The sequence below is a fragment of the Deinococcus aquatilis DSM 23025 genome (genome assembly GCF_000378445.1).
Classification (GTDB): Bacteria; Deinococcota; Deinococci; order Deinococcales; family Deinococcaceae; genus Deinococcus; species Deinococcus aquatilis.
Window position 1 is genome coordinate 1 of the sequence record NZ_KB899725.1, and the last position, 55,157, is coordinate 55,157.

The following is a 55,157-nucleotide window of genomic DNA, read 5'->3' on the forward strand; positions in this document are numbered from 1 at the left end:
GCCAGGACAACGAGAGAAAGCAGTTCCACTTGGTTTTTGCGGTACTCCGGGAAATGAGCACAAAAGCAGCGCGTCAGATGGGTCAGCGTGGCAGGGGACGCGTTCTGTTTTGACGGATCAGACGGGAGATTTCAACCCCTCAACAAAGTGTCGGGTACTGAGCTCTAATGCAGCGTTCTGAAAATTGCCCGACTTGAATCACTTTCCATTTACATAATATTGGAAGAAGACAGGCTGGAAAAAAGGCTCTCTTTCGTCCAAGCAAGTCAGAGACCATTTTTTATTGTAGGGTAAGGGAGTGTTTACTGAACGAGTGGTCAATCAGCATTGAAGCAAAGAGCGTCAGTGCTGTGAATCTGAGTGCTTGGCATCTGAGCATTCAGAATCTGGGGAGAAAAGTATGTCAAAAACTATTATTTTTATTCATGGAGCGTGGGTCACTCCTGAATGTTGGGAATCTTTTCGGTCTTTTTATGAGGCGAAGGGCTATCAGTGTTTGGCCCCTGCTTGGCCTTATCTGGATCGGCCCATCTCAGAACTGCGTCGGCAGCCAGCAAACGAGTTGGCACAGCAATCTATCGGCCTCCTTGTAGACCACTTTGAACGGGAGATCAAAAAATTGCCGGAACCCCCGATTCTGATCGGGCATTCTTTTGGGGGCCTCATTGTTCAGTTGTTGCTGGACCGCGGCCTTGGTCGTGCGGGGGTGGCTATCGACGCTGCTCCACCCAGAGGCGTGCTTCCCAGCCTGACGGCCCTGCGTTCTGCGCTGCCGGTGTTGTTGGCTTGGCAAAGCTGGAAGCGGGTGCTCACGATGTCGTTTGCGTCGTTCTCTTCTACGTTTGCCAATACCCTATCGCCCGCAGAACAACGCCTTGCCTATGACCGGTACATCGTGCCCGCTCCGGGGCGAATTTATCTGCAAGCCGCGTTGGGCCTGGGCAACAGCGTACATTTTGCCAATCCCAACCGAGCACCATTGCTCCTGATCGCGGGCGAAGAAGACAAAACCTCCACGGCTTCGATGGTTGAATCTATGTACCGGAAACATCGACGTTCACCGGTTTCGGTGGATATTCGCCGTTTTCCACACCGCAGCCATTGGCTTATCGCGGAGTCTGGGTGGGAAGAAGTGGCCCAAGAAATTCAGGTCTGGATCGAGAACAAGCTCAGCGTTCGGTAATACGGATTCCGATTGAAAACCCCATAGATGTGCTTTCAATCTGGGCGAACTTGGCAAACTTGCAAAGCTGCGAAGCAGAGCGAGTAGGAAAAAATACGGGCCAGGCGATATGGAGGAGTGGCGTCCTTCTGGGCGTCCGTTCACGACGATGGAAGCCGCAAGCGGTGGGATCAAGGTTGTGGCGGAATGAAGCGGGGTCCGTGTAGGTGGTGGGTGGGAAAAGTGGGGGGCCGAGAAATCTTGGTGGTGGATAGGTTCGTAAACGTTTACAACGCTGTACCAGGGTTTCTGCACAGCCCAGACCCAACAACCTACAACCCCCTCCCCACCTGCGCCTTTCCCACGTTCCACTCTCTACCCTCGCCTCACAGCCTCTCCGGGTCTACCAGCAGCGGTTCCTCCGTCTCGAAGGCCTCGGCGTAGCGCACCCGCAGCAGGGTTCCCCAGTAGGTCAGGCGTCCCTTGCGGCGCTCAATGATTTCGGGCGTCACCGTTTCGGAGATATACGCGCCGCTGAACTGGCTGGTATGGGCGCGGATGGCGGCTTCCCAGTCGGCCATGACGCTGCCCACATCGACCAGCAGATTGGCCCGAATATCGGCGTTGCCCTGATACAGCAGCACGCGGGAGACGCGGTGAGGTTCGCCCTCCAAATCGGCCTTTTTCAGCGCGGCCAGATGCACGGCGCGTTTGGCCACCGAATAGGTTCCGAAGTGGTCGGGGTGGCGGTCTGCGTGGTGCGGCACGACCAGCACGCGGGGACGCACGGCCCGCAGGGTGGCGGCCAGAGCCTGTGCTCCCGCCGGGGTATCGGCCAGACCGCCATCGGGCAGGCCCAGTTGCCCGCGCCAGCTCAGGCCCATGATGGCTGCCGCCGCCACACATTCCGCCGCCCGCTCCTGCGGTGTGCCCTGTGTTCCGCTCTCGCCCCGCGACAGTTCCAGCACGCCCACCGCCCGTCCTGCGCGTGCCAGCCGAATCAGCGTGCCGCCCGCGCCTATCTCGGCGTCGTCGGGGTGGGGGGCAAGGCACAGCCAATCGAGGGGCTGGACTGCGCCGTACACGGTTTCAAAAGGAGGCGTGGCAGGGGTCATGGAAGCAGGCTAGCAGGCGGGGTGGGGCCAAACTCGGCAAGGATGCGCTCCACGAAGCTTCCCTTTTGGGCCGTGTATTCGGCGCGGCGGCCTGCGTGGGTTGCCGCCAACGCTGCCTTGATTTTCCCGTATTCATCGCGCAGGTCGGGCCGCTGCCGCAACACTTCCCGGAACAGCAGGTATTCCGCCCATTTCGGATGCTGGATGGGCAACAGGTGGAGGTAATGCGTGCGGGCGTCGTCGTTCCCGTGGGCAAAAAAGTATTCTCCCCAGCCCTCGCGGTCTCCGAAAGACGTGTAGCCGATAGCCTGGAGCGGAGAAATGCACGCGTCCATCTGCGCTGTATTTTCTACGGCCACCGCGAGATCGAGAATGGGTTTGCCCGCCAGACCGGGAATACTGGTGCTGCCCACATGCTCCACCCAGAGGGCCAGAGCGCCCAGCGCCTGCTGCACTCGGGCGCGTTCCTGCTGGAACAGGGCCGGATATTCGCTGGATGAGGGCCGAAGGGCGACGGTTTCCCGCCTGAGTCCGAGGGTCATGGGGTGAGTGTAGGGCAATAAAAAGAGCGCCCCGAAGGACGCTGATTAGAAAAATATAGCGCGGTATGCAGGCCCCGTCAAGCTATGCAGGCGGATGCCCCAGCCGCTCGCGCACCAGCAGCGGGCCAGCAGGTCCCAACGTCACGCCGGGGCGGGGGGTGGCATTCCCGCGCACACGCTCCAGCGGCGGCAGGGTTGCCAACGCTTCCAGAATCATCAGGTGGGCCAGATGCATACCGAGGCAGATGCGCTCGCCGCCGCCAAAAGGCAGATAGGCCCAGGCAGGCGGCGCGGCCTGCCACCGCTGGGGCTGAAATTCGGTGGCATTCGGCCACAGCGCCGCGTCCCGGCCACTGAGGTAGGGGCTGTACAGCGCCAGTGTGCCGCGGGGCAACAGCACGCTCTGGCCGCCATCGGCTGTCCAGCGCAGGTCACGGGAGAGGCGGCGGCTGCCCATCCAGCCGGGGGGATACAGGCGCAGCACTTCTTTCAGGACGGCTCCGTGATGTGCAGGCGCGTGCCACTCGGGGCTGTGGGCGAGGTGCCAGATGGCCCAGGCCAGCGCGTGCGTGGTGGTGTCGTGCCCCGCCGCGAGGCTGATCCGCGTTTCCTCCAGTCCGCCGGGAAGGGGGGCCAGCAACGCCAGCAGATCGTCCCCTCTTCCAGTGGTCAGACGCTTGTGGGCCAGCCGCCGCAACTCCGCGTCCACACGGGCAAACAGCAGCGGGCGCGGCAGGGCCGGAACCGGAAAAGGATGGCGCAGCGGAGCCAGAAACGCGTGCAGCAGGCCCGGATCGAACTCGCCGCTGAAGTAGGCCGCGTTCAGCATGTGCAGGGCGGCGGCATCGGCCCAGGCCAGCGCGTCCCATTCTCCCGCGGTTCCCAAGCCTGTGGGAACGCTGGGCAGGGCGGCCCGCACCCGCTCGCGCAGGGTGTCTATGTGGCGTTTGCCAAAGCCCGGATTCACCATCTTGCGCCGGGGCGCGTGGGCGGGCGCGTCGGTCAGGATCACGCCGCCCGACAGGTACGGCACGACTCTGGAAAAGCTTCCGGCGCTGCGAAAAGTATGCAGGTCGGTGAGCAGCGCCCGGTTCCAGGCTGGACTGAAGCCCACCACCGCGGGCAGCCCCAGCCGCAGCCGAAACAGGCCGCCCGCCGCGCTCCGGTGTGCGCCCTCCTCGATCAGGGCCAGCGGACGCAACGCCCAGTCTTGCAGGTGGCCGTTGCCGGGGCGGGTTGGGGGTTCAGGCAGGGCCGAGAGGTCAGATCGAGGTTTCATCCAGCGCCGCCTTTCCGCCCAGATCGTCGTAGGGCAGGCCCAGCAGGTCGCCCGCGCCGTTCCAGCCGCTGAGCATGGAGAGGGGCACGCCGCCGCCGGGATGCACCGTGCCGCCCACCTGCCGCAGATTGCGGATCTGGGGCAAAGTCCAGCCGGGACGCAGGCTGCCCGTCAGTCCGTGTGGGGCGCGGCCATACAGTGCGCCGCCCACAGCGGTTCGGGCGTAGTCGGCGGGGGAGAGGGGCAACCACTCGGCCACCTCCAGCGGGGGCAGATGCCCAGGAAACTGGCGCTGAAGCTGGCCCAGCAAAAATTCACCGTAGGCGTGTGGGTCGCCTGCCACATCGGGGCGGGGCGGCGCGTTGACCAGCAAGAAAGCCTGCTGATGATCGGTGTGCAGGTACAGCGTGGGGTCGGTGGGCAGGCGGCCTGCACGGATGTCGGCCCATTCGCGGGCGTAGCGCTCGGGGAAAAAGACGTGGTGAGACTGGCCCGCATCTGCCTTCAGGCGCAGTTGCAGGGCAAATCCGCTGACGCCGCGCCCGGTGGCGTCGGCCCCCAGCCCCAGCCATTGCCGCGTGAGGGCGCGGTCTGCGGCGCTGATCCAGCCGTCGGCGGCCAATGCGCCCCGGTTGGTGTGTGCGCCCAGCACCCGCCCGCCGTGCTTGATCAGGTGCGTGACCGTGGTGCCGTACTCAAACTGCACGCCCAGTGCCTCTGCCCGCGCCCGCAGCGTTTCGGCCAACCGGCCCAGCCCGCCTTCCAGATGCCACACGCCGTAGCCCAATTCTACCCAGGCGATGTTGTGCAGCACGGCAGGAGCGCGGTACGGGTCAGCCCCCAGATAGGTGGCGAAGCGCAACCAGAAGGGCGTCAGCAGCGGCCCACTCTGCACGTAGCGGGCCAGCTTTGCCCACGGTGCGGCCCGCGCTCCACGGGTCAGGGCGTAGCGGCCCAGCGCCAGTTTGTTCGGTGGCGGCCCAAACAGGAAGGTCGGTGCGGCGTCGCGGTACATCTGCCGGGAAGCCTTCAGCAGCCGCTGATAACTGTGGGCCTCACGGCGGCTCAGTTGCTCCAGCGTGGAGTCCAGCCCCGCCACCAGAACGGCCTCGGGCGCAAAGGTTCGGCCCTTCACGGCCCCGCCCGCGTAGTGATAGGTCGTGGTGGGCCGCGCCGGATTCAGCCCCGGCTGCGGCAACCCCACCCGCTCATGCAGCGCCCGGAACAGGTGCGGCATGGTCACGACTGTCGGCCCGCTGGAAAATTCGGGATACCCCAGCGCCGCCTTGCCACCGGGCCGTTCCAGACTGTCCAGCACCGTGACGCGCACGCCCGCCCCCGCCAGGCGCAGGGCAGCAGCGAGGCCCGCGAAACCGGAACCGATGACGATGACGTGTCTGGGTGTCATGGCCGCCCGGAACATGGATCGTGGATCGTAGAACGTGGTGTCGCGCCCTTCCCACGATCCACGTTCCACCCTTCAAACCCGTCCCACACCCTACCTCCCACCTCCCACCGCCCTTTCATTGCTTGTACGCCCGCCCCTTCCAAGTTACCTGCCGCCGCATAGCGCGAAGATACACGGGCAGGGCCAGCAGCGGCGTCAGCGGTCCCAGCAGCCCTTCGGCCAGATCAGCAGGTGTGCGGCGGCCTGTGATCAGGTTGGTCAGCGGACGTTCCAGCAGGGTTGCCAGCCGGAGCAGACGCAGGGCCGGAGCAGGCAGCAGCCAGGGCAGCGTATACACCACGAAATGTCCGGCAAAGGCCAGCGTCATGAGGGGGCGGGAATTGAGGTGTAGCGGCAGCGAATTTTTGCCGAATCCACGCACCGATTCTCCGTAAGACGAATACATCCGCACGCCGATGCAGTCGCCGCCCATCGCCATCGTCAGCCGCCCGCCCTGCCCCTTCAAGCGCCGCGCGAACATGGTGTCTTCCAGCACCTCTTTTCTGACCAGTTCGTAGCCGCCCGCCCGTTCGAACGCGGCACGGCGAAAGCCCATCAGTTGCCCGTTGGCCGCGCTGGCCGCCGGAAAAGGCAGTTTCAGGACCGGAAAAGGCAGATAGGACAGCACCACCAGATCGACCAGCGGCGTCAGCAGGCGCTCGCCGGGGGTGCGGTTGTCCTGCTTGGGCAGGGCGCTGAGCAGGTCGGCCCCTGTGGATTCCAGTTCGTGGATGACTGCGCCTAACGCCCCCGGCCCCCACGTCACGTCGGCATCGGTAAAAATCAGGATGTCGCCTGTGGCGGCGCGGGCCAGTTGGTGGCAGGCCCACGGCTTGCCGAACCAGCCTTCCGGCAGGGGTGCGCCCGGAATGACCCTTGCTCCCAGTTGGCAGGCCAGTTTGCCCGTGCCGTCGGTGCTGTGGTCGTCCAGAATCAGGACTTCGTGTGCGCCCTGTGCCACCACCCCCGGCAGGGTGCGCGGCAGGTTGTGGGCCTCGTTGCGGGCCGGAATCAGGATGGACACGCGGGGGCTGCCCGCAGGCACGGGCCGGGGGCGCAGGCGCGGAAAGGTCACGGCGTTGACCGCCATCACCGCCAGTTTGCTGAAGATGAATCCCAGAGCCACCCAGCGGTAGGCCCGCGCCCAGTCTGCTTTTCTCCCTTTTCTCCCAGCGCCTTTCACCTGTCCCCCGTGATCAGGGTCAGCATCCGCGCGGGCAGGCTCACCGGATCGTCGGGGGTCACGCGCTGGCCGCACACGCGCAGGTATCCGGCCAGAGGCTGTTCGGGGTCGGAGTCGGAGAGTTCGGCGTCCAGCAGAGCCAGTTCCCGCGCCAAGGCCTGGGGCAACAACGCTTCCGAGATGGGGGGGCCAAAGCGCACATAGGCTTCAGGCTGTTGGCTGCCGCGCAGAACCACGCGCAGGGCCAGCGGAATCAGGGGCACGCCAGCGGTGCGGGCCACCCACGCCGCGCCCGCCCGGACTTCTTGCACGGGGCCAGCGGGCCGAATCGCGCCCTCGGGAAAGACCACCAGCCAGCTTCCGGCGCGGGCATAACGGGCGGCCTCGCGCACCTGCCCAGCGGCCAACGCTCCGGCCCGCCGCAGAAAGGGAAAGCGGCCCAACTGATGCGGCGTCATGAGTACCCGGAAGTCGGCCCCAGCCCACGCCGCCACTTCCAGCAGGGTGTAACCGTCCCACCAGGAATGGTGGTTGGGAGCTAGCACCGCGCCCTCTGTGGGCAGGTGGCCGCGCACCCACACGCCCGCCAGCTCTGTCTGCACGCTGCGGCGAATGCTGCGCCTGACCATCCATGTGGCCCACGGGTGGGCTTCCTTCTGGGGAAGGCTGTCAGGCACGTTGCCCGCCCGCCGCCTGCCCGCTGCGCTCTGCCCCAAAGAGCCGCGCCAGCCCCAGCCCTGCCAGCATCGCAAGCAAGGTCACGCCTGCTTCCACGTAGCGCCCCACCAGCACCAGCCCCCCCGGCAAAAAGAAGGTTTCGATGGCGTAGGCAAGGGCGAAGGAAGGACGCGCTTTCTTTGGTCCGAACAATCCCGGCGCAATGCGCGTAAAGGCCCAGGCAATCCCGCTACCCACGGCCCACCAGCCGATAAAATTCTGAATCGGTGCTCCGGCCCACACGGGCGCGGGATCGTTCCAGACCCAGTAACGTTGTGCAGTCATCAGCGGTTCCAATCCTACGTCCCAGAGGGCCAGCAGCACGCCCGCCAGCCACGCCCGCCCCCCGGCCAGCAGCAGGCCCGCCAGCGTGAAGGCGAACCAGCCCAGCGGCACGATCAGCGGCACGGTCAGCAGTGTGGGCGCGGGCGCACCGGCATAGGAATACACCCCGAACGGAATTCCGGTGCGGCTGCCCAGTACCTCTACACCGAGGCCCACGGCGAAGGCCAGCGCCGCCATCGCCGCAGCTTTGGCCGTGTTTTCCTTCTCCTGCACATACAGGAACGCCGACACGAACAGCGCCCCGGTACTCAGCAGGCCCAGCAAAGAAAAACCTTCCGGCCACAGCGGAACAGGCACTTTCAGCAGCACGTAGAGGGCGAGGAAGGCCATCCACGGGCGGGTGTGGGCGGCCAGTTCAGCGGCGCGGCTTCTGAGGGTGGGCACAAATGCTGGCCCCAACTGGTCGCCCGCCAGCGCCAGCACGCCTGCCAGCGGCACTCCCAGCGCTATGCCCGACCAGCCGCCCGCGTAGCCCGCCAGCACGGCCAGCGCCCCGGCAAAAGCCACGCCCAGCGCAGCAAAAGCCAACAGCGAGCGCCGGACGAGCGGGGTCATTTCAGGCCCAACCGCTGCCGACCCAGACTCTGCCATTTGCGCTGCGTCAGATCCTTGACCAATACGCGGGCGGCATTGCGCCCCGACGCGCCCATGATTCCGCCGCCCGGATGGGTGCTGGCCCCGGTCAGGTACAGGCCCTTCACACCCGGCCAGCGGTACTGGCTGGCCTGCATCCACGGCCTGAACGAAAACATCTGATCGAAGCTCATCTCCAAGTGCATCACGTTGCCCCGGTGAAGGCCCAGATTGGTTTCCAGCCACTGCGGGGTCTGCACCAGCTCTCCGACGATGGTGTCGCGGGTGCCGGGGGCGTAATGCTCGAAGGCGTTCAGGATGTTCTCGCGGGCCTCGGCGGTGCGCGTTGCCCATGATCCGCTGGACAGTTCGTAGGGGTAATACTGCGCCCACAGCCACAGCGCCTCGCCGCCGGGGGGGGCAAGGCTGTCGTCTACAGCGCTGAAACTCATGGCGATCAGCGGCGGGTCGGTGGTGGGTTCTCCGGCCAGATACTGCCCGTAGCCCTTCATGAGTTGCTGCTGGTTCTTGATCAGCAGGCCCAGCCCCACGCGGCTATCGGGTTCGGTGTGGTTGCGGTACTTGACCTTCTCGCTGAGGGCGAGGCGCAGCACCATGCCGAAGCCGTTGCCGACGCGCACCTGCCGCGCCGCTGCGGGCACATGCTCGTCGGGCAGGGCGGCGGCGGTGGTCAGAACGTGCGTGCCCGACACCACTGCGCTGGCCGTGTACACCTCGCCGCTCTCCAGCTCGATGCCCTGCGCCTTGCCGCCCTTCACCAGAATTCGCTTGACGGGCGCATTAACAAAAACCTGTCCCCCATCGGCTTCGATGGCCCGCCGCAGGGCTTTGGTCAGGCCGCCGCTGCCGCCTTTGGGCCGCGCCACGCCGCCCTCGTGGTACAGCGGATGCCATAGCAAAAACGGCGCACTGAGGGGGTCGGTGGGCGGCGGGCCACTCTGGGCGGCCATCCACACCAGCGGGGCACGTACCCGCTCCTCGGTAAAATATTCGGCGGCCACATCGCCGTAAGGCCGCAGAATGCGCGAGAGCTGCGCCTGCCAATCTCTGCCCTTGCCGCTGCTGACCATCATCTTGCCCATGTCCAGCGGCCCCGGCGCAGAATTGAACAGGTCGGCCACCGAGCGGGCAAACGGCGTCCATTCGTCCAGAAAGTGGCTGTACGCCTCGCCCTGCCCCGGAAACAGGTTTTCCAGTTCTCGCGCCGTGCGTCCGGGGTCGCGGTGAATAAACCACGGCGTTTCTCCGTCCGAGGCGTGAAACATCGGGTCTACTTCAAGGTAGTGCAGACCGTGCCGGGTCAGTTCCAGTTCGCGCACCACGGGCGTCATGCGAATCAGGATGTGGGCGCTGCCGCCGTAGTCAAACTGATAACCGGGCACGATTTCTTCGGTGCTTACGGCCCCGCCCACGATGTGCCGCCGCTCGAAGACACCCACGCGCAGGCCCGCCTTGGCCGCATACGCCGCCGTCACCAGCGCGTTGTGTCCGGCTCCCATTACGATCACGTCAAAGTCAGGCATCTGTTGGGCGTCAGTCTGGCACGGCGGGCCGGGGCAAACGGTCAGGAATCCCTCACCCTCACCCCCATTTACCCGCCCCATTGCCCCTCTCAATAGATAGAACCCCGTGACACTCTGTGCGGTACGCTGGACCTATGTTCGGACGCCGCGTGCCGCCCCATCTCGTGTTCCTGTTGAGCCTGTTGCTGGCGCTGGCCTGCGCGGTGGCCGCCTTTTTTGCCCTGCGTGCCGAAAGCTGGGTCACGGGCGCGATCGGCCTGATTCTGGGCGTCTGGTTCGCGGTAGACGCGGTGCGGGCGTATGGCTGGCAGAAGGCCAAGCAGGCGCAGAAAAAGTAAAAACAGAAGTCTAAATTGGATCATGGCAGACTCGGGGTGTGACCTTCTCTCCTCCCAGTCCTCAAGATGACTTTGACCGTACTCTGCTGCATCACGTTCAAAATCACGGCTGGTTCGTGGTCAAGGTGCCCGACGATGAAGCGGGGCCGGGATTCGCTTTCACTGTCGGCCTATCTCTGAACTATCAGCACCCGGAAGTCATTCTGATCGGACTTGATCTAGAGTTGATGCACCGCGTCCTCAACGCCATTGGCGAGGATGTCAAGGCAGGCCAGCAACACTATGAAAGTGGCCTGCGGTTCTCCAATCTACTGGAGGGCTATGACTGCGCGTTTGTGAGCGTGGCAACCGCGCAGCACCGGGAATATCTCGGCACATTGGTCTGGTTTTATAGCAATCAGCCTTTCTCGGCTGTTCAATGTGTTTGGCCCGACAAGCTGGGGCAGTATCCGTGGGACAGTGCGGCTCATCCCCAGTTTCGTTCTCGCCAACCAATTTTGGATGGGCGATGAGGTTCAAGGAATCTCTGAATTCCACTAAATCCTGAGCAGCCCCGCCCTCACCCCGCATTTGTCCCGCCCCTGCTCCTTTAGCCTGTAAGGATATGACTGCTCCTGCTTCCGCTTCCTCTGCCCGCGCCTTTGTTTCCCTGATCGGGGCCGGGCCGGGCGATCCGGGGTTGCTGACCATTCGGGGCATGCAGGCGCTTCAGGAAGCCGACGTGGTGCTGTTCGATTACCTCGCCAACCCGGATCTACTGAACTACGCGCCGCACGCGCACACCATCTACGTGGGCAAAAAGGGCTTTTCGGAGTACATCAGTCAGGAGCAGATCAATGCGCTAATCGTGGAGCAGGCGCTCGCGGGCGGCGGGCAGCGGGTGGCGCGGCTCAAGGGCGGTGACGTGTTCGTGTTCGGGCGCGGCGGCGAGGAAGCCGAAGCCTGTGCGCGGGCGGGCGTGCCCTTCGAGATCGTGCCGGGAATCAGCAGCTCTATCGCGGCCCCGGCCTATGCGGGCATTCCGGTCACCCACCGGGAAGTGGCCCGCAGTTTTGCCGTACTGACCGGCAATACGCAGGAGGGCGGGGCGCACTACGCCACGCTGTCTGGGGCCGATACGCTGGTGCTGTTGATGGGCGTGCGGAATCTGGATCAGATTGCTGCCGACCTGATCGCGGCGGGCCGCCCCCCGGAAACCCCCGCCGCCACCGTGCAGTGGGGCACCACGTCGCGGCAACGGGTGGCGGTGGGCACGCTGGCAACCATTGCTGCCGAGGTGAAAGCCGCCGGACTGGAAGCCCCCGCCGTGACCGTGGTGGGCGAGGTGGTGCGCCTGCGCCAGAGCCTGAACTGGTTCACGCCGCCCGCCGAAACCGAGCAGCCAGAGCGCCCGCTGGCCGGTCATCAGGTCGTGGTCACGCGCACGCGGGAGGGGGCCAGTGCCCTCGGCGGGGTGTTGCGGGCACGCGGGGCCAGCGTGCTGGAAGTGCCGCTAATCCGCTTTGCCGACAGCGCCGACGAGGCGAATTTGCAGGCCCGCCTGCGTGATCTGTCGGGTGTGGATTGGCTGCTGCTGACCAGCAATCAGGCGGTAACGGCCCTGTTTGACCAACTGGAACGGCTGGCGCTGGACGGGCGGCATCTGTCGGGCGTGCGTGTGGCGGCGGTTGGCCCTAGCACGGCGCGGGCACTGGCGGCACGGGGCATTCGGGCCGATTTCGTGCCGTCCACGCCGGGGGCGCGGCATCTGGGCACAGAGCTTCCCACGCAGGCCGGAGAGGTCGCCCTGCACCTGACCTCGCAACTGGCCGAAGCCGAGCTGCAATCCGCACTGGAGGCACGCGGCCTGAGCTACACGCGGGCCGAGCTGTACCGCACCGAACCCGCCCCGCTGACGTCCAGGGCGCAGCAAGCCCTCCTGCGGGCCGATGTGGTCACGCTGGCGTCGGGCAGTGCAGCGCGGTTTCTGGCTGAGGTGGCAGGCACGGGCTTCAGGGTCGCCGTGATGGGGCCGCAGACCGCCGAGGCCGCCCGCGCCGCCGGATTCGAGCAGGTCACGGTGGCGCGGGAAGCCACCCTGGAAGCCCTGGCCGATGCAGCGGCCCAGGCCGTTCAGACTGGAGGCTGATCGCTGCCCCTTTCCGGTCGGCCACCATGCCCGGACAATTCCTCATCAATTGGGGGGTAATGCAGTCGGTGCAGCGAATTTCTTGCAGCCGCTCTGACCCATTTCTGCCAAGCTCCTGATTATGCAGAGGCTCGTTTTGCCTGACTTCGTCAGTGGGCAACTGGGGCTAACAGCGTTCTGCCAGACGCATCAGGGCAGGGGCGGCTCCCGGTGACATCCCACTTCTCCTCAAAGCTGTCTGGGTCTTCAGACGAGTCCTATGAGCTACCGCCCTCTGCCGCCGCCGAGCACGCTGCCCTGGCTGCGCTGCTGGAGCTGAATGCCGCTTTGCTGGTGGCCCGCACGCCGCCGCAGGTCGAGGAAGCGCTGACGCTGGGTGTGGTCGAATTGATGGCGGCCCGGTACGCCTATTTTCTGCGTTTCGATCCTCAGGCCGACACGCTGACCATTACCACTGTGTCCAGAGAGCAGTCCACCGATCCGGGCGCGACGGCGCTGGGCTGGGTGCTGAAGCGCGGCGAGGGGGTGTCCTGGCAGGCCATAGAACAGGCCGAATGTCTGGCGGCACAGGCTTCACCCGGCGGCACCACCGAGTGTCTGGGCCGGGCCGTCCTGCATATTCCCGCGCGGGACCTGCCCAATCACGCTGTCCGGGTGGGCAACGCCCCTGATCAGGACGTGATGTTCGCGCCGCTGCTGACCCAAGACCGTCAGGTGCTGGGCGTGCTGACCCTGGGCCGAATCTCGCCGGGGTTTACGGCCCAGGACCGCGCACTCCTGGCCGCTTTCGCCAACGCCGGAACGCTGGCGCTGGAGCGTGCCCACGAGGAACGCCGCGCCGCCGAATCCCGCGAGGGCGCGATGATGGCGCTGGGCATGGCGCTGGAAGCCCGCGACTTCGAGACGCAGGGCCACACCGAGCGCACGGTGGCCCTGGCCGAACGCCTCGGCACCGCCCTGGGCCTCAGCGCCGCCGATCAGGACGCTCTGCGCCAGGGCGCGTATCTGCACGATCTGGGCAAACTGAGCGTGCCCGACGGCGTCCTCCTGAAACCCGGCCCCCTGACCCCCCAGGAACGCGCCCTGATCTGCACACACACCGTCATGGGTGAGGCATTGGCCCGGCGCTTGCCCAGCCTGCCTGCCGGGGCGCTGGCTATTGTCCGGTCTCACCACGAACGCTGGGATGGCGGCGGCTATCCAGACGAGCTGTGCGGCACGCAGATTCCGCTCCTGGCCCGCATTTTTGCCGTAGTGGACGTTTACGACGCCCTCACCCACGATCGCCCGTACCGCCCGGCCTTTCCGCTGGCACAGGCGCGGGCCATGCTGGAAGATGGAGACGGCACGCATTTTGACCCGGAAGTGTTGAGGGCGTTTTTAGGCTTGCTGGACGGCGTTTAAGGGCGGGAAGAGGAGTGGTGTCAGCGGGGGATTTTTAGGTCTTGTCCTACGGTTTTCCCCCACCCCCCAGCCCCCGCCCCCAAAGGGGTCAGGGGAGTTAGCGCTCCGCTGAGGAGGAGTGATCTTGTCGTATTTTGGTTCGGCTAGATTGTTCTTTTGAAGCTGAATCGCCAGTTCATTCTGGGCTGGAATTGGCCCGCCCACTGCGTGGACGACGGCCTCACACGGATTCGGGCGGGGACGATCTGGGGTGGCGGTATCGGGGTCTTTGCTTCTCACCTCTGAGGGGGGGCATTGCAGAGCAATGGGGGGTTGCCCTTGTCGCCCGTTCACGGTGTGGACGACGGCCTCACGCAGACTTTCCCCAGTCTGACCACAACTTCACCGGAACCCCAAGGCCACCTGAAGCTGATGCTTGGGCGGCCTCATCTGCGCTGCCTATGCTGACCCACACAGTGTTGGCCCGAATGATTCCCCGTCTTCTTTATCTCAGCGAATCCGTGTAGGAGAACCCATGACCTCTATCCGACTGACCCCACTCCGATTGGCCCTGATCCTGACTGCCCTGCTGGGCGGTGCACAGGCCCAGACCGCTGCTCCCGCCGCAGCGCCGAGTAACGCGCCCGCGCCTCAACAGCAGCAAACGGCGGCCCAGGCTGCTGCCGAGGCCAGCGATCTGGCGGCCAAGGCACGCGCCACCTACCCCCAGGGCAGCGCCAGCATCGACCAGGATCTCTGGAAAAGGGCCGCCGCTGCCGCCGAACGCGCCGTGGCTGCCGCGCCGAGCAACCCAGAATATTTGCGTCTGCGTGCCCAGATCTACACCGAAGTGGGCTTCTGGCGTCAGGCCGAACTGGGTTGGGAAGCCTACTTCCGGGCCGTACCCAGCGGAGCGTCGGCGGCAGAGACGGCCAGTGCGGCCAACGTGCAGTACAACCTCGGGTACTCGGCCTACACGCGCAATCAGCCCAGTCAGGCGGCGGCCTTTTTTGCAGCCTGCCTCAAGTTCGATCCGGCCAGCGTGCCCTGCACCAGTTGGGCCGCCCGCACTGCACTGGAGGCAGGAAATTATGCACAGGCACAGACCCTCTACGATCAGGCTTTGGTGCTGCAACCCACCGACAAAACCCTGAGCTATTTCCGCTCGCTGGCGCAGAGTGCTGGGCGCTATGGCCCCGCCGCCACCCGCGCTTTTAGCCGTGCCTACGGTGATTTGGACGCAGGCCGCAAAGCGCAGGCATTGGCCGGATTTCAGCAGGCTGCCACCGCCGCCCCCAACTTTGCCGAAGCGTGGCGCGAAGCAGGCAAACTGGCCCTCGAACTCGGCGACGCACCAGCGGCAGTAGCGGCCTACACGGGCGCGGTGGCCCTCCCCAGTGCCTCCGCCGCAGACCGATACAACCTCTCGGTGGCGCAGGAAGGCCAGAGTGTGGGCCTCAAAGCCGTTCAGACCTTCCGCACGGCCTATACACGTTTTACGGCAGGCGACAAATCAGGAGCCGAGGCCGGATTTCTGGAGGCCACCACCCTCAGCCCCAGATACGCCAAAGCTTGGGCCTGGTTGGGCCGCACCCGGTACGAGGCCCGCAACTTTGAAGGCGCGGCGCAGGCCTATGCACAGGCCGTACAGCTTGATCCGAACGATAAGAGCAGCGCGTACTTTTTGCGGCTGGCACAGCAGGGGAAGTAGGGAGTGGGTTGTGGAGGTAGGCAGAGTGAGCTAGCTTTTCCCATTTCCCATTTCCCACTGACCACTTCCTGCTTTTAAATCCCACACCGCCGCCACCGCTTCCGCCAATGCCAGATCCCCCGGCGTGGTCACTTTAAACAGTCGGGCGTCACCGGGAATCAGGGCCACCCGTTGCCCCAGACGGGCAATCAGTCCGGCGTCGTCGGTGGCGGCGTGGCCCTCACCGTAGGCAGTTTCATGGGCGGCCAGCAGCGCGGCGCGGCGGAAGCCCTGCGGTGTCTGCACGGCCCAGAGGCCCTCGCGGGGGGTCAGGGTTCCCCACTCTGCTTCCTCTTGCGCTTTGGCCTGTACCAGCGTATCGGCCACGGGCAGGGCGGCAGTAGCGGCCCCCACTTCCCACGCGGCGGCGGTCACATCGTGGATCACACGGGCGGGCAGAAAGGGGCGGGCGGCGTCGTGAATCAGCACGATGTCGGCGTCGGTGGCCCGCAGGAGCGCTGACACGCTGGCCTGCCGGGTATCTCCGCCTGTGATGGCCCGCGCCTGCACCCCATCTGGAAGCTGCATTTCAGCGGGCAGGGCCACTAGCACCTCATCCACATACGGCCACAGGCAAGCCACGCTGCGGGCCAGCAGACTCAGGCCGCCGACCTCCACAAAAGCTTTTGGCCCCCGCCCCAGCCGCGTGCCCGACCCCGCCGCCGGAATCAGGGCGGCTGTTCTGGGCCTGTTCTGCCCCTGCTGGCTCGGCCCTGTCCCGGTCACTCCTTCCACCGCTTGAACCCCAGCACATCCAGCCGGAACTGATCCAGCACGCGGGCGGTCACAAAATGCAGCAACTCTTCAACACTGCCCGGAGCGTGATAAAAGCCGGGGCTGGCGGTCATCACGGTGGCTCCGGCATCGTGAACGGCCAGCAGATTTTGCAGCATGGGGCGCGGCAGGGGGTCTTCCCGCACCACCAGCACCAGCGGGCGGCGCTCCTTGAGGGTCACGTGGGCCGCCCGCGACACCAGATTGTCGGCGAATCCGTGGGCAACTTTGGCGAGGGTGCCCGCGCTGCACGGCACGATCAGCATGCCGTCGGTGCGGTAACTGCCGCTGGCAACGCTGGCCGCAAGGTCGCGGTCTTCGTGAACATGGGTTGCCAGCGCGGTCAGGTCGGGCAACTGCGGGCCGCCCTCGGCACTCATGACCCGTTTTGCGCCGCTGGACACGACCAGATGCGTTTCGACATTCAATTCATTCAGGGCACGCAACACGCCCACCGCATACGGAATACCGCTGCCACCACTGACTCCTACCACCAAGCGCATTCGGTCAGGCTAGCAGGCGCGTGTGGGGGTAGCCTGTAGCCATGAATGCAAGCCCCACGGCGGCAAGCCAAAAAGCAGACGACCTGATCGGCGCTTACTGGCAGGGCGCACACCTGCAAAACCCCGCGTTTCTGGAAGAACTGCGGGCCGCCAACCCGGTGCTGATGTCGGGCACGCACGGGCTGACCGTCCTGACCGGACATCCCGAAATCACGGCGGCCCTGCGCCATCCCGACATCCGCACCATCAAATTTGAAGGCGGCGAAGGCTTCAACCAGACTGCCAGTTACGCGGTCATGAATCCCATGATGCTGTTTCATGACGGCGGCAGCCATACGCGCCTGCGTTCGCTGGCCCAGCGGGCCTTCACGCCGCGTGTGCTGGAAGAAAGCCGGGACTTTATCGCCGCACTGACCGACGATCTGTTGACCGAAGCGGCGGCGGCCAGCCGGAAGTCAGGTGGGGGAGAGAATGGGGTGGACATCGTGCAGGCCGTGGCCTATCCGCTGCCCGTAACCGTGATCGTGCGGATGCTGGGCCTGCACGGAACCGACGCTGAACGCTTCCGGGCCTGGTCGGAAAGTGTGGCCGACTTGCTGGGCGGCATAAATTTGCCCCCCGAACGCTGGGCGCAGATCGAAGCCGATGCCCAGCAGATGCGCGAGTATTTTCGGACGCTGGCTGACGATCTGCGGGCCGAGCCACAACCGGGCCTGCTGAGTGCCCTGGCCGCCGCCGAAGCCGAGGGAGGCGGGGGCCGCCTGAGCAGCGCCGAACTGCTTGCCAATGCCGTGCTGCTGCTGGTGGCGGGTCACGAAACCACCAGCAACCTGATCGCGGGCAGCTTTCATGCGCTGGCAGCCCACCCCGAGCAGCGGGCGTGGTTGGCCGCCGATCCAGCGGGCCGCGCTGCCAACGCCACCGAAGAACTGTTGCGCTTTCTGTCGCCCGTGCGGGGCAGTGGCCGCTTTACCACTGCCCCACTGACACTGGGCGAGGTGGCCCTGCCCGCTGGAATGCACCTGAGTCTCAGCTATGCCAGCGCCAACCGCGATCCCCGGCTGTACGCCGATCCGCACACGCTGAACCTGAGCCGTGCCAATGCACGCACGCATCTGGCGTTTGCGGGTGGCCCGCATTACTGCCTCGGCGCAACGCTGGCGCGGCTGGAATCCACCACCTTCCTCACCCGCCTGATGACCCGCTTTCCCGACTTCGTGGTGCCCGAGCAGCCTATTTCTCACCGCCCCAATTTTGCGTTGCAGGGGCTGGAGCGGTTGCGGGTGGTGTTTTAGGACTTCGGCCCGTGTGGTTTGATTGAGGTGGGGTTCTAGGGCTTGTCCCACGGTGGATTCCCCCACCCCCCAGCCCCCGCCCCCAAAGGGTCAGGGGAGTTTCCGTTGCACTCGGCAGGAGTGATCTTGTCGTGTTTTGATTCGGCAGGGTCGTTCATCTGAAGCGGAATCGCCAGTCGTCTTGACGTTGGAAGTGGCCCGCCCACTTCGTGGACGACGGCCTCACACGGATGGGGCGGGGACGGTGTGGGGTGGGGATGAAGGAGCGCAGCGGTTGCCTTTTCGCCCTTACAGCCAGCCTTTTTCCCGCGCCCGCCTCGCTGCCTCGGCGCGGTTGGCGGCTCCCAGTTTGCTGATGGCTTCCGACAGATAGTTTCTGACTGTGCCTTCCGACAGGCCGAGGCGGGCAGCGATGGCGGTGGTAGAGGTGCCACTCTCGGCCTCACGCAGGACCTGCCGTTCTCGCTCGGTGAGGGGGTCGGGGTCGTCCCACGCGCTTTCTGCCAGGGCAGGGGCAATAGCGCGGCCCCCAGCCTGTACCCGGCGGATGGCCTCTGCGAGTTGGGTGGCGGGCGCGTCCTTGAGGAGGTAGCCGCGTGCTCCGGCGTCCATTGCTCGGCGCAGGTAGCCGCTGCGGGCAAAGGTCGTCACGATGATCACGCGCACGGTGGGGCACTCTTCGCGCACACGGGCGGCCAAGTCCAGCCCGCTCAGGCGCGGCATTTCTATATCGGTCACAAGGACATCGGGCAACAGGGTGCGCACCAGTTCCAGCGCCGCCTCACCGTCGGTGGCCGTGCCCACCACGCTCAGATCGTCTTCCAGAGACAGCAGGGCCGACAGCGCCCCCAGCACCATCGACTGATCTTCGGCCAGCAGCACGCGGATCACAGGCGCAGCCCACCGGGCAGGGTGTTGTGGGCGGCAGATTCGCCGGGTTCGGCCCCCGGCAGGTCGGCGGTGAGGGTGGTGCCCGCCGTGCCGTCGCGGGTCAGGCTGCCGCCCAGTGCCCGGAGCCGCTCGCGCATTCCGGTCAGACCGCTGCCTTCGGGCGTCTGGCCGCCAATGCCGTCATCTTTGATCACCAGTCGGTGGCCGCGTGGCGTGGGCGTCAGGGTAATCCTGACCTCATGGGCGCGGGCGTGGCGCACCACATTCGTCACCGCCTCGCGCAGCAGCATGGCCGCGCTGGCCTCGGTGCGGGCGGGCAGTTCCGGCAGAGCCTCGGTCATGATCAGGCGCACGCCCGCCGCGTCCAGCGCCACCTTTGCGCGGGCCAGTTCGGCATTCAGGCCGCTGCCCCGGTAGCCCTGCACGGCGGCCCTCACCTCGGTCAACGCTTCTCTGCCGATGCGCTCCACTTCGCGGATTTCCTGTGCAGCGCGGGCCGGATCGCGCTCGGTCAGGCGGGCGGCCAGCTCGCTTTTCAGCACGATCACGCTGAGGGTGTGGCCCAGCAGGTCATGCAGATCACGGGCAATGCGTTCGCGTTCGGCGTCGGCGGCCAGTCGTTCGTTTTCGCGCTGAGCCTGTGCCAGCCGTGCGCCCGCAATGCGCTGGGCATAGCTGGCGTGGTTGGCATAGGCCGCCACCAACGTAAACAGCAGGTTGGGGGCCAGCCACCACAGGTCGTCGGGGCGGTAGGTGCCTGTCCAGAACGGCCACACCATCACGGCCATATTCAGGAAGGCCAGCCACAGCGCCAGCCCGGTGCGCCCCTGAAAGCCGATCATGCTGGCCCCGTAGATCAGGAACGTGGTAGCCGTGCCCCCGATGACTGGCAGCAGCACGAAATAACTGGCAAGCGACAAGACCCAGCCCCCCAGCGCCCAGGATTGCTGCGTCTGTGCGCTGCGAATTCCGGGCCAGAAAACCCGCAGATACAGCGCCACGAACCCGCCGATCAGGGCCAGAAACAGGGCCACCTGTACCGGGCTGCGCGGCACTTCCCAGAAGCTGCCCAGCGGAAAGACCAGAAATCCCAGCCAGATCAGTGGAAAAAAATCCCAGACGTTGAGGCGGCGAGAGCGGGCAGCCATCGTCAGGGTTGGGTGAGTTCGTGGAGAGAACGGGCGTCGGGAGGGGTGAGGGTGAACTGATCGAAGGTCGCCTGAAATCCGGCCCGCTGCGGGCTACAGGCCATCACGCCCACCCGCACAGGCAGAGTCGGCGGAAAATAGGCCAGTCTGAGCAAGGTCCAGGCGGTGGGGACAGGCGCAGCTTCCGTGGGGTCTGGACGGCCATGGACGATCAAAGCGTCGGCCCGCCGGATCACCCGGAACCAAACGGCGGCGTGGGCCTCGGCAGGCATCACACTCCAGTCTGAAAAATCGCGGGTCAGGACGGCGCTCCATTGCTGCCGCTGCTGCCCATTCTGCCCCACGTATTCCACGCCTGCCTTGAGCCAGTGGGTCTCGTCGGCCCACACCATCAGGCCCGCCTGATCGTACAGATGCAGGTACTCGCCGCGCACGCGCACACAAACCGTAAATTCTGAGGGTGCCCCTTGCAGCAGGACATGACCGTTGCTGTGTGTAAACCCGTAATGGGTGGCCTGCCAGAAATCCGTCTGGTCGCCCGTGTGTACCTCGAGTGTGCCATCTGCCGTCACTTGGGCCTGCGGCGGCGCGTGCTGCCAGCTCATGCCTGACCAGGGCGTCTGGAGCACGTCGGTGGCTGGAAGTCCATCTAACATAGGCAGAGTATCCTCCTTTCCTCAAAGCGTTTTTGCTTTTTCAGAGCGTTTATTGATTCCTGCCGAGGTGGGCAACCTCTTGAAAGCTGGTTGGCTGAACCCCCCCGTTGCTGACGCAACGCCCCCCCTTGAGGGGAGGACAAGGGCTGGGTGCTCCCCTCAAGGGGGGCTGGCGGCGCAGCCGACTGGGGGTTAGCCCGGAACATTGCTCAGTCCACTTCCCTCTTTCTACTTCTACAGCCCTCATTCCCAATTTCCGGGAACTGCTCTGCATGCCTGCCAGATCGCCCAAATCACCGCCCCCGCTCAACTGTTCCTGCTCACTGCCCGCGCGCTTCATCCCGCTTCATGGCCCACACTGCCACGCTGCCGAAGACCAGCGTAAAGCCCGCCAGCCACAGCCAATGCGTCAGGTCATGTGTCGTGTCGTGGGCCACGGCGCTCCAGCCCAACTGCGCGAGGTGGTAGCCGGGTAAATAGGGCGCGGCCCGCTGCACCACGTCCGGCAACTGGTTCAGCGGCACGAACAGGCCCGATGCGAACGACACCAGCACGCTCAGCACGTTTGCCATCACGCTGGCCGCCGCCGGATTGACCAGAAAGCCGATGCACAGGCCCAGCGCGATCAGCGGAACCATGCCCAGCAGCAACTTGGCAAGGATCGTGAGGGCCAAGCCCAGCGGCAGGGTCACGCCGCCTGCAAAGTGCGCGAAGGAGTACAGCAGGGTCAGGCTGAGGGCACTGAACAGTAGCGCGGCCAGAATCTTGGCGGCAAAATACAGCGGCGCAGGCAGTGGCGAGGCCCGCAGCAGCCTCAGCCAGCCGCCCGTGCGCTCTATTGCCACCGCTGCCCCGAACGAGAACATGGCGAGGCTCAGCAGTGCGTAGGTGCCGAAGCTGACGATCAGGTACTGGCCCACGTTCACGCCGCTGTCGGTGGTTTCGCGCACGTTGGGCAGGCCGAACAGGGCAAACCACAGGATCGGAAAGCCCAGCGTGCCCACGGCAAACATGGGATTGCGGGCCATGCGCCGCAGTTCGGCCAGGATCAGTTGTGCCAGCGCGGGCAGCAGCGGCGCACGGCGGCCAGAAGGAGCGGCGAGGCGGGGCAGGGTGGGGGCGGGCGTGCTGGGCGTCGTCATGGGTCAAACCTCCGGTGCAGGTGGGGAAATCAGGCTTTCAGGGCGTCGGGTGCGGTCAGGCTCAGGAAGGCGTCTTCGAGGCTGGCGCGGCTGACTTCCAGTTCCCTGAAACTCACTCCCGCCTGCACGAGGGCCACCAACAGGGCTTCGGGTTCGCGGGTCCGCAGGGTGGCGCGGCCCGCCCCATCTACCTCGGCGCTGTCTACTCCCGGTAGCGCCTGCAACTCGGCCAGCACGAGGTCGGAAGAAAAGCGCACCCGCCCCGCCGCCACCCCGGAGCGCAGACTTGCGGGGGTGCCGTCGGCCAGCAGGGTTCCGGCGTTCATGACCACCACGCGGTCGGCGGTGCGCTCGGCTTCTTCCAGATAGTGGGTGGTCAGCAAGATGGTACGGCCCTCGCGCTTCAGGCCGTCTACCGCGTGCCAGAAGGCGAGGCGGCTTCCGGCGTCCATGCCAGTGGTCGGTTCATCCAGAAACAGCACTTGCGGGTTGCCCACCACCGCCAGCGCGAAGGCCAGCCGCCGTGCCTGCCCGCCGCTCAGCGCCCCGGCCCGCCGCCTGGCGACGCTGTGCAGGTCGGCCAATTCCAGCGCCGTGTCCACGCTGAGGGGTGCGGGATACAGGCGGGCGAACAGCGTGACTGCCTCGCGCACCGTGAGGGCCTGCGGAATGGCGCTTTCCTGCGGCATGGAACCGATGACGGTGCGCCCGCCCCCCGCCGCCGGGTCGCCGCCCAGCACGCGCACCACGCCCGCCGTGGGCCGCGCCAGCCCCAGCATCAGGCTGATGGCCGTGGTTTTGCCTGCACCGTTGGGGCCAAGCAGCGCGGTCAGTTCTCCGGCCCGGATGCCCAAGGTCAGGCCGCGCAACGCCTCTACGGGGCCAAAGCGTTTGCTCACGCCCACCAGTTCGACGGCGGGCGGGGTGGCAGAGGATGAGTGGGTCATGCCCCCAGAGTGCGCTGTGCGGCGGTCTGTTCCCAGTGCCTTGCGTCAGGGCGTCGGCATGACAGATGTCATGTGCTGTTGCCTTACCGGTCTGTCGTCACCGTATACGTTCCGTCGTTGTTGCCAGCGAAGGTCACGGTGCCGTTCTGGTCGGTGCGGTAGATGCGGATGCCGTTTTGCTTGTACAGATCCAGCGCGGTTTTGGTGGGGTGGCCGTAATTGTTCGGCCCCACGCCGATCACCACGTTTTCGGGCCGCACCGACGCCAGCCACGCGGCATGGTCGCCGTTGGCTGCGCCGTGGTGAATGCTCTTGTAGAGCTGAAACGGCCCCTTGACCTCTGGGCGGTCTTCGGCCAGCCAGCCCTGCGTTTCCGGCTTCTCGCTGTCGCCAGTCATCAGGGCGTGAAAGTTGCCAAAATCGATGCGAATGCCGATGCTGTTGTCGTTCTGATCCTGTCCCATGCCGGAAGGTGGGTCGATCACGCGCACCTTCACGCTGCCCAGATTGATGACCTGATTGTTGGCCTTCTGAAACTTGGTTCCGGCGGCTTCGAGGCCGTCTACCAGCCGTTTCCACGTCTGGGTGGTCGGGGCGATGCCGTTGTTGATAAACAGGGTGGGCTTGGCCTCGGCGGCGGGCACCAGCCCCGCGATATGGTCGGCGTCGCCGTGGCTGGCAATCATCAGGTCAATCTTGGTGATGCCGTAGGTCTCCATATGCTCGCGCATCCGCTCGCTGCTGCGGCCCCCGTCGTACAGCAGGGTTTTGCCCTCGGGGCTGCGGATCAATATGGCGTCGCCCTGACCCACATCCAGAAACCGGATCGTGACCTGTCCGGTGGGCGTGGTGGTGGTGTCGGTTTTGCCCGTATCGGTCTTGCCGCCCCCAAACAGGCCGCCGCCCGCACACGCCGCCAAACTCGCGGTCAGGCCCAGCACCAGCAGCCCCAACAGGTCCGAAGAAGTCGGACGGCCCCGGCCCTTGCCCGGTTTTTTGGCCGTGCTGCGCGTTCTTTTGCCTGCTGTTGCCGCTTTAGAAGCAGAAGCTGCTTTCGCTGCCGCTTTGGGGGGGGCCTTGCCGCCGGTCGCCTTTTTGCTGGCAGGCTTTTTGCCGGACTCTTTCCCGGATTCCTTGGGCGTGCTCATAGCGTGATTTCTCCCTCTGCATCGGCTTTCTCTGCGCCGCGTGCGTTCAGGGCCTCCAGCTCAGCCCCCGCCTCTCGCCGCCGCGCCTGCGTTTCTTTCCTCAAGATGTGCGCCACCGCGCCGTCCGGGCCGTCCTGAATCCCCAGAATATCGCCCTCCTGCACGCCTTCCGGCAGTGAAGACAGCAGGATGTCCACCGTGTTGCCCGAGGGCAGTTCTATGCGGGCCATGCGGCCAGTGGGGGTGTCCTCGATGCCGTCTACGGTCCAGCGTTCGCCTGCCCAGACCTGTTCACTTGCCCAGACGCTCTCGCCTGCGGCGGGGGCCGGGTTCTGTTCCTGCGCGGCTTGCGGCTCATCTTTCACGTTCACAGCGTACCGCGTGGAGCAACGATTAAGGCCGTTTTGCCCTCTGGTGCCCCCCTCTGGCCCCCAACTGCGCCACTCGGCGTATGCGCCTGCCCCCGCCCGCGCCCTACCCTGACCCTATGACCGCCGCCGTGCCCCCCTCTGGCCCCAAATCTGTTTCGCCACCCGAACAGAGGCCGCCCGGATCGGGAGCGCTGGCCGTCCTGCGAATCTATCTGGGACCGCTGTGGTGGCGCGTGCTGCTGCTGGCCGTGCTGCTGTTCACGGCCACGGGCCTGAACCTGATCTTGCCCCAGCTTCTGCGGCAATTCGTGGACGGCGCGAAGCTGGGCGCGGCGGCTCCGGTGGCGCAGTTGGCGTGGCTGGCAGGCGTCTATATCGGCGTGGCGGTGGGCGTGCAACTGCTGACCGCCAGCGCCACCTATGTGGGCGCACGGGTAGGCTGGCGGGCCACCAACCGCCTGCGGGCCGACCTGATGGCGCATCTGCTGTCGCTGGATATGCACGAGCACAAGGAACGCACCCCCGGCGAGATGATCGAGCGCATCGACGGCGACGTGACGGCGCTCAGCAATTTTTTCTCTCAGTTCGCGGTGCGGGTGTTCGGGGCCGCCCTGCTCCTGATCGGCGCAATTGTGATGTTCTACCGCGAGAACGTCTGGATCGGGCTGGGCATCACCGCCTTCGTGGTCGTGACCCTGATCGCCATGAACCGGGTTCGCAAGGCGGGCGTGGAACCCACCCGGCTGGAGCGCGAAAGCAGCGCCAAACTATTCGGCTTTATCGAGGAACGGCTGGCAGGGCTGGACGATGTGCGCTCTCTGGGCGCGGGGCCGCACCACCTGAACCGCTTTCTGAAGGTGCAGCGCGAGTATTTTGGCCGCAGCACGCTGTCCTGGCGGCGGCGCAGCGTGGTCTGGCAGCTCAGCATGGCGCTGTTTGCCGCCGGATACGTGGCAATTCTGGTGTCGGCAGTGGGGCTGTATTCTGCGGGCGCGATCTCGCTGGGTACGGCCTTTTTGCTGTACCAGTACATGAACATGATCGAGGAACCCATCGATCAGCTCACGCAGCAGCTTCAGGATCTGCAGAAAGCCGGGGCCAGCCTGTTCCGGGTGGGCGAACTCTTGGCCCTGCGCTCCGGTCTGCCGGAAGGCACGCGGGAACTTCCAGCGGGGGCCTTGCCGCTGGCCTTCCAGAATGTGGATTTCAGCTATGACCCCTCTGATCCCACAGTGCGCGGCGTGTTGCACGGCGTCTCCTTCACCCTGCCCGCCGGACAGACTCTGGGCCTGCTGGGGCGCACGGGCAGCGGCAAAACCACCCTCACGCGCCTCGTATCGCGCCTGTACGATCCCACCGGGGGCAGCGTGCAACTCGCGGGCCTCAATACCCGCGATCTCAAGCTGAGCAGCCTGCGTTCCCGCGTGGCGGTGGTCACTCAGGACGTGCAGTTGTTTCAGGCCAGCGTGCGCGACAACCTCACCTTTTTTGACGATACGCTGCCCGACGAGCGCGTGGAAGCCGCCCTGCACGAGGTGGGCCTGAGCGTGTGGCTGGCGCGGCTGGAACAGGGCATTCATACGCCGCTGCCCGCCGGAAGCCTCTCGGCAGGAGAAGCGCAACTGCTGGCCTTTGCCCGCGTGATGCTGCAAGACCCTGCCCTGATCATTCTGGATGAACCCAGCAGCCGCCTCGACCCCGCCACCGAGGGCCTGCTGACCGCCGCCATGACCCGCCTGCTGAGTGGCCGCACCGCCATCGTGATCGCCCACCGCCTCGACACCGTGGCCCGCGCAGACCGGATTCTGGTGCTGGGAGACGGACAGGTGCTGGAAGACGGCCCCCGCGAGGTGCTGGCCCACAATCCGCGCAGCCACTACGCCGGGTTGCTGCGGGCCGGGGTGGGGGCGGAAGGGGAAGGGGTGCTGGCGTGAGAGGCGCGGAGCGTGGTGGGTGGATCGTAGATCGTGGGTTGCCCGCCCGAGCTTTCCCAGTGCCTTATTTTGTCTTTTCCACGTTCCACGTTCCACAATCCACACTCTCCCGGAGTTGCCACCCATGACCACCGCCCCCACCCAACCTACCCTCCCCACTTCCGACAAAACGTTTGCCCTCTCCAAGCGCCTGTTCGTGTACCGTCCGGCCCTGTTCGCCTTCAATCTGCTGATGTGGGGCATGGTTCACGCCTCGCCCGCGCTGCTCACGTTGGCGGTCAGCGGGGTCTTCCGGCAACTGGAGGCCGCCGACAAACTGCGGCTGGCAGGCACGTCTAGCGCCGGAAATCTGGAACCGCTGATTGCTGCCGCGTGGGTGGCGGTGGGTTGGTTCGCCTTCGTGCGGGTCAGCCGATTCGGGATTTTTTATGGGGCGTTCCGGGCGTGGATAGAGCTGTGGTACACCCTTGACGCGTTGGTGCGCCGCAACATGCTGGGCTACCTGCTGACCGCCCGCCGCGCCCGCCGCCTGCCCGATACGCCCGCCGAGGCCGTGACCCGCTTCCGCGACGATGTGGACGATGTGGCCGGATACACCGAAGTCTGGGTGGACGGCTGGGGCTTCGTGGCGTATTCGGTGATCGCCATTACCCTGATGGCCCGCATAGACCCCCTGATCACGCTGCTGGTGTGTGCGCCGCTGCTGCTGATGGTGGTGTTCGTGCAGCGCCTCTCGCCCATCATTCGCACCTACCGCCGCCGGATGCGCGAGGCCACGGGCCGCGTGACCGACTTTATCGGGGAAACCTTCGGGGCCGTGAGCGCTGTGAAACTGGCCGCCCGTGAGGGGCAGATGGTGTCTCACCTGATCAAACTGGGCGAGGTGCGCCGCTCTGCCGCCCTGCGCGACGTGCTGCTGACCGAGCTGATCCGGGGCGTGAACACCAACATGGTGAATATCGCTGTGGGGCTGGTGCTGCTGCTGGGGGCCAACAAGATTCGCGGCGGGGCGCTGGATGTGGCCGACTTCGTGTTGTTTATCGGCCTGCTGCCGCGCCTGACCGGAAGCATGGGCTTTTTTGGCGACGCGATTGCCCGCCACCGCCGCACCGGGGTCAGCTATGACCGCATGAACCGCCTGCTGCAAGACGCCCCGCGTGACCAGACCGTGCAGCATCATCCCGTGTACCTGCACGCCGACCCGCCCGCGCCCGCCGTGTCTGCCGAACCTGCCCAGCCCCTAGAGGAACTGCGCGTGGACGGCCTGACTGCCCTGCATCCCAGCGGCATGGGCCTGCGCGACGCCAGCTTCCGCGTGCGCCGGGGAGAATTCGTGGTGGTCACGGGGCGCATCGGCAGCGGCAAAACCACCCTGCTTCGGGCGCTGCTGGGCCTGATTCCCAGCGAGTCGGGCACGGTGTCCTGGAACGGGCAAGCGGTAGAAGACCCGGCCTCGTTCCTCGTGCCGCCCCACAGCGCCTATACCGCCCAGATTCCCAACCTGTTCAGCGATAGCCTGCGCGAAAATGTCCTGAGTGGCAGCGCCCCGGATCGCCTGAGCCGTGCCGTGCGTCTGGCGGTGCTGGAACCCGATGTAGAGCAGTTGGGCAACGGGCTGGATACTCCGGTGGGCGCACGCGGCGTCAAACTCAGCGGCGGGCAGGTGCAGCGGGCGGCGGTGGCCCGGATGCTGGCCCGCGACGCCGATCTGCTGGTCTTCGACGACGTGAGCAGCGCTCTGGACGCCCGCACCGAAGCTGTGCTGTGGGACGGCCTGTTTGCCGAAACCGACGCCACCTGCCTCGTGGTGTCTCACCGCCGCGCCGCCCTGACCCGCGCAGACCGAATCCTGCTGATGGAGGGCGGGCGCATCACCGACGAAGGCACGCTGGCCGAGTTGCTGGAACGCAGTGAAGAAATGCGGGCGCTGTGGGCGGAGGATGGGGGAGAGGGGTAGCTGATCGATAAATGACTACCGGACAGCTATTGACACTTTTGGTGAGAAAATCTACATTCTCCGCACACTGCTGACTGTCAGTACATATCAGTGGTGACAGGTGGAAACTTAAGTGGGCATCTGAACACTTTAGGTTTTGTCGTCTGAGGAGACAAATGAAAAAAATTTCCGTTGTTGGAATCCTTATGCTTGGCCTACTCTCAGGATGTCAGCGTATACCTAATGAAATTGTTAACTCACAGAACATAGAAGCTTTAGATAGAAACGAACTAGGTTCTATTGTGGAAAACTGGTTCTTAGCTCGTGACGCTATGTATCTAGAGTACAATAGTCATATATCGAGCCAAAGTCTATCGGCTCTTGCGATAGGGGGCGCCACTCTGAAAGAATTAAAGATAGAACTAGACTCATCTCGTCAAGTTGGAATGACATTTACGAAAGCTGATACAGATTTTGTTATTGAAGATAATCCCAGTGAAGATAAAGTTTTTGTCTCGGCTAGTACTTAATTGATATACAAAAAGGATGGTTTCCAAGATGAGATGGGTGAAGGTGGAGTCTATGTTTTTTCCCTTATTCGATTGCCTAATGGAAAACCTGAAATTTCGAATGTCGAGAAGCTAGACTACAGCAATCATCTGATTTCTAAATTCAAATCTCTTGTGAAAACCAGACAGTCATTTATAGATGAAAATACACCAAAACAAATTCAATAAATCCTCAGAGTATAACTTATAGTAGAACGGCTGCTGCTGCTTATGCGCTCACATGGGGAGGGGTGCCAATCCAGCGTACAATAACTATACTTCAAGTGGTGGAGATTGTACAAATTTCGTCTCTCAAATGCTAAAAGCTGGCGGTTGGAATGAAATAGGGATAGACCCGAATAGCCCCTCCAGCTGGTTTTATAAACAAGACACGCGAACTTGGATAGGAACAACAAATGAAAATTCCGCTAAGGCTTGGCGTCTAGTTGTTGATTGGGCGAATTTCGCCAATTCGAGTTTTTCCAGAGTCAGTAGAGTAGCAACAAGCAGTCAAGTTAGTGTAGGGGATGTCATACAAGCAGATTGGACTAACGATGGTAGGCTTGACCATACCATCGTTGTTAGCAAAATTTTATCGAGCGGCGAACCAGCCGTTGCAGGACATAACAATCCGCATGTTTCTACTCCATTTAGTGAGTTTAAGCAAACTGCCCAAAATGCCAATCCGGGTTATACTCAAAGATACGTCTTTTATCATATTATCGGAACCTGAGTCCAACTTATAGAGCGTTAGACTTGCTTTCAGTGCAAGCTACAAATAGTTCCAGCAATCTCCATCACCAGCCTTGACTCAGAACATGCCCTGAGTCAAGGGTTGCCGATTGCGATTCTTCATGAGCGCTCTCCCATTCCCCTAAGCGCCCACCGCAGCCCCGCCGCCGTAACCAGACCCACCGCCATCAGCGTGAGCCAGGGCAGCGTGGGCAGGTTCAGACTTGCGCCCGCATCGACCAGTAGCCCGCCCAAAAAGTTGCCCAGTGCGCCGCCCACGCCGAGGCTGATGGCGCTGAAGCCGAAATAGCTTCCCACCCGGCCCTCGGGGGCAAGGCGGGCGGTCAAGGTTTGTTGGGTGGGGTAGACCAGCATCGTGCCCAGCGAATACAGCACCACGCAGGCCAGCAGTTGCGGAAAGGTGGCGGCAAATCCCATCAGGCCCAGCGCGGCGGCCACCAGCACCACGGCGGTCACGAGGGCGGGGCGCGTGGGAATGTGGCGTTCCACCAGCCTCAGCAGCGGGTATTGCAGCAGCACGGCAAGGCCCGCGCTCAGGCCGTACAGCGGGCCAGTGGCGGCGGGGCCAGCCAGCGCCACGGCCTTCAGGGTCACGGCCACATTCAGTTGGGTACTGAGCAAAAAGTAGCCGCACAGCACCAGCGTAAAGCGCCGGAATACGCGGTCTTTCAGGGCGATTCTGAGGCCGTCCATGCTGCTTGCACCTGCCACACGCGCTGGCGGCGTCATCCGGGGCAGCGTGAGGGCCAGTACCACGAAGGCCACCAGATATACGCTGCTGGCCCACAGCGCCGCCGTGCGGAAGCCCACGCCCGACAGCCACGCGCCCAGCAGCGGCCCCACCACCATCCCCAGGTTTCCGGCAATGCTGATCAGGCTGAACATCCGGCCCCGGTGTTCAGGACGGGTCACGGCGGTGATGGCAGAACTTTTGGGCGCATCGAACAGGCCGCCGCCGATGCCTGCCAGAACCGAGGCAGCCAGCAGCACGCCGAACGACCCGGCAAAGCCCATCCAGCCGAAGCCGAGAGTACGAATCAGGCAGCCCGCCAGAATCAGCGGCTTCGGCCCGATGCGGTCGGCCCACGCGCCGCCAAACACGGTCAGTCCCTGCTGGGTCAGTTGCCGGACCCCCAGCACGATGCCCACGCTGGCTGCCGCCCACCCCAGCCCTTCCACAAAATGCACCGTGATCAGCGGAATGACCAGAAAAAACCCGCCCCACATCAGGAATGTGACCCCGATCAGGCCCAGTTGAGCAGGGGAGGGCCGGAAGGGACCGGGCAGGCCCGTCTTCGTGGCCGGAACTTGATCAGCCGGAACTTGGTCAACACTGGGGGCCGGGGCTGGAGTAGGCGGGCGGGTCACGGGCACGAGGCTACACCCGCACACCGCTCTGAGCGGGCAAGGCGTTCAGGGTGCGGGGACAGGCAACAGCGAGTCATCAAAGACAGCAAAAAGCAGAGGAAGCACAAAAAGCAGAGACAGCACTGGGCCGCCTCTGCTCAACTGGTCAGTGCTTCTGGCTTACGCTTCCCGCGCCGCGTTCAGGGCGTTGGCCCACCACACCACTTCATCCAGCAGGGTATTCACGCTGGGCAGCAGGTGGGTCAGTTCGGAGAGGTCTTTGCCCTGCTGCCACACGGCAAAAAAGTCTGCGCCCTGAATGTTGACGCTGGTGCGGGTGGGGGCCATCTGGAGTTCCACGGCGATCATCCGGAGCTGTTCGATGGCCCGTGCCGCACCTACCGAACCGTACCCCACGAAGGCGGCGGGCTTTTTGTTCCATTCGGGGTAGGCGTAGTCCATCGCGTTTTTCAGCACGCCAGTGGGCGCGTGATTGTACTCGGCAGTGATAAAAATGTAGCCGTCAAACTCGGTCAGCTTCTTTTGCCAGCGCTGGGCCACCTCATTCTGAGCGGGTGCGTAGAGGTTGGAAGCCACTTCATCAAAGAAAGGCATCGGGAAATCGCGCAGGTCCACGACTTCAAATTCGGCGTCGGTGCGCTGCGAGGCCAGCCCCGAAAACCACGCGGTGGGCTTGTCGGCAAAGCGGGCGGCGCGGGTGCTGCTGACGATGATGGCAAGTTTAGGCAGACGGGGCATAGAGTCTCCTTGAATCGCTCTGAACAGGGCCGAGGCGTTCGACCTACTTAGGATTTACTCTACATCAAACGATCAAGCAGTCTGTCAAATAAAGTTAAGCGCGGGTTAATCCCTTCGGCTACTCTGCCGGGTATGGCCTCTGCCCTGCTGCCCCTCGCCCCCGGTGTGCATTACTTTCCCGCTGCCGTCAACAGTGTGCTGGTCGAAGATGGCCGGGGCGGGGCGCTGATCATCGATACCGGGCTGGACGAATCGCACGCCCGCAAGCTGCTGCGGGCCATGACGGACGCCGAACTGCAGCCCACCGGAATCCTGAACACGCACAGCCACGCCGACCACCACGGCGGCAACAGCTTTATTCTCAAGCGTTTTCCAGAACTCAAAATCTTTGCGCCGCCTCTGGAGAACGCCGTGATCACGCACCCGATTCTGGAACCCATCACGCTGTTCGGGGCGCGGCCTCCCGCCGACCTGCAAAACAAATTTCTGTTGGCCCCGCCCAGCCCCGCCCGTCTCGCGCCTGAACCCGGCCTGACGCGCATAGGCGGCGCAGATATAGAGCTGCTGGAAGTCGCCGGACACGCCTCCATGATGTACGCCGTGCGCATTGGAGACGTGCTGTACGCTGCCGACGCACTATTTGGGCCAGAAGCCCTGCAAAAGCACCCGCTGACCTTCTGTGCCGATTCGGGCCTGCAAAAAGAGGCGGCAGCGCGGCTGGGCGAGCTGGAAGGCGTGCGCGTGGTCTTGCCCGGTCACGGCGACCCGACCTCCGATCTGGCGGGGCTGGTGGCCGCCAACCTCGCCGCCTATGCCCGCACCACCGACGCCGTGCTGCACGCAGTTCGGGCCGGAGCCGCCACCACCGACGAACTGCTGGCCCGAGTGTGCGACGCGCTGAACATCACCATGACCAATGCGGCTGCGGTGGTGCTGAACCGCGCTGTGGTGGCCGCCCACCTGACCGAATTGCAGGAGTTGGGCGCGGTAGAGCTGAGCGTGGAAGACAACAGATTGATGTACCGACTGGGCTAGATGGATTCAGCCTGATTCTCTCTTCTTTCTCCCGCTGGTCGGATCGAAAACCCAGAAAGCGGGGTTTTTGATCGGAATTGAGATCAACCCTAAAGAATCTACGTATGGGCGCGGGTGGGGCCGGGGCGTAGGTTAGGGCCATGACGCAGAAGACTGGCAAGAAGGGCAGCAAGGCAGAAGGCAAAGTCAAGCCCGCTGATCAGAACCTGAGTACAGAAGGCGTGGTGGCCGAGGGCGGCGCGAAGGCTGATGCGGCCCACCTGCATACCGTGCACAACCGGCTGGTCGATCACGGCTACCTCAGTGAAGCAGAATTCGGGGTGGTGGCCGAGACCTTGCAGCGCAACCTCGCCACGACCATCAGCCTGTACCTGAAGTTCAAAAAGTACCACTGGGACATCCGGGGCCGGTTTTTCCGCGATCTGCACCTCGCCTACGATGAATTCATCGAAGAAATCTTTCCCAGCATCGATGAGCAGGCCGAGCGTCTGGTGGCCCTCGGCGGCAGCCCCATTGCCGCACCCGCCGACATCGAGCGCTTCAGCGTGGTCAAGGTGCCCACCGACACCGTACGCGACGCCCGCGCCCAGGTCTCTGATCTGGTCGAAGACCTGACCCGCGTGGGCCGGGGCTACCGCGACGATTCTCAGGCCGTAGACGAGGCCAATGACCCCGCCACCGCCGACATGTACAACGGATATGCCGCCACCATCGACAAGATCCGCTGGATGCTCAGCGCGATGATGGACGATGACCGGATGAACTAAAAACTCCGTTTGAACCACAGGTTCAAGCCGAACGAAGCGAGCTGGAGCCGTCTGTTTCATGTCCCCCAAATTCGATTACAGCCTGAATTACGCCGACCTTGACCTCCGTGCCCACCCCGAGCTGTACCGGGTGGGTGTCGGAGAACAGGGCGTGTTGCTGGTGCAGCCGTACAAATCGGAAATTCTTCCCCACTGGCGCTTTGCCACGCCCGACGCCGCCCGAAAGAGCAGCGAAACCATCTATGCCCTCTTTCTGGAATACCTGAAAGCGGGCGATTTTGTGGGTGCAGATATGGCCCGCAAATTTTTGCAGATGGGTTTTACCCGCTCGCGCAGATATGCCAACCACAAGGGCGGCAAGAAGTACGACGGCCCCGTGCCTGACGACAAAAAGGGCCAGAGTGGAGCGCATGGCCGCGATGAACTGCCCCGCACCCCCGAAGACCCGGTGAAGGCAGAATCAGCGCGTATTTTTAAGGCCAAATGGGAGGAAGCCGAGGCCAACGCCGAATATGCACGCCTGAAAAAGGAGCACAAGGCGGCGTATGGCTAGGGGCAGTGGGTTTTGCAATTCTGAACAGGAGTTGGCCGCTGCCCGATCTGACCCGAAATCAGGCAAGCGCATAAGTTGACTCTGGCTGCATACCGCGCTATAATTTCGTCAATCAAGTTAAGTTCATCGCCGCCGGAAGGCGGATTTTTTATTGTTCTGATGTGTGTGGCGCAATGGCAGCCAGATCAGCGGGCGTGTTCACGTTCTGCAAAGTCTGCGGCGCAATGCCAGCAACAGTGCACACCGCCTCGGTTTCAGCAGCGGCCCGTAATCTGCGTTCTCCAGCATCCAGCAGAGAGGTGATGCGGGCCAGCAGGTCTGTGTGGTACAGCGCGGCCAGGGGTTGTGGGCGGCCTGCGGCGTCCAGCGGTTGCACGCTCAGGGCGTGCTGGGTGCGTGCGGCGGCCAGGGTGCGCCAGAAATCGGCGGTCAGGCGGGGCAGGTCTACCCCGGTGAAGGCCACCCACCCGGCTCCCCGGAGTTGAAGAGTGGCGGCCAGCGCCGCTTCCAGCCCGGCCAGCGGGCCTTCGCCGGGGCGGGTGTCGGCCACGGTCTGCCAGCCCAGCAGCGAATATTTGCCGGGAGGAGCCACCAGCAGGCGCAGGCCACAGCCCTCCAGACTGCGGGCAACATGGCGCAGGAGCGGCTGGCCTTCCAGCAGGGCCAGTGCCTTGTCGCTTCCGAATCGGCTGGATTGCCCGCCTGCCGTGATCGCTCCGGTCAGTTCGTGAAGTGGGTCATTCACGCGGCCCGGTCTGCCGTTCCAGTTGCCGCAGCAGCCAGGCCACCAGACGTGGGGCGGGGCGGCCATAGGGCGGATAGATGAATTGTGTGGCGCTGCGCCGTGGCTCGGTCAGGACTGCCCGCTGATGGCTGAAGGTGCGGAAGCCGTGGACGCCGTGATAATTGCCCATGCCGCTGGCCCCCACGCCGCCAAAAGGCAGGTGAGGGTTACTGAGGTGGATCACGGTGCCGTTGACCATCATGCCGCCGCTCTGGGTGCTGCGTTTGATGCGCTCCAGCACGGCCTGATCTTCCCCGAAGGCATACAGGGCCAGCGGTGGATCGAGGCGCTGAATCAGGGCCAGTGCCTCATCCAGCGTGCGGTAGGTCAGGACGGGCAACACCGGGCCAAACAGTTCTTCTTCCATCAGCGGCATGTCGGGCGTCACGTCCACCACCACCGTAGGGGAGATAAATCTGGCCTCGGCATCGAATTCACCGCCCAGTACGGTGCGTGCGCCCTGTGCCACGCTGTCACGGGTCAGGCGCGAGAGCCGTTCCACGCTGCGGCTGTCCACCATTCGCCCGTAATCCGGCCCGGCCCGCAGCCATGCCCGGTCTCCGTAGCGGCGGGCAATCACGGCGTCGAGTTGCAAGACAAAAGCGTCCCGCATGGATTCTGGAATCAGCACGTAATCGGGGGCCACGCAGGTCTGGCCCGCATTCAGCAGCTTGCCCCAGGCGATCCGCTCGGCACTCAGGGCCAGATCAGCGCTGACATCGATCAGGGCCGGGCTTTTGCCGCCCAGTTCCAGGGTTACGCTGGTGAGGTTCTCGGCGGCAGCCCGCAATACGTGCCGCCCCACTGCGCCGCTGCCCGTAAAAAAGATGTGGTCAAAGGGCAGGGTTGTGAGGGTGTGTGCCACCTCGGGAGTACCCAAGACCACGGCCACCAGTTGCGGCTGAAAAGTCCGTTCCAGCAGCAGTTGCAGAGCGCGGGCGGTGGCTGGAGCCTTCTCGCTGGGCTTCAGGATCACCGTGTTGCCCGCAGCGAGGCTGGCGACCAACGGGGCCAACGCCAGATTCACCGGGTAATTCCAGGGACTCAGAATCAGGGTGGTGCCGCGTGCTGTCGGGCGAATTTCGCTGTGGGCACGGCCCAACATCGCCGTCGTGGGCACCTGCCGGGAAGCGGCCCAGCGCGGCAGGGCGCGAATCGCATGCTGAATCTCCTCCAACACTGGATGGATCTCGGTGATTTCGGCCTCGGCCCGGCTTTTGCCCAGATCGGTGGCAAGGGCGGCGGCCAATGCCACCCGTCCCGTTTTGACCGCGTCGTGCAGCCGCCGCAACAGGGCCTGACGCTCGGGCACGCTGGCCCCCGCTGCCCTGGGCCGGTGCGCCTGCTGAAGCTGAAAGAGACTACGTAGCTCAGAAAATTCGGCGGCTTCGGTCTTGGATCGGGGAGTAGCGGTCATGGGCAACACCTCTTCGGAATGGTCGGCAACAGCCAGTGGCGACGAACCTGAGCAGCAGGGGCTTAAAAACTTGAACCCAGTATAAGTCAGGCGCAGACATCCAGAACTGCAATCCCTGAACCTGACGCCGCGTGAAACAATGGTCCGCATGACGGTTCAGGGTATGGATGGACAGGGCGGCAGTGGACAAGGTGCGGCGCAGCGGCGGCAGGTGGCCCTGATCGCCCACGACAAGAAGAAGTTGGAACTGGCGCTGTTCGCTCTCTCTTACAAAGACGTTCTGTCCCGCTTTCATCTGGTGGCGACGGGCACCACGGGCGGCATTCTGACCAAGCAGACGGGCCTGGCCGTGGAGCGTGTGCTGTCCGGGCCACTGGGCGGCGATCAGCAGATCGGGGCGCGGCTGGCCGAGGAACGCGTACTGGCGGTGTTCTTCTTCCGTGATCCACTGACTGCTCAGCCCCACGAACCCGATGTGTCGGCCCTGGTGCGCCTGTGCGACGTGCATGACATTCCGCTGGCGACCAATCCGGCAAGTGCCGAAGCGCTGATGATGTGGCTGCGTGAGCAGGGCCAGGACAATTGAGGGCAGGATTTCAACAGCTAAAACCCTGATTCACAATTTGGACTTCACGGTGACCACGCCTTCTCCACTCATCATTTTTAATTGACGATGGACAGAATGCTGCGCTGCTCCAGAACCGTGATGATTTCCGGCCACCTCTCTACTGAAACTGCCCTGACCTGATTTTTCTGTCAAGTATGAGACAGCGTGGAGCAATAATTGTCGTGGGTGACTGCAAAGATGAGTAAACCAGCGCAGTATTTGAGAAGAATTCAGGCCTCGCTGAGAAGGAGACAGGTTTAACACACCCTTTCTCCTAACGCTTGCCTTATATTGACCTCATGCGCTCCCCAGCGACGCCTTCCATGTCCTCTGGGCTGCTCACGGACGTGGGGCGTCAACGTCAGGGCGGTGTCAATCAGGACGCTGCGCTGGCGCTCGATTTGCCGCAAGGCGGCCTGTATGCCGTAGCCGACGGCATGGGGGGTCATGCTGCTGGCGAACTGGCCGCGAATCTGGCGCTGGACACACTCAGTCAGGCCTATCTGGATGGGCGCGGTGTACCGCCCGAACGTCTGACCGAGGCGGTGCAGGCGGCCAACCTGTCGGTGCTGCGGCACGCGGTAGGCGAATACGTGGGAATGGGCACGACGCTTCTGGCAGTGTTGATAGACCGGGGCGCGGCGATTGTGGCGCACGTGGGCGATTCGCGGGCGTACATGCTGCGCGGCGGCGAGCTGCACCGCCTGACCGACGATCATTCCTGGGTGGCCGAACAGGTTCGTCTGGGCAACCTCACCGAAGCCGAGGCGCGGGATCACCAGTGGCGCAGCGTGGTCAGCAATGCTCTGGGCGGAGAGGAACGGGTACGGCTGGAACTGTTCGGCTTTCCGCTGAAATCTGGTGACCGCCTGCTGCTGTGCAGCGACGGCCTGAGCGGAGTGGTAGAGGAGGCGCATCTGTTGGAACTCCTGGCCCGCCAGAACACGCCTGATCAGGTCGCCCGCGCTCTGGTCAACGCCGCCAACGATGCAGGCGGCCCCGACAACATCACCGCCGTGATCGTGGATATCAGCCGCAGCCTCCGCCCACCGGGCTACGCCCTGCCGCCCCGTCAACCCGACGGCCCCACCTATGCTGATGTGCTGCTCAGTGCCCGGCGGGGCAGCAGCCTGCTGACCTATCTGCTGCTCACGGTGGTCTATTTCACCCTGCTGGGCGTGATCCTGGTGCCTGAACACCGCATGCTGCTGGGGCTGCTGGGCATCCTGGTGCTGCTGGGCATCCTGATCTCCCGCCGCGTGCTGCATGCCCGCCAGGTGGCCCGTGACGCCACCCGGCCTATCCTCAGTGCACAGGTGGCAGGAGCAAGCGGCAAGTCCCGACCTCTGCAAGACCCGAATCATTGACCGCCCAATTCCTGAACTCTTTTGCGTGAACACGGCCTCTGAACAGGTACAGTGGAGGGCATGAAAGATATCGTGCAGACCTCCGACGCCCCCGCAGCCATCGGCCCCTACAGTCAGGCGGTCACCTTTGGCAATCTGGTCATCACCAGCGGTCAGATTCCCCTGAAGCCCGACGGCAGCATGGTGGAAGGCGGCATTACCGAACAGACCGAACAGGTCATCGCCAACCTGAAAGCGCTGCTGGCTGCTGCCGGAACCGATCTGGAGCGCGTGGTCAAAACCACCGTGTTTCTGGCCGACATGAACGAATTTGGGGCCATGAACGCCGTGTACGAAGCGCATTTTTCGGCTCCCTACCCGGCCCGCAGCACCGTACAGGTGGCCCGCCTGCCCCGTGACGTGCGGGTAGAAATCGAGGTACTGGCCGAAAGGCACTAACAGCGGATCGTGGTCAGTGGGTAGTGGTGAGTGGGAAAGGCGTGATGGACGCACGACCTGAACTCTCTGCGGGTGGGAGAGTGTTCAGAACGGTGGGCTGTAGGAAGGGCACAGAGTCGGCGTGAGAGGGCCGCTTTTTCCCACCTCCTACGTCCTACAGCCCACACCCTTTTTTCCCAATGTGCATCACCTCTCGACGGCCACCCCCCGCGCGTGACATTGTGCGTGGCGTGGTCGTCCTTCCCATCCGATTCGAGCGCAGCCCCCGGCTTCACGCCATGCTGAGCGAGCAGCCCTACCCGGTGGGCACGCGGGTCGTGGTGCAGGGCAAACGCGGCCCCGAAGTTGCCAAGGTGCGCGGTGAAGCTGTCGAGCCTGATCCGCAGGGCCGCTACGGCGCGGTGCTGCGGGCCGCAACCCCCGAAGATGTGGCCCGCTGGGAAGACCTGCACCGCCAGGGCGAAGACCTGAAATGGCTGCTGCGTGCCCGCGCCCGTGAGCGGCAATTGCCTGTAAAACTGGTGGCCGTGGAATTTACGCTGGACGAAAGTCTGGTCACGGTGAGCTACAGCGCCGAAGACCGCATCGAACTCAGCAGCCTGATCGGGGAACTGAGAAACCACACCCGCGCCCGCGTCAACTTTGCGGCCATCGGCCCGCGTGAGCAGGCGCAGATGATTGGCACGTTGGGCGCGTGTGGCCGCGAAAACTGCTCCAGCACGCACCTGCAAGACTTTGCGCCCGTCAGTATTCGCATGGCCCGCGATCAGCAGTTGCCCCTGAACCCCGAGAAACTGAGTGGCCCCTGCGGACGCCTGCTGTGTTGCCTGCAATTCGAGCACACCCAGTATGTGGATCTGCTCAAAGACCTGCCCCGCAAGAATGCCCGTGTGTGTCATGAGGGCAGCGGCGCGTGCGGCAAAGTGACCAAGCTGCACCCCCTGGCAGGCACGGTAGACGTGCACACCGATCAGGGCATGCTGCTGGGGGTTCCTGCCAGTGAACTCAAGCGGCTGCCCGATGCCCCCGCCCCCAAGTCCAAGCGCGAGCAGCCGGAAGCGTAAACCCTTCAAACAGAGTCGCGCCCGTTCTGGAGTATGTCTGGAGCGGGCGCACTCAGTTCCAACCACGCTCCGCTTGCCGGATGAGTGAAGGCCAGCCGTGCCGAATGCAGCCAGTAGCCGCCGTCTCCCGGCAATCCGGGCAACTGGGGGAGAGGCAGACCGTCCGGGCCATACAGCGGGTCGCCCACCAGCGGCAGCCCGATGCTGGCAAGATGAATGCGAATCTGGTGCGGGCGGCCTGTGTGAATCTCCACCTCGAACAGGGTGGAATCGGGCCGCCGCTCCAGCACCCGCGCTACGCTCAGCGATGGTTTGCCCACGGCGCTCGCGGCATACACGCTGCCCAGCAAGGGATGCGGCACCGGGCCGATGGGCGTGCTGATGCGGTAGCTGTCCTGCGAACTCAGCCCCGAGGCCAGCGCCCGGTAGGTCTTCTGAATCTCATGCTCGCGCCAACTTCGCAACACGCCAGATGCTGCCGCCCGTGTGCGCGAACACAGCACCAGCCCCGAGGTTCCGCGCCCCAGACGGTGTAGCGGCGTGGCTTCCGGAAATTGCTTCCTTACCTGCGTCAGCAGCGTATGTTCCAGAAATCCGCCCCCCGGCAGGGTCGGCAGCCCCGACGGTTTGGCGACGGCCAGCAGGGATTCATCTTCGTACAGCACCCGAAATTCCAGCGGCGCGGGTTCCTCGTGCCACGGCGGGCGCGACCAGATCAGCGCTTGCCCCTGCCGCAGCCGTTCTGTGCCGTGTGTCGTCTGTCCGTCCAGCGTCACCTCGCCCGCCGCCAGTCGCGCCGCCCACGTAGCCGCGTCCGAATGGCGGTAGCGGCCCGTCAGGTACGCCAGCACCGTCTGGCCCTGTCCCGCCGCACCGATCTGGTCGCGGTAGGCGTACCCGTTATTGAGACCGTTATTGAGAATGTTGGGGGCAACGGGAGGGGAGGGCACAGGCTCAGGGTACAGAGTTTTCAGATCCAGAGCTTCCGGGTTCACGGCCCACAACCTCTGCCCCAAATCCTCTAGACTGCGCGACTGATGTTCGGTTCCTTTTCTCAACACGGCACCCCGCCCCGCAGCCAGCCGCAGCCGGGGCATAGGTACGATGTGGCCGTGATCGGCGCGGGGCTGGCAGGCACCGAACTGGCGTGGCGCTTGGCACGGGCAGGTCAGGATGTGCTGCTGGTGTCTCAGGCGCTCGATCATCTGGGCAACCTGTACGCGCCCACCCTTGCCGGAGCCGATTTTCCCGCCGACAGCGTCTTCGGAGAGGTGGCCGCCCGAATTGCCCCCGAGCAGGACGGCTGGGCCTTTCACCGTCACCTGAAGGCCGAAATAGAAGGCACGGCGGGCATTCATCTGCTGCAAAGCACGGTTACGGCGCTGGATGAGGAAGAACCGGAGGACGGGCCACCAGAGGTCGTGATTTCCACCTGGGAAGGCCCCAAGCTGCACGCCCGCAAGGTGGTTCTGGCCGTGGGCGCGTTTCTGAAAGCCCGCCTGCTGATTGGCGACACGATGGAAGAAGCGGGGCGGCTGTCGGAAGTGGCCTACGATTTCCTGGCCGATGATCTGGCCCGCGCAGGCATCTTTCTGATCGGCAGTGAGGCCCGCGCCGAGGCCATAGACGGTGCGCCCCCCTACGACGTGCGCTTTTTTACGCCTGCTCCCAGCGAACTCGACGGCTTTCGCCTGCGCCGCCTCGATCACGTGTGGGCGCTGGGCCGCTGCACTCCGGGCGAGCACACCTACGCTTCGGTGTTGCAAGACGCGGCCCGCCTCGCCGCCGAATTCCTGGCTGCTGAAGATGGAGAGGCCCGCCCATGATCTTTCAGCTCTCTGATTTCCAGTTTCCCGAGACTCCCTCGCGCCTCTTTCCAGACACCGCCGAGCGTCCCTGGGTGCTGGAAGTTGGTTTTGGCGACGGGCGATTCTGGCCCCCGTTTGCCCGAACTTTCCCGGAGGCTCCGAATTATCTGGGCGTTGAACTGTCGGGCGTATCGCTGCTGAAGGCCGAGCGGCGCTTGCGGGCGGCGGGCCTGAGCAACGGCGTGCTGACCAAACTGCCTGCCAGCGTGGTCGTGCGCGAGGTGATTCCGCCAGGATCGCTCGACGCCATCATCGTCAATTTTCCCGATCCCTGGCCCAAGGCGGGCCACACCGAGCAGCGGCTTCTGCGCGTGCCCTTTTTTCAGTTGGCGGCCAACCGCCTGAAACCGGGCGGCGCGGTGCTGCTGACCACCGACCACGACGAGTATTTTGAATTTGCCTGTGCCGAAGCGGAGGCGTCCGGCGTGATGCGCGTGGAATTGGCCGAGCCGCCCGCCGCCGCTCTGGAAACCAAATACGCGCTGAAATGGCGCGATCTGGGGCTGGAGGCTCACCACGCCCGCTTTGTGCCTACGGCCCACCCCGACGCGCCGCCCGTGACCGCCGCCACCTACCCAAAGGAAGAATCTGCTGTGCCACACGCCATCTTGCGCCTGCCCGACACCCTGCACCCCCAAGCCCTCACGCAAACCCATTTCGACAAATACACGGCACGCGGGGGCCAGCACGCCGCCGACCCGGTGGGCTGGACGGTGGTGCTGCTTGATGCTTACCGCAGCCTCGCCAAAGATGGATTGGTGTTTCTGGCCCATGTGGTGGAAGGCGAACTGACGCAAGAAGTCCTGATCAACGTGAATCCGCGCTCAGATGGACAATTTCTGGTGCGACTGGCCCGCTTCGGTGGCCCGATCATCACGCCCGGAGTGAAGGCGGCTGTGGCGACCGTGACCGCGTGGCTGGAAGAACGTGGTGCGGAGACGACAAACCGGGGATATTGACTACTGGTCAAAAGAGTTGTTTGTTGCTCACCGAACGGAGTGAGTGAATTCGGGAGACTGGAAGCATGAGAAAAACCTCTGATGCTTCCATTCTCCCAACTGCTCCAGCGGCGTCTATAACTTCGAAAAGGCGTCTAGGCATCTGGGGCCAAGAGTCCAAGAAAAGACTCCGACATTCACCAATCAGGTGGCCCGCCCCACTCCCCTAAACCTTTAGGGCTCAGACAGGCATCGCCCGTCAGCGTGTCCGCGTCTGATCGGGCACCAGCAGGGTCTTCAGCGCAGGATTGGCTCCCCAGATCCCCATCACCTGCCCCTTGATGGCTGAATTGTTGACGGCGTCGTACAACACGGGTGACAGGCTGCTGGACGGATAGATTCCGGTGCGGCCTTGCGGCCCGACGCGCATTTCTATCGGAAAACCCAGAGCCAGCGTGGTGACCAGCACCCCGCCCAGCGCAAAGCCCCCCACGGCCCCCGCAGCCAGATGCCACGGACGCTCCAGAGGATTGGGAATGAGGCGCTGTGAGGCGTAGGCCACGCCCGCGCTCAAGGCCAAGGCGATGATGCCTGCCACCACCGCGCCAGTGCCCAAAAAGTTGGCCAGAAAGCAGGTCGCCACGCCGCCAAGTCCCCAGCCCAGGCCTGCCAGACCCCGCCGGGCACCCAGCGCCGTGACCATAGCCAACAGCGTGACCAGCAGAGCATCGAACCAAGTCATAAGGGTCAGTGTAAGGGCACGTGCTTACAGATTCCTATCGCCCTCATCCACTCTATAAATTCAACAGAGATCAGGCGGCGGGTATTTGCCGGTCAATCCGTTCAAACAGACCCACTCTGCTACATCGCTTCCGTTTTTGCCCAGTGCTGGGCCGTACACTGCGTTCATGATCCGCGTGCTGCTCGTTGATGACCATGCGTTGTTCCGTCAGGGACTTCGTAGCCTGCTGGAGTCCGAGGGAATGCGCGTCATTGGTGAGGCCGCCAATGGGCGCGAAGCCATTCGCTATGCCGCCGACACCCATCCGGACGTGATCCTGATGGATATTCAGATGCCGGAACTTGACGGCGTCAAGGCTACCCAGAGCATTCTGGAAATCGATCCCAATTCCAAAGTGATCATGATTACCATGTACCGCCAGGACCGTTACGTGTTCGAGGCAGTGAAGGCTGGGGCACGCGGTTACATCCTCAAAGATGCCGATGCCAACACACTGATCGACGCGATCCGGCGTGTGGCGGGCGGAGAGGCCCTGCTGGATGCAGACATGGCCCAGAACGTTCTGGACGACTTCCGTGACAAGCGGGAGGAACTTCCCAGCGAGAAGCACGCCGACCTGAACGAAAGAGAAACCATGATTCTCAAGCTGTTGGCACAGGGGTTTTCCAATCAGGACATTGCCCTGCGCCTCGACATCAGCGAGAAGACGGTTCGCAACCGACTGTCGGAAATTTTTACCAAGCTGCAACTCAACAACCGCACGCAGGCGGCTCTGTACGCCATCCGTGAGGGCATCGCCAACCTCGATTGAGCGCGGCGACAGTTGAACTCGTGGCGAAATCCAAGACTCCTGGCCCCCCCAAATCTGCCCCGCCCGTCCGCTCTGTCATCTTCCGGGCAGGCTGTGGGCGGGAATGGTCTGTGGCCTCTGCCGACCCTGATCTCGCCTACACCGAGCAGGCCTTTCCCGAGTGCCCGACCTGCCCGCACCGTGTGGAGCCGGAGGGGGGGCCGCCCTTCTGTACCCTGCGTCCAGTGGGTACGGCGCACCCATTTGCAGCGCTGGCAGGCCTCGATCTGTCAGGTCTTCCCGATTAGGCCCACTATTCTGACCACATGAGTTTCGACTTTCTGGGCCAATTGCAGGAACGGGGTTTTGCGGGCGTGTTGGGCGTGCGGGTGTGCGATGAAGCAGGTCAGGAACTGTTTTCCCTGAAGGCAGACCGGGTGTTTCCGGCAGCCAGCACCATCAAGATTCCGTTACTGGTCATGGCGTTGCAGGCCGCCCAGCGCGGAGAGCTGATCCTGACCGATCGCGTGACCATGCACGCTGCAGACCGTGTACCGGGCGCGGGAGTGCTGCATGAGCTGTCTGCGGACCTCAGCCTCACCTGGCAGGACGTCCTGACCCTCATGATCGTGGTCAGCGACAATACGGCCACCAATCTGGTCATAGATCGTCTGGGTGTGCAAGCTGTCAACGCCTGGCTGGATACCGCTGGCTTCGCCTCCACGCGATTGGTGGGCAAACTGCAACTGCCGCCTGCTCAGCGCAACGAGGCCCAGCGCCGAGGCGAGCGCAACCGCACTACTGCCCACGACCAGACCGAACTGTTGGGACGGCTGTGGCGCGGTGATTTTCTGGACAGCACCCATACAGACCTCGCCCTGTCTATCCTCTCGCGGCAGCAGTACCGCGACCTGATCGGACGGCGCGTGCCGTGCGGCGCAACCGGAGAGGCGTTGTACCGTGTCGCCAGTAAAAGCGGTGAATTGGGGGGGGTTCATCACGATGTGGGCGTGCTGTGGACGCCGCGCCCACTGGTGGTGGCGCTGCTCTCTGAAGGTGGCCTGGACCTCCGCGAACATCCCGAAAACCGGGACGTGACCCTGCTGGCCGATGTGCTGTGGCCTCTACTGGCGGCGCTGGGTCAAGTAGATTCCATCTCACCTGACCGACTCAGCTGAGGCTGAAGCAGGTCCGCAGAACACCCGTTTTTACAGGAGCTCAGGGCCTCCCGGGCTTTCTTTGCAGTGCGTCAAAACTGTGCGGTGGGGGGACATTTAACCGCCCGGTAAGGCGCATCATGACCGTGCCGAAGTCTGGTCCCTGCGCTCTGAAATGCCGTTGGGAACGCCATCGGTGCGTGCTATGCTGACGCTGATCAGGCTGCTAGACGGGAACCCAAGACACCGGAAAACCCATCCCGGAATACGCAGGGAACCTATAGGCCATTTCACGCGCGAGGGAGAGGGAACGTGGAGAGAAACGACGCTGTCATGCCCTGGGTCGCCATCGTGTGCGCGGCCATCATGTGGATCATTCTGCTGTTCCTGTTCAACAAGGAAACGGCGCCAGAGCCTGTGGTCATCGACCCGGCCATCACTGCCAGCATCAGCAAAGAGTGGCCGACGCTGGGCAAACAAATCTATGAGCAAGGAGTCGCTGCTACGGGCGCTACCGCCTGCGCGGGCTGTCACGGCCTGCAAGGTCAGGGCGGCGCAGGTCCGAAATTGGCGGGCGACGAGAAGCTTCTCAAAGACCCCGTGTACGTTCACACCATTCTGGTGAACGGTAAAGGGGCCATGCCTGCCTTTGGGGGCAACCTCAAGGAAAACGAGATTTACGCCGTTGCCAACTACGTGCTGAACTCGTGGGGCAACAAGATCGAGGAGCCGCTGACGCCCGCGCTGGTGGCGGAAGGCCAAACCAAGATCGACCCTGCTGTCCTGAAGAACCGCAGCCGCTTCGTGCCTGAAGACATCAAGTTGCCCGAGATTTTCCTGGCGACCTTCATCATGGTGCTGCTAACTTACGGACTGATCGGTCTGTACAGCGTGTGGGCCGAAGGTCTGGAACTGCACCCCGGCATCCATAAGGTTCGTGCCACGCCTGTTGCCATGCTCAGCATGGTGGTCACGCTTATTTTGTCGCTGGTCTTCAGTGTTCTGTTCGTACGCCAGATGAGCGCCGACTACGCCGCCTGGCAAAATCAGGAAATGCCGAATGTGGCGATGGAAGGCTTCTATGCCGCCATGATCCTGTTTACCATTGCGGTTGCCATCGGCCTTTACAAGAAGTTCTTCATGGACGGCGAAGTGCTGGTCGAAGATACCAGCGGCGAGTTCCCCTGGTAATGCGGCACTTGGTAACGTCTGCCCAGTCTGTGCAGCTTGCCTGTCAGGAGGTTTGAGAGATGACCCGTTATAAACGTCAAGACCCCGAAATTACGCGCCGCAAGTTCATCAACGCGGCCATGGGCGGCACGGTCGCTGTGGGCGGGATCAGCCTGCTCAGCACACTGGGCACAGCCAACCCTGTCTTCCGCCTCACCCGCGACAAGATGCCTCCCCTCAAAGGCGACATTTTGGTGCACGCCGAAGAAAGCAAGGAAGGCCAGCCCATCAAGGTCAGCGACCTCAGCGACCAACTGGTGCGCGCCTGGCCGATGGGCAAGGGCGAGGACGGCTCGAATGTGATCCGTAAGGGCGACCCGAACAACATCCTAGCGCTCTACCGCTTTCCCAAAGGCCAGCTCATTGCGCCGACTGTTCTGGAAGCGACCGTCGACGGCGAAGTGGTGGCCTACAGTGATGTTTGCACCCACGCCGGATGCTCGGTGTCCGACAGCGATCAGGGCGACGGCATGAAATGCCCCTGTCATTCCGGGCAGTACGATCCCAAGCGTGGCTGCATCGTGACGGGTGGGCCGCCCCCACGCGCCCTAGCGCAGTTGCCCATCAAAGTAGAGGGAGAAGGCTTGGTGGTGGCAGATTTCTTTCTGGCTATGCCCTATCCGTTCATTGCCGAAGCCGAGTGGGAAACATTCAAGAAGGAAGTGGAGGAGCAACTCGCATGAACCAGTGGCTTGATGAGCGTCTGCACATTTCCCGCCTGAACGACAAGTTCTTGCGGAAGGCCTTTCCCGTCCACCACTCCTTCTTTCTGGGCGAAATCACGCTGTTCAGTCTGATCATCCTGATTCTGACGGGCATTTTGCTGGCGCTGGCCTACGAGCCTAGCAATAGCCTTGTGACCAACTCCTTCGATCCGGGCACTGCTGATAAGCCCAACCTGATTCCGGCGGCCTATCACTCGGCCCTCAAGATCAATGCCATGCCTTTCGGCGATATGTTGCGCCGAATCCATCACTGGACGGCCAACATCATGGTGGCTGCCGCCGTCATTCACATGATGCGAATCTACTTCACGGGTGCCTTCAAGAAGCCCCGCGAAATCAACTGGTGGATTGGCATGTTGCTGCTGATCTTTACGGCTCTGACCGCCGTCACCGGATACGTGCTGCCCTACGACAATTACGCCTACAACACCCTCAAGGTGATCTACGGCATCGCTGCCTCGGTTCCCTGGGTGGGCGAGTGGGTTGCGCAGGCGGCCTTTGCAGGCAAGTTCCCTGGCGCTGGTGTGATTCCCCGTATCTACGGTTATCACATCATGTTGCTGCCCGGAATTTTGCTGGCCCTCACCGGCGCACACATGCTGCTGATGATCAAGCAGAAGCACACGCAGCCGCAGTACGCCAAGCGCATTGCGTACAAGAAGATCGTGGGCGTGCCGCTCAGCACCCAGCAGACCCCCATCATGTTGCTGCTGGCTGTCATGTTTGCGGCGATCATCGTGCTGTTCAGCGCCTTTATTCCGGTGCATCCTATCGAGTTCTTCGGGCCGCCAAGCACCACGCCCATCAATAACATCAAGCCCGACTGGTACTTGCTGTGGGTCTTCGGCGCACTGGCGATCATTCCCAGCTTTGAAGTTCATCTGTTCGGCGGTCTGATCGGGGCAGAGTTTGTAGGCGCGATCGTTCTCCCAACGGTCTTCCTGCTGGCTATGTTTGCCGTTCCTATGCTTGACCGCAGCAAAGACAACATGTACTACGCCGAGAACCCCACCAACCATCCGGTGCGCTTGGCGGCTGGTGTGGCCTTCATGGCCTCTCTGATCGTAATGTCGGTGGCTGGCTACAAGCCAGAGTTGATCAGCAGTGGCATTCTCAATACGGCCAACGCCAATACGGTGCTCTGGATCGCTCTATTCCTCGTTCCCGCCCTGTCCTACTTCGGTGTGATGGGCATTGTGCGCGGCATTCGCAGTCTGCGTGAAGCCGACGAGCGCGAGCGCGGCGCATTCAGCCCCGCAGACGACTGAAGCTCCCCCGCTTTTCTCGCCGCTCTGGCCTCTGGCTGGGGCGGAGTTTTTCTATGTATCACCGCCACTTCTGACTGAGTGTGCCAACCAATTGCCAAAAAAACCGCCGACCTGAGGAGGCTGGCGGGGATTCGGTGTACCGGAATTCGGTTCAGGCCTGAACGGTGTTGGGACGCAGCACACTGACGTTGCTGTTTTCCTGACGTGCACCAGCGGCGTAACCCACCTGTGCGCCAAACTGCCAGGCCAGCTTGATCATGAACGTGATGGCTGCCTCATCGCCTGTTTGAATCAGCAGGCGCAGATGCTCAGGCAAGCCGTCGGGCAGGGGCATCGAGCCGAGCTGCTCCCCATATTCTGCTCGGAGCTGCTCGAACCACTCGGCGTAGGGGTTCGTCATGCCCATTATCTTAACATGGGTACGCTCAAGGAATGTATGCCGATGCTGTGATTGGGTGGCCTCTGGACTGGCTGAATGAGTCACCTGCTGGCAGGCTCATAGGCGTTACTGCCTCAGAAACGCCTGACCAACTTTGCTTGTAGCGCACTTTTCTGTTGCGTGAATGGTGTTACGCTTCACGCATGACGGCCTCCGTGAATCAGGATCAAAGCGTGCATGACCAGAGCGGCAATGGCGCTGCTCCAGAAATCACCATTAGCGAATTCGGCGCTCTGCGGGCCACAGGCATTCTGGCCCAGAGCGGCAAAGAGAATGCAGGCGTGCGTGTGTTCATCAAGAGCGGTGGGTGCAGCGGCTACCAGTACGGCATGGCGATCGACGACCGTGAACTTGAAGGTGACACCATCGTTTACGACCGGGGCATCAAGTTGCTGGTAGACCGCATGAGCATTGCCCTTCTGCGCGGCAGTGAAGTGGATTTTGTAGAGAACATGATGGGCGGCGGATTTACCGTCAACAACCCCAATGCCACCAGTAGCTGCGGTTGCGGCCATTCTTTCCGTACAGACAGCGCACAGTCGCCTGCTGGAGAGGGAAGCGGCGGCTGTAGCAGCCACTGATCTCGTTTCAATCCAGCTCATCATTGTAGACAGGCGGCCCAGTGCCGTCTGTTTTTTTGGCTTCCTGATTCGACCAGCTCAGCCGTATTTTCGTGTGCAGGACACCAGCTCCCACGATTTACCCTTTACAAAGTTTTAATGCCTTCTTCTCATGTAGAGGCACATATTCCTTTGATCCCAATATAAAAATGTTGAGAAACTCCCACGCAGACGGGTTAGGTCTGAGCTTGACATGCGGTACAGCTGCCTTATACTGACCCTCATTATCCACGCATCAGGTGCATATTTAAGCTCCCGGAGGTTCGTATGAAAAAGACCCTGGCAATCACAGCATTCTTGCTCGGCACAGCCCTCGCTGGTCCTGCGAACAACAGCTTGGTCATCGGCACTTCTCAAGAGCCGCCGAACATCTACGATCCCTGGAACACCAACAACCTCGCCATCACCAGCGAAATCAACGGTTACATGGGGGCAGCCCTGATCGGGTTGGACGACAACGGTGATCCTTACGCCGACATTGCGACCCGCGTTCCCTCTCTGAGCAACGGCGACTACAAGGTTGTCAAGAATGCAGCGGGCGACGTGGTACGCAACAGCGTGACCTACACCATTCGCAAAGAAGCCAAGTGGAGCGACGGCACGCCCATCAAGATTGCGGATTTCCAGTTCTGGTTGAAACTAGTCAACGACGACCGCGTACCTGTGCCTGACCGGACGCCCTGGGACCGTGCCAAGATCACCACGACTGACGCCGACACCTTCACCATTACCTACGATCCGCCCTATCTGTTTGCTGACCAGACCAGCCCCGGCTTCGCGCCTCAGCACGTCATGGGTGCAGCCTGGAACGCTTTCGACGCCAAGACCAAGAACGAAAAAGACGCCAAGGTGACGAACGAGGAGTGGAAGAAGTTCATTTCCAGCTTCACGACCTCGCGCAACCTGCCCAAAGTGGTCGCTGGCCCCTTCAAGCCCACCGCGTGGCGTAGCGGCAACAGCCTGACCATGACCCGCAATACCAACTACTGGAACAAGCCCAAGGGCGGCGAAGACAAGTACGTCCAGACGGTGGTCTACCGCTTTATTCCTAACACCAACACCCTGAAAGTCAATATCTTGTCGGGCCAACTTGATGCCCTGAGCGCCGTCGGGCCGACCTTCGACCAGGGTGTGGATTTGCAGCGCAACGAACGCGGCAAGTTCAAGACCTACTTTGTGCCCGGCGCAGTTTGGGAGCACATCGATGTCAACACGCGCGGCCAGAAAGCCAAAGATCTGGATATGGACGATCCCCGGATGCGTCAAGCCCTTCTGCTCAGTATCGATCGCGACGCACTGACCAAGGCGTTGTTTCAGGGCAAGCAGGCCGTCTCCAACAGCTTCGTGAACCCGATCAGCAAGCTCTACAAGAAAGACGTGCGGGACTACAACGCCAACGTGGCTCAGGCCAAGGCGCTGTTTACCCAGCTGGGCTGGACGGCAGGCAGCGACGGCATTCTGCAGAAGGGCGGCAAAAAGCTCAGCCTGAACTTCGGCACCACTGCTGGCAACAGCACCCGTGAGCGCGTCCAGCAGATTTTGCAGGCCCAGTGGAAGGCTGTGGGCGTGCAGGTCAATATTCAGAACTACCCCTCCAGCGTGTTTTTCGGTCCCGACTTCCTGAGCAAGGGCGCAGACGGCAAGTGGGACCTGGCCATGTACGCGTGGACCGGCAACCCCATCTTTGAAGAAGGCAACCTGTTCAAGGGTTCGGGCGTGCCCACCGCCGCCAACGGCTACTCGGGCCAGAACAACTCCGGCTGGGTCAATGCCGAATACGACCGCCTGCACAAGCAGGCCCAGACCGAATTCAACCTTACAGATCGCATCAAACTCTTTGACCGGATGCAGACCATCTGGAACACGGAAGTGCCCGCGCTGCCGCTGTACTACCGCGTCAACGTATACACCAAGGTTCCCGGCCTCGTGAACTACACCTTCAGCGCCTATACCCTGTACCCCAGCTGGAATGCTTCGAGCATCGGTTGGGCTTCACGCGGCGCTGTCGAGGAATACAAGCAGAAATAAGGCTGTCTGGGCGAGTGGGACGGTCAGACCGGGCCACTCGCCCAGACCGTAGGGGGAAGAGCGAATCACCGCTTTTCCCCCGTCTGCTTTACTTGCTGCCGTCTCTCACTTCTGATTTCACCGCGAGGCCGAACCTATGGCAACCTACGCACTTCGCCGCCTGATTCAAATGATTCCTCTGCTGCTGGTCATCAGTCTGTTGGTGTATTCACTGACGGCCCTGCAACCCGGCAGCCCCGTCGATCAGCTGACGTTCGGTAACAGCAACATCACCCCGGAAGATATTGCCCGCCTGAAAGCCGCGTATGGCCTGGATCAGCCCTGGTACACCCGCTACTTTTTCTGGCTGGGTCACGCCATTCGGGGCGACTTTGGCTATTCGCAGGATTACAGTATCCCCGCCGCTCAGTTCGTCTTTCAGCAGCGCATGCCCAATACGCTGCTGCTGACGGTTCCGGCGTTGATTCTCAGCACGCTGATTGCCGTTCCACTGGGCATTTTCAGTGCGGTTCGTCAGTACTCCATTCCCGATTACGTGCTGACCTTCTTCAGCTTTGTCGTCTTCAGCGCTCCGGTGTTCTGGGTCGGGGCAATGGCGCTGTACTTCGTGGCGGTTTATCTGCCCACGGCCACAGGCGGCGCATTGTCGTTGCCACCCGGCGGCCTCGGCAGCCCCGATCTGCCGCTGGATGCGGGCTTCTGGGCCACCACCCTCGACAAACTTCATTACCTGATTCTGCCCCTCAGCATTCTGATGCTGCGAGAAATTGCCGTCACTCTGCGCTTCATGCGGGCCAGCATGCTGGAAGTCATGAATCAGGATTTCATTCGCACTGCACGCGCCAAGGGCTTACCCAGCCGCATCGTGTTGTTCAAGCACGCTCTCCGAAATGCCGTCGTACCGATCATCACTCTGCTTGGCCTCAGCATTCCGGGGTTGTTCGGCGGCGCAGTCATCACCGAAAGGGTGTTTTCCTGGCCCGGAATGGGAAACGCCATCATTGATGCTCTGATCAGCAAGGATTTCAACGTGGTCATGGTTTCTCTGATGTTGCTGGCACTCCTGACAGTCGTCTTTCAGCTGATCACCGATCTCGTTTACGCTGTGGTCGATCCCCGCATCCGGTACTCGTGAGGTTGTCGCCATGAGGTTTCTATGACTGTCGCTCTTGCCAAGCCGCGCCGCGTCCGCAGCAACTCCACCCTTCAGATCGCTCTACGCCGCCTCCTGAAGCATAGGGTGGCGATGATCAGTCTGGTCATCATTTTGCTGCTGATTCTGGTGGCAATTTTTGCCCCCCTGATCGCCCCATATGATCCCAACGCTCAGGACCTGGAGGGCATCTACAGGCCGCCCGGTCCCGGTCATGTTCTGGGCCAGGACAGTTTGGGCCGCGATATGCTCTCCCGCATCATCTACGGCAGCCGCATCAGTCTGCTCGTGGGGTTTACGGTGGCGGTTTTCAGTGTGGTGCTGGGCACCCTGATGGGCGTGCTGGCCGGATATTTCGGTGGGCGTACCGACAATCTCATTAGCCGCTTCATCGAGATCATGCTGTCTATCCCCGAATTGCCGCTTCAGCTGACGATCAGCGGCCTGTTTGCCGTCAGCGACGTGCCCGCCATCGCCGCCCTGCGGGATAATCCACTTTCCAGCGTGTTTATCATCGTGGGCATCTTTACCTTCTTCGGTTGGATGGGCACGGCCCGGCTGGTGCGCGGGGAGGTGTTGCGCCTCAAAAATCTGGAATACGTCGATGCGGCGCGGGCGCTGGGAGCCAAGAACGCCCGCATCATGCTTCAGCATCTGGTTCCCAACCTGATCGCCATCATCATCGTCAACGGCACTCTGGCTGTGGGCGGCGCGATCTTGGGTGAGGCGGCCCTGTCGTTTCTCGGTTTCGGCATTCAGCCCCCTGTATCTACCTGGGGCAACATGCTCAGCAATGCCAACGAAGTCGTGCTGGAACATCCCTACGTGGCCTTTTATCCGGGACTGGCAATCTTGCTCACGGTGCTGTCGTTCAACTTTCTGGGCGATGGCCTGCGCGACGCCTTCGATCCCAAGAGCCGCCTGTAAACTCAGGAGAACCACGGGGGCCAGCTGTTCGGGAGAATTTCCCGGCCTGCTGGCCTTCTTTCTGTCGGCCTGTCGGCGGCAATCCACATTTTTCGGCGCTGGATCGCTTATTCTGCCCCTATGATCGTTCTCGGCATCGACCCCGGTTTAGCCAATCTTGGCTTGGGGCTGGTGGAAGGCGACGTGCGGCGGGCCAAACATCTGCACCACGTCTGCCTGACCACCGAAAGCGCCTGGATTATGCCCCGGCGCTTGCAGTACATCCATGAAGAAGTGTCGCGTCTGCTGGCCGAATACCAGCCGGATGCTGTGGCTATCGAAGACCAGATTTTACGCAAGCAGGCCGAAGTGGCCTTCAAGGTCGGGCAGGCCTTCGGGGTCGTGCAACTGGCCTGCGCTCAGGCGGGCGTGCCAGTACATTCCTACGGCCCGATGCAGGTCAAGCGCTCGTTGGTGGGTACAGGCCGCGCCGAGAAAGAGCAGGTCATCTATATGGTCAAAGCCACGCTGGGCATCCGTGAGTTGTTCAACAACCACGCCGCAGATGCATTGGCAATAGCACTGACTCATCTGGCACACGCGCCGATGCAGGCCCGGTCAAGCGCCGCCGCCGCGCTGCTGCGTTCCTGAACTCCACGTTGATGCTGGCGGCCTCGCTCCTCTCATCGGTGGCGCTCACCTTTGCCTGGCTCTATTTCTTCGTGCGCCGTGACCGTCACCCCGAGCCGCTGTGGTTGTTGGCCCGCACCTTTGCTTGGGGCATGTTCGCCTGGTTGGTCTCGGCGGCGTTCGGTGTCAGCCTGGAGCGTATTTCGTTGGGTCACGCCACCGTTACATTGCTGCTCCTGGCCCTCCTGACAGCCATTCTGGAAGAAAGCAGCAAGTTTCTGGCAGCCAGCACCGTCGTCAATGAGCGCGACTTCGATGAACCGATGGACGGTCTGGTCTATGCCGTGACTGCCGCGCTGGGTTTCGCACTGATGGAAAACATTACCTATGCGCTGGGTTTTGGGCCACGTGCTGCCACCTGGCATGCCCTGATCACCACGCTGGCCCACGCCCTTTTCAGCGCTCCTCAGGGCTATGCGCTGGGCGGACGGCACTGGCAAATGGGTCGTTGGTGGGCGGCACGCGGGCTGCTCCTGAGTATCGGGCTGCATTTCTTGTTCAACAGCCTGCTCTCAGAAGACGGCCCATCGGCAAGCTGGCCGCGTCTATTGGCCCTCGGTCTGGTCGTCGCGTTTATGGTCGTGCTTGCCAGTCGTTACTACCGCCACTTTGAGGCCCATGCTCGTCCGCAGACTGTTCCTCTGTCAAACCTCCCTCTAGATCAGGGCCACGAGATTCAGGGTCGTCAGAATGACGGCTAAAGCGTAGGCTGGCCCGCTGTTCCGTCTACCCAGTGTTCGCCGTCCTCGTCTACCTCACGCTTCCAGACAGGCACCTGCACCTTCAAAAACTCGATGATGAAGTCGCATGCTTCCAGTGCAGCGCGGCGGTGTGGGCTGGCGACACCAATAAGAATGCTGGCTTCACCAGGAAGCAGGCGGCCCACCCGGTGCTGAATAAAGATCCGCAAGAC

Annotated in this window: 59 protein-coding genes (1 of these 59 running past the window's edge); 33 read left to right on the forward strand and 26 right to left on the reverse strand. The window is 63.1% G+C overall.

Going from position 1 to position 55,157, the window contains the following annotated elements; all coding sequences use genetic code 11:
• Window positions 1–400: 400 nt before the first annotated feature.
• Window positions 401–1,183, forward strand: coding sequence for an alpha/beta hydrolase (locus F561_RS0115800; RefSeq protein WP_026298968.1), 783 nt, complete (start codon window positions 401–403; stop codon window positions 1,181–1,183).
• A gap of 365 nt (window positions 1,184–1,548) precedes the next feature.
• Here F561_RS0115800 and bshB1 read toward each other — a convergent pair whose 3' ends face one another.
• From bshB1 to F561_RS0115840, 8 genes are all read right to left on the reverse strand, one after another.
• On the reverse strand, window positions 1,549–2,277 hold the full coding sequence (gene bshB1, locus F561_RS0115805; protein ID WP_019010936.1) for a bacillithiol biosynthesis deacetylase BshB1: 729 nt from the start codon (window positions 2,275–2,277) through the stop codon (window positions 1,549–1,551).
• Window positions 2,274–2,819: a GrpB family protein gene (locus tag F561_RS25665; RefSeq protein WP_019010937.1), complete on the reverse strand. Its 546-nt coding sequence runs from the start codon at window positions 2,817–2,819 to the stop codon at window positions 2,274–2,276. The genes bshB1 and F561_RS25665 overlap by 4 nt, the downstream gene beginning before the upstream one ends.
• A gap of 82 nt (window positions 2,820–2,901) precedes the next feature.
• Entirely contained in the window at window positions 2,902–4,098 is a 1,197-nt protein-coding gene (locus F561_RS0115815) for a cytochrome P450 (RefSeq protein WP_019010938.1), read from the reverse strand.
• On the reverse strand, window positions 4,082–5,521 hold the full coding sequence (locus F561_RS0115820) for a phytoene desaturase family protein (RefSeq protein WP_019010939.1): 1,440 nt from the start codon (window positions 5,519–5,521) through the stop codon (window positions 4,082–4,084). Before F561_RS0115820 ends, F561_RS0115815 begins: the two co-directional genes overlap by 17 nt.
• 100 nt (window positions 5,522–5,621) lie before the next feature.
• A complete protein-coding gene (locus F561_RS0115825; protein ID WP_157451934.1) occupies window positions 5,622–6,635 on the reverse strand; it encodes a glycosyltransferase family 2 protein in 1,014 nt (337 codons plus the stop codon).
• Window positions 6,636–6,724: 89 nt separating this feature from the next.
• Window positions 6,725–7,444: a lysophospholipid acyltransferase family protein gene (locus F561_RS0115830; RefSeq protein WP_019010941.1), complete on the reverse strand. Its 720-nt coding sequence runs from the start codon at window positions 7,442–7,444 to the stop codon at window positions 6,725–6,727.
• On the reverse strand, window positions 7,398–8,345 hold the full coding sequence (locus F561_RS0115835) for a carotenoid biosynthesis protein (RefSeq protein WP_019010942.1): 948 nt from the start codon (window positions 8,343–8,345) through the stop codon (window positions 7,398–7,400). Before F561_RS0115835 ends, F561_RS0115830 begins: the two co-directional genes overlap by 47 nt.
• Window positions 8,342–9,907 (reverse strand): phytoene desaturase family protein, encoded by a 1,566-nt coding sequence (locus tag F561_RS0115840; RefSeq protein WP_019010943.1) that lies wholly within the window; start codon window positions 9,905–9,907, stop codon window positions 8,342–8,344. Before F561_RS0115840 ends, F561_RS0115835 begins: the two co-directional genes overlap by 4 nt.
• Window positions 9,908–10,041: 134 nt before the next feature.
• Here F561_RS0115840 and F561_RS0115845 point away from each other — a divergent pair, with 134 nt between their 5' ends.
• The 6 genes from F561_RS0115845 (at window position 10,042) to F561_RS0115865 (ending at window position 15,467) form a co-directional block, all read left to right on the forward strand.
• Complete coding sequence (locus tag F561_RS0115845) at window positions 10,042–10,245, forward strand: hypothetical protein (protein WP_019010944.1); 204 nt, start codon at window positions 10,042–10,044, stop codon at window positions 10,243–10,245.
• 38 nt (window positions 10,246–10,283) lie between these two features.
• The gene (locus F561_RS0115850) at window positions 10,284–10,757 is read left to right on the forward strand and encodes a DUF4262 domain-containing protein (protein WP_019010945.1); all 474 of its coding nucleotides are present in this window, start codon (window positions 10,284–10,286) and stop codon (window positions 10,755–10,757) included.
• A 92-nt stretch (window positions 10,758–10,849) separates the two neighbouring features.
• Complete coding sequence (gene cobA, locus F561_RS0115855) at window positions 10,850–12,373, forward strand: uroporphyrinogen-III C-methyltransferase (RefSeq protein WP_019010946.1); 1,524 nt, start codon at window positions 10,850–10,852, stop codon at window positions 12,371–12,373.
• Window positions 12,374–12,583: 210 nt separating this feature from the next.
• The gene (locus F561_RS0115860; RefSeq protein ID WP_019010947.1) at window positions 12,584–13,777 is read left to right on the forward strand and encodes an HD domain-containing phosphohydrolase; all 1,194 of its coding nucleotides are present in this window, start codon (window positions 12,584–12,586) and stop codon (window positions 13,775–13,777) included.
• 156 nt (window positions 13,778–13,933) lie between these two features.
• Window positions 13,934–14,062: a hypothetical protein gene (locus F561_RS30355; RefSeq protein ID WP_281166597.1), complete on the forward strand. Its 129-nt coding sequence runs from the start codon at window positions 13,934–13,936 to the stop codon at window positions 14,060–14,062.
• A 229-nt stretch (window positions 14,063–14,291) separates the two neighbouring features.
• Window positions 14,292–15,467 carry a tetratricopeptide repeat protein gene (locus tag F561_RS0115865; RefSeq protein WP_040380985.1) on the forward strand — a complete coding sequence of 392 codons (1,176 nt, stop codon included), beginning with the start codon at window positions 14,292–14,294 and terminating at the stop codon, window positions 15,465–15,467.
• 30 nt (window positions 15,468–15,497) lie between these two features.
• On the opposite strand, the gene ispD is transcribed toward F561_RS0115865, so the two are convergent.
• A complete protein-coding gene (gene ispD / locus F561_RS0115870; RefSeq protein ID WP_019010949.1) occupies window positions 15,498–16,241 on the reverse strand; it encodes a 2-C-methyl-D-erythritol 4-phosphate cytidylyltransferase in 744 nt (247 codons plus the stop codon).
• Window positions 16,229–16,783 (reverse strand): UbiX family flavin prenyltransferase, encoded by a 555-nt coding sequence (locus F561_RS0115875; RefSeq protein WP_019010950.1) that lies wholly within the window; start codon window positions 16,781–16,783, stop codon window positions 16,229–16,231. Before F561_RS0115875 ends, ispD begins: the two co-directional genes overlap by 13 nt.
• Window positions 16,784–16,824: 41 nt before the next feature.
• Between F561_RS0115875 and F561_RS0115880 the strand changes: the two genes are divergently transcribed.
• Entirely contained in the window at window positions 16,825–18,078 is a 1,254-nt protein-coding gene (locus tag F561_RS0115880) for a cytochrome P450 (RefSeq protein ID WP_019010951.1), read from the forward strand.
• Between the two features lie 288 nt (window positions 18,079–18,366).
• On the opposite strand, the gene F561_RS0115885 is transcribed toward F561_RS0115880, so the two are convergent.
• From F561_RS0115885 to F561_RS30045, 7 genes are all read right to left on the reverse strand, one after another.
• Complete coding sequence (locus F561_RS0115885) at window positions 18,367–18,969, reverse strand: response regulator transcription factor (protein WP_019010952.1); 603 nt, start codon at window positions 18,967–18,969, stop codon at window positions 18,367–18,369.
• Entirely contained in the window at window positions 18,966–20,117 is a 1,152-nt protein-coding gene (locus F561_RS0115890; RefSeq protein WP_019010953.1) for a sensor histidine kinase, read from the reverse strand. The genes F561_RS0115885 and F561_RS0115890 overlap by 4 nt, the downstream gene beginning before the upstream one ends.
• Before the next feature lie 2 nt (window positions 20,118–20,119).
• Complete coding sequence (locus tag F561_RS0115895; RefSeq protein WP_157451927.1) at window positions 20,120–20,773, reverse strand: DUF1349 domain-containing protein; 654 nt, start codon at window positions 20,771–20,773, stop codon at window positions 20,120–20,122.
• A 320-nt stretch (window positions 20,774–21,093) separates the two neighbouring features.
• Window positions 21,094–21,915, reverse strand: a complete 822-nt coding sequence (locus F561_RS0115900) for an ABC transporter permease (protein WP_019010955.1) — start codon at window positions 21,913–21,915, stop codon at window positions 21,094–21,096.
• Window positions 21,916–21,944: 29 nt separating this feature from the next.
• The gene (locus F561_RS0115905) at window positions 21,945–22,862 is read right to left on the reverse strand and encodes an ABC transporter ATP-binding protein (protein ID WP_019010956.1); all 918 of its coding nucleotides are present in this window, start codon (window positions 22,860–22,862) and stop codon (window positions 21,945–21,947) included.
• A gap of 83 nt (window positions 22,863–22,945) precedes the next feature.
• Window positions 22,946–24,010 carry a ComEC/Rec2 family competence protein gene (locus F561_RS0115910; protein WP_019010957.1) on the reverse strand — a complete coding sequence of 355 codons (1,065 nt, stop codon included), beginning with the start codon at window positions 24,008–24,010 and terminating at the stop codon, window positions 22,946–22,948.
• Entirely contained in the window at window positions 24,007–24,375 is a 369-nt protein-coding gene (locus tag F561_RS30045) for a DUF3006 domain-containing protein (RefSeq protein ID WP_245556548.1), read from the reverse strand. Before F561_RS30045 ends, F561_RS0115910 begins: the two co-directional genes overlap by 4 nt.
• 122 nt (window positions 24,376–24,497) lie before the next feature.
• Here F561_RS30045 and F561_RS0115920 point away from each other — a divergent pair, with 122 nt between their 5' ends.
• The 4 genes from F561_RS0115920 (at window position 24,498) to F561_RS27950 (ending at window position 29,532) form a co-directional block, all read left to right on the forward strand.
• Window positions 24,498–26,315 carry an ABC transporter ATP-binding protein gene (locus tag F561_RS0115920; RefSeq protein ID WP_157451928.1) on the forward strand — a complete coding sequence of 606 codons (1,818 nt, stop codon included), beginning with the start codon at window positions 24,498–24,500 and terminating at the stop codon, window positions 26,313–26,315.
• Between the two features lie 124 nt (window positions 26,316–26,439).
• Window positions 26,440–28,272 (forward strand): ABC transporter ATP-binding protein, encoded by a 1,833-nt coding sequence (locus F561_RS0115925; protein ID WP_019010960.1) that lies wholly within the window; start codon window positions 26,440–26,442, stop codon window positions 28,270–28,272.
• A 155-nt stretch (window positions 28,273–28,427) separates the two neighbouring features.
• Window positions 28,428–28,781: a hypothetical protein gene (locus F561_RS28945; protein WP_157451929.1), complete on the forward strand. Its 354-nt coding sequence runs from the start codon at window positions 28,428–28,430 to the stop codon at window positions 28,779–28,781.
• 259 nt (window positions 28,782–29,040) lie between these two features.
• Complete coding sequence (locus F561_RS27950) at window positions 29,041–29,532, forward strand: amidase domain-containing protein (protein WP_083922484.1); 492 nt, start codon at window positions 29,041–29,043, stop codon at window positions 29,530–29,532.
• Window positions 29,533–29,651: 119 nt separating this feature from the next.
• On the opposite strand, the gene F561_RS0115930 is transcribed toward F561_RS27950, so the two are convergent.
• Window positions 29,652–30,926: an MFS transporter gene (locus F561_RS0115930; protein ID WP_019010961.1), complete on the reverse strand. Its 1,275-nt coding sequence runs from the start codon at window positions 30,924–30,926 to the stop codon at window positions 29,652–29,654.
• A gap of 153 nt (window positions 30,927–31,079) precedes the next feature.
• Complete coding sequence (locus F561_RS0115935) at window positions 31,080–31,658, reverse strand: NADPH-dependent FMN reductase (RefSeq protein ID WP_019010962.1); 579 nt, start codon at window positions 31,656–31,658, stop codon at window positions 31,080–31,082.
• A gap of 132 nt (window positions 31,659–31,790) precedes the next feature.
• Between F561_RS0115935 and F561_RS0115940 the strand changes: the two genes are divergently transcribed.
• The 3 genes from F561_RS0115940 (at window position 31,791) to F561_RS0115950 (ending at window position 34,013) form a co-directional block, all read left to right on the forward strand.
• Window positions 31,791–32,693 carry an MBL fold metallo-hydrolase gene (locus tag F561_RS0115940; RefSeq protein WP_019010963.1) on the forward strand — a complete coding sequence of 301 codons (903 nt, stop codon included), beginning with the start codon at window positions 31,791–31,793 and terminating at the stop codon, window positions 32,691–32,693.
• A gap of 140 nt (window positions 32,694–32,833) precedes the next feature.
• Complete coding sequence (locus F561_RS0115945) at window positions 32,834–33,460, forward strand: Dps family protein (RefSeq protein ID WP_019010964.1); 627 nt, start codon at window positions 32,834–32,836, stop codon at window positions 33,458–33,460.
• A 58-nt stretch (window positions 33,461–33,518) separates the two neighbouring features.
• A complete protein-coding gene (locus tag F561_RS0115950) occupies window positions 33,519–34,013 on the forward strand; it encodes a DUF4385 domain-containing protein (protein WP_019010965.1) in 495 nt (164 codons plus the stop codon).
• 148 nt (window positions 34,014–34,161) lie between these two features.
• Here F561_RS0115950 and mobA read toward each other — a convergent pair whose 3' ends face one another.
• Together mobA and F561_RS0115960 are read right to left on the reverse strand one after the other, a co-directional pair.
• The gene (gene mobA / locus F561_RS0115955) at window positions 34,162–34,758 is read right to left on the reverse strand and encodes a molybdenum cofactor guanylyltransferase (RefSeq protein ID WP_019010966.1); all 597 of its coding nucleotides are present in this window, start codon (window positions 34,756–34,758) and stop codon (window positions 34,162–34,164) included.
• Window positions 34,751–36,364, reverse strand: coding sequence for an aldehyde dehydrogenase family protein (locus F561_RS0115960; RefSeq protein ID WP_425386924.1), 1,614 nt, complete (start codon window positions 36,362–36,364; stop codon window positions 34,751–34,753). The genes mobA and F561_RS0115960 overlap by 8 nt, the downstream gene beginning before the upstream one ends.
• A 13-nt stretch (window positions 36,365–36,377) precedes the next feature.
• Here F561_RS0115960 and F561_RS0115965 point away from each other — a divergent pair, with 13 nt between their 5' ends.
• Entirely contained in the window at window positions 36,378–36,800 is a 423-nt protein-coding gene (locus tag F561_RS0115965; RefSeq protein ID WP_019010968.1) for a methylglyoxal synthase, read from the forward strand.
• 30 nt (window positions 36,801–36,830) lie between these two features.
• Here F561_RS0115965 and F561_RS28950 read toward each other — a convergent pair whose 3' ends face one another.
• Window positions 36,831–37,085: a hypothetical protein gene (locus F561_RS28950; protein WP_157451932.1), complete on the reverse strand. Its 255-nt coding sequence runs from the start codon at window positions 37,083–37,085 to the stop codon at window positions 36,831–36,833.
• Between the two features lie 35 nt (window positions 37,086–37,120).
• On the opposite strand from F561_RS28950, the gene F561_RS0115970 reads away from it, so the two are divergent.
• From F561_RS0115970 to F561_RS0115980, 3 genes are all read left to right on the forward strand, one after another.
• Complete coding sequence (locus F561_RS0115970) at window positions 37,121–38,188, forward strand: PP2C family protein-serine/threonine phosphatase (protein ID WP_040380995.1); 1,068 nt, start codon at window positions 37,121–37,123, stop codon at window positions 38,186–38,188.
• 60 nt (window positions 38,189–38,248) lie between these two features.
• Window positions 38,249–38,626: a RidA family protein gene (locus F561_RS0115975; protein WP_019010970.1), complete on the forward strand. Its 378-nt coding sequence runs from the start codon at window positions 38,249–38,251 to the stop codon at window positions 38,624–38,626.
• Between the two features lie 278 nt (window positions 38,627–38,904).
• Window positions 38,905–39,690 (forward strand): PSP1 domain-containing protein, encoded by a 786-nt coding sequence (locus F561_RS0115980; RefSeq protein ID WP_019010971.1) that lies wholly within the window; start codon window positions 38,905–38,907, stop codon window positions 39,688–39,690.
• 5 nt (window positions 39,691–39,695) lie between these two features.
• Here the strand turns inward: F561_RS0115980 and F561_RS0115985 are convergent, their stop codons facing one another.
• Window positions 39,696–40,640 carry an RluA family pseudouridine synthase gene (locus F561_RS0115985; protein ID WP_245556550.1) on the reverse strand — a complete coding sequence of 315 codons (945 nt, stop codon included), beginning with the start codon at window positions 40,638–40,640 and terminating at the stop codon, window positions 39,696–39,698.
• An 87-nt stretch (window positions 40,641–40,727) separates the two neighbouring features.
• Between F561_RS0115985 and F561_RS0115990 the strand changes: the two genes are divergently transcribed.
• A complete protein-coding gene (locus F561_RS0115990; RefSeq protein ID WP_019010973.1) occupies window positions 40,728–41,516 on the forward strand; it encodes an FAD-dependent oxidoreductase in 789 nt (262 codons plus the stop codon).
• Window positions 41,513–42,517, forward strand: a complete 1,005-nt coding sequence (trmB, locus tag F561_RS0115995) for a tRNA (guanine(46)-N(7))-methyltransferase TrmB (RefSeq protein WP_019010974.1) — start codon at window positions 41,513–41,515, stop codon at window positions 42,515–42,517. Before F561_RS0115990 ends, trmB begins: the two co-directional genes overlap by 4 nt.
• Before the next feature lie 238 nt (window positions 42,518–42,755).
• On the opposite strand, the gene F561_RS0116000 is transcribed toward trmB, so the two are convergent.
• Entirely contained in the window at window positions 42,756–43,238 is a 483-nt protein-coding gene (locus tag F561_RS0116000) for a hypothetical protein (protein WP_019010975.1), read from the reverse strand.
• Between the two features lie 166 nt (window positions 43,239–43,404).
• Here F561_RS0116000 and F561_RS0116005 point away from each other — a divergent pair, with 166 nt between their 5' ends.
• The 6 genes from F561_RS0116005 (at window position 43,405) to F561_RS0116025 (ending at window position 48,408) form a co-directional block, all read left to right on the forward strand.
• Window positions 43,405–44,049 (forward strand): response regulator transcription factor, encoded by a 645-nt coding sequence (locus F561_RS0116005; RefSeq protein ID WP_026298978.1) that lies wholly within the window; start codon window positions 43,405–43,407, stop codon window positions 44,047–44,049.
• A 20-nt stretch (window positions 44,050–44,069) separates the two neighbouring features.
• The gene (locus tag F561_RS27955) at window positions 44,070–44,336 is read left to right on the forward strand and encodes a hypothetical protein (protein WP_083922486.1); all 267 of its coding nucleotides are present in this window, start codon (window positions 44,070–44,072) and stop codon (window positions 44,334–44,336) included.
• An 18-nt stretch (window positions 44,337–44,354) separates the two neighbouring features.
• The gene (locus F561_RS0116010) at window positions 44,355–45,206 is read left to right on the forward strand and encodes a serine hydrolase (protein WP_019010977.1); all 852 of its coding nucleotides are present in this window, start codon (window positions 44,355–44,357) and stop codon (window positions 45,204–45,206) included.
• Window positions 45,207–45,518: 312 nt separating this feature from the next.
• Entirely contained in the window at window positions 45,519–46,376 is an 858-nt protein-coding gene (locus tag F561_RS0116015; protein WP_019010978.1) for a c-type cytochrome, read from the forward strand.
• Between the two features lie 59 nt (window positions 46,377–46,435).
• A complete protein-coding gene (locus F561_RS0116020) occupies window positions 46,436–47,098 on the forward strand; it encodes a QcrA and Rieske domain-containing protein (RefSeq protein ID WP_019010979.1) in 663 nt (220 codons plus the stop codon).
• Window positions 47,095–48,408, forward strand: a complete 1,314-nt coding sequence (locus F561_RS0116025) for a cytochrome b (RefSeq protein WP_019010980.1) — start codon at window positions 47,095–47,097, stop codon at window positions 48,406–48,408. The genes F561_RS0116020 and F561_RS0116025 overlap by 4 nt, the downstream gene beginning before the upstream one ends.
• Window positions 48,409–48,559: 151 nt before the next feature.
• Here F561_RS0116025 and F561_RS0116030 read toward each other — a convergent pair whose 3' ends face one another.
• A complete protein-coding gene (locus F561_RS0116030) occupies window positions 48,560–48,808 on the reverse strand; it encodes a hypothetical protein (RefSeq protein WP_026298980.1) in 249 nt (82 codons plus the stop codon).
• Window positions 48,809–48,990: 182 nt separating this feature from the next.
• On the opposite strand from F561_RS0116030, the gene F561_RS0116035 reads away from it, so the two are divergent.
• The 6 genes from F561_RS0116035 to F561_RS25670 all read left to right on the forward strand — a co-directional run bounded on the left by F561_RS0116035 (window position 48,991) and on the right by F561_RS25670 (window position 54,945).
• Window positions 48,991–49,428 (forward strand): HesB/IscA family protein, encoded by a 438-nt coding sequence (locus tag F561_RS0116035; protein ID WP_019010982.1) that lies wholly within the window; start codon window positions 48,991–48,993, stop codon window positions 49,426–49,428.
• A 306-nt stretch (window positions 49,429–49,734) separates the two neighbouring features.
• Complete coding sequence (locus F561_RS0116040) at window positions 49,735–51,495, forward strand: peptide ABC transporter substrate-binding protein (RefSeq protein WP_019010983.1); 1,761 nt, start codon at window positions 49,735–49,737, stop codon at window positions 51,493–51,495.
• A 136-nt stretch (window positions 51,496–51,631) separates the two neighbouring features.
• Window positions 51,632–52,630, forward strand: coding sequence for an ABC transporter permease (locus F561_RS0116045; RefSeq protein WP_019010984.1), 999 nt, complete (start codon window positions 51,632–51,634; stop codon window positions 52,628–52,630).
• 21 nt (window positions 52,631–52,651) lie between these two features.
• Window positions 52,652–53,575, forward strand: coding sequence for an ABC transporter permease (locus F561_RS0116050; RefSeq protein WP_026298981.1), 924 nt, complete (start codon window positions 52,652–52,654; stop codon window positions 53,573–53,575).
• A 120-nt stretch (window positions 53,576–53,695) separates the two neighbouring features.
• Window positions 53,696–54,205, forward strand: coding sequence for a crossover junction endodeoxyribonuclease RuvC (gene ruvC, locus F561_RS0116055; protein ID WP_019010986.1), 510 nt, complete (start codon window positions 53,696–53,698; stop codon window positions 54,203–54,205).
• Window positions 54,206–54,216: 11 nt separating this feature from the next.
• On the forward strand, window positions 54,217–54,945 hold the full coding sequence (locus F561_RS25670; protein ID WP_019010987.1) for a PrsW family intramembrane metalloprotease: 729 nt from the start codon (window positions 54,217–54,219) through the stop codon (window positions 54,943–54,945).
• On the opposite strand, the gene moaD is transcribed toward F561_RS25670, so the two are convergent.
• Window positions 54,942–55,157: the 3' end of a molybdopterin converting factor subunit 1 gene (moaD, locus tag F561_RS0116065; RefSeq protein ID WP_019010988.1), read on the reverse strand. 471 nt of this gene lie beyond the right edge of the window; the window shows 216 of its 687 coding nt (coding positions 472–687); its start codon lies beyond the right edge, outside the window; it ends in the stop codon at window positions 54,942–54,944. The two genes, F561_RS25670 and moaD, sit on opposite strands and share 4 nt — an antisense overlap.

Excerpts from the sequence above, each read along its gene's own strand:
- F561_RS0115800 (WP_026298968.1), top strand. The coding sequence starts at position 401 with ATGTCAAAAACTATTATTTTTATTCATGGAGCGTGGGTCACTCCTGAA.
- bshB1 (WP_019010936.1), bottom strand. The coding sequence starts at position 2,277 with ATGACCCCTGCCACGCCTCCTTTTGAAACCGTGTACGGCGCAGTCCAG.
- F561_RS25665 (WP_019010937.1), bottom strand. The coding sequence starts at position 2,819 with ATGACCCTCGGACTCAGGCGGGAAACCGTCGCCCTTCGGCCCTCATCC.
- F561_RS0115815 (WP_019010938.1), bottom strand. The coding sequence starts at position 4,098 with ATGAAACCTCGATCTGACCTCTCGGCCCTGCCTGAACCCCCAACCCGC.
- F561_RS0115820 (WP_019010939.1), bottom strand. The coding sequence starts at position 5,521 with ATGTTCCGGGCGGCCATGACACCCAGACACGTCATCGTCATCGGTTCC.
- F561_RS0115825 (WP_157451934.1), bottom strand. The coding sequence starts at position 6,635 with ATGGCGGTCAACGCCGTGACCTTTCCGCGCCTGCGCCCCCGGCCCGTG.
- F561_RS0115835 (WP_019010942.1), bottom strand. The coding sequence starts at position 8,345 with ATGACCCCGCTCGTCCGGCGCTCGCTGTTGGCTTTTGCTGCGCTGGGC.
- F561_RS0115840 (WP_019010943.1), bottom strand. The coding sequence starts at position 9,907 with ATGCCTGACTTTGACGTGATCGTAATGGGAGCCGGACACAACGCGCTG.
- F561_RS0115845 (WP_019010944.1), top strand. The coding sequence starts at position 10,042 with ATGTTCGGACGCCGCGTGCCGCCCCATCTCGTGTTCCTGTTGAGCCTG.
- cobA (WP_019010946.1), top strand. The coding sequence starts at position 10,850 with ATGACTGCTCCTGCTTCCGCTTCCTCTGCCCGCGCCTTTGTTTCCCTG.
- F561_RS0115865 (WP_040380985.1), top strand. The coding sequence starts at position 14,292 with ATGACCTCTATCCGACTGACCCCACTCCGATTGGCCCTGATCCTGACT.
- F561_RS0115875 (WP_019010950.1), bottom strand. The coding sequence starts at position 16,783 with ATGCGCTTGGTGGTAGGAGTCAGTGGTGGCAGCGGTATTCCGTATGCG.
- F561_RS0115880 (WP_019010951.1), top strand. The coding sequence starts at position 16,825 with ATGAATGCAAGCCCCACGGCGGCAAGCCAAAAAGCAGACGACCTGATC.
- F561_RS0115890 (WP_019010953.1), bottom strand. The coding sequence starts at position 20,117 with ATGGCTGCCCGCTCTCGCCGCCTCAACGTCTGGGATTTTTTTCCACTG.
- F561_RS0115895 (WP_157451927.1), bottom strand. The coding sequence starts at position 20,773 with ATGTTAGATGGACTTCCAGCCACCGACGTGCTCCAGACGCCCTGGTCA.
- F561_RS0115900 (WP_019010955.1), bottom strand. The coding sequence starts at position 21,915 with ATGACGACGCCCAGCACGCCCGCCCCCACCCTGCCCCGCCTCGCCGCT.
- F561_RS0115905 (WP_019010956.1), bottom strand. The coding sequence starts at position 22,862 with ATGACCCACTCATCCTCTGCCACCCCGCCCGCCGTCGAACTGGTGGGC.
- F561_RS0115910 (WP_019010957.1), bottom strand. The coding sequence starts at position 24,010 with ATGAGCACGCCCAAGGAATCCGGGAAAGAGTCCGGCAAAAAGCCTGCC.
- F561_RS0115920 (WP_157451928.1), top strand. The coding sequence starts at position 24,498 with ATGACCGCCGCCGTGCCCCCCTCTGGCCCCAAATCTGTTTCGCCACCC.
- F561_RS0115925 (WP_019010960.1), top strand. The coding sequence starts at position 26,440 with ATGACCACCGCCCCCACCCAACCTACCCTCCCCACTTCCGACAAAACG.
- F561_RS28945 (WP_157451929.1), top strand. The coding sequence starts at position 28,428 with ATGAAAAAAATTTCCGTTGTTGGAATCCTTATGCTTGGCCTACTCTCA.
- F561_RS27950 (WP_083922484.1), top strand. The coding sequence starts at position 29,041 with ATGGGGAGGGGTGCCAATCCAGCGTACAATAACTATACTTCAAGTGGT.
- F561_RS0115935 (WP_019010962.1), bottom strand. The coding sequence starts at position 31,658 with ATGCCCCGTCTGCCTAAACTTGCCATCATCGTCAGCAGCACCCGCGCC.
- F561_RS0115940 (WP_019010963.1), top strand. The coding sequence starts at position 31,791 with ATGGCCTCTGCCCTGCTGCCCCTCGCCCCCGGTGTGCATTACTTTCCC.
- F561_RS0115945 (WP_019010964.1), top strand. The coding sequence starts at position 32,834 with ATGACGCAGAAGACTGGCAAGAAGGGCAGCAAGGCAGAAGGCAAAGTC.
- F561_RS0115950 (WP_019010965.1), top strand. The coding sequence starts at position 33,519 with ATGTCCCCCAAATTCGATTACAGCCTGAATTACGCCGACCTTGACCTC.
- F561_RS0115960 (WP_425386924.1), bottom strand. The coding sequence starts at position 36,364 with ATGCGGACCATTGTTTCACGCGGCGTCAGGTTCAGGGATTGCAGTTCT.
- F561_RS0115965 (WP_019010968.1), top strand. The coding sequence starts at position 36,378 with ATGGATGGACAGGGCGGCAGTGGACAAGGTGCGGCGCAGCGGCGGCAG.
- F561_RS0115970 (WP_040380995.1), top strand. The coding sequence starts at position 37,121 with ATGCGCTCCCCAGCGACGCCTTCCATGTCCTCTGGGCTGCTCACGGAC.
- F561_RS0115975 (WP_019010970.1), top strand. The coding sequence starts at position 38,249 with ATGAAAGATATCGTGCAGACCTCCGACGCCCCCGCAGCCATCGGCCCC.
- F561_RS0115980 (WP_019010971.1), top strand. The coding sequence starts at position 38,905 with ATGCTGAGCGAGCAGCCCTACCCGGTGGGCACGCGGGTCGTGGTGCAG.
- F561_RS0115990 (WP_019010973.1), top strand. The coding sequence starts at position 40,728 with ATGTTCGGTTCCTTTTCTCAACACGGCACCCCGCCCCGCAGCCAGCCG.
- trmB (WP_019010974.1), top strand. The coding sequence starts at position 41,513 with ATGATCTTTCAGCTCTCTGATTTCCAGTTTCCCGAGACTCCCTCGCGC.
- F561_RS0116000 (WP_019010975.1), bottom strand. The coding sequence starts at position 43,238 with ATGACTTGGTTCGATGCTCTGCTGGTCACGCTGTTGGCTATGGTCACG.
- F561_RS0116005 (WP_026298978.1), top strand. The coding sequence starts at position 43,405 with ATGATCCGCGTGCTGCTCGTTGATGACCATGCGTTGTTCCGTCAGGGA.
- F561_RS0116010 (WP_019010977.1), top strand. The coding sequence starts at position 44,355 with ATGAGTTTCGACTTTCTGGGCCAATTGCAGGAACGGGGTTTTGCGGGC.
- F561_RS0116015 (WP_019010978.1), top strand. The coding sequence starts at position 45,519 with ATGCCCTGGGTCGCCATCGTGTGCGCGGCCATCATGTGGATCATTCTG.
- F561_RS0116020 (WP_019010979.1), top strand. The coding sequence starts at position 46,436 with ATGACCCGTTATAAACGTCAAGACCCCGAAATTACGCGCCGCAAGTTC.
- F561_RS0116025 (WP_019010980.1), top strand. The coding sequence starts at position 47,095 with ATGAACCAGTGGCTTGATGAGCGTCTGCACATTTCCCGCCTGAACGAC.
- F561_RS0116030 (WP_026298980.1), bottom strand. The coding sequence starts at position 48,808 with ATGACGAACCCCTACGCCGAGTGGTTCGAGCAGCTCCGAGCAGAATAT.
- F561_RS0116035 (WP_019010982.1), top strand. The coding sequence starts at position 48,991 with ATGACGGCCTCCGTGAATCAGGATCAAAGCGTGCATGACCAGAGCGGC.
- F561_RS0116040 (WP_019010983.1), top strand. The coding sequence starts at position 49,735 with ATGAAAAAGACCCTGGCAATCACAGCATTCTTGCTCGGCACAGCCCTC.
- F561_RS0116045 (WP_019010984.1), top strand. The coding sequence starts at position 51,632 with ATGGCAACCTACGCACTTCGCCGCCTGATTCAAATGATTCCTCTGCTG.
- F561_RS0116050 (WP_026298981.1), top strand. The coding sequence starts at position 52,652 with ATGACTGTCGCTCTTGCCAAGCCGCGCCGCGTCCGCAGCAACTCCACC.
- ruvC (WP_019010986.1), top strand. The coding sequence starts at position 53,696 with ATGATCGTTCTCGGCATCGACCCCGGTTTAGCCAATCTTGGCTTGGGG.
- F561_RS25670 (WP_019010987.1), top strand. The coding sequence starts at position 54,217 with ATGCTGGCGGCCTCGCTCCTCTCATCGGTGGCGCTCACCTTTGCCTGG.